This is a genomic window from Microbispora sp. H10949 (assembly GCF_014161435.1).
Taxonomy (GTDB): domain Bacteria; phylum Actinomycetota; class Actinomycetes; order Streptosporangiales; family Streptosporangiaceae; genus Microbispora; species Microbispora triticiradicis.
The window spans coordinates 56,222-113,892 of record NZ_JABBWZ010000001.1; the positions used below are offsets into that span (position 1 = coordinate 56,222).

A 57,671-nucleotide genomic window follows, 5' to 3' on the forward strand; every position below is an offset into this window, starting at 1 on the left:
CCGACCGGCGGCTACCAGACGATGACCCGGCAGCAGCTCGCGGCGATCTACGACCCCTCCGCCGTGCTCACCGGCGTGCCCGGCCTGCTGTCGGCGGCCCAGGACGTGCGGACGCAGGCGGAGGAGAAGGTGGGTGACACCGCCGCCTACCGGGTGGCGGCCACCCTGCCGCAGGACGCGCTGGCCGCGCTGGTCCCCGGCGTCCAGCAGAAGGTCGCGGGCACGCTCTGGATCGACAAGGCCACCAACCGCCTGCTCAAGATCGACCTGCCGCTCGGCGGCGGCTCGGCCGCCGTCACCCTCGGGGACTACGACGCCCCCGTGACCATCACCCCGCCCAAGCCGTGACCGACCCCGCCGACACCACCGTGCGGCGCCGGCGCCTGGCGCTGGCCGTCGGCGGCGCCGCCGTTCTGCTCGCCGCGCTCGACGCGTACGTCGTCGTGACCATCCTGGTGGACATCGCCTCCGACGTCGGCGTGCCGCTCAACCACCTGGAGAGGGCGACCCCGGTCGTGACCGGGTTCCTGCTCGGGTACGTCGCGGCGATGCCGCTGCTGGGCCGGCTGTCCGACCGGTACGGCAGGCGTGCGCTGATCCACGCGTGCCTGGCCGGGTTCGCCGCGGGCTCCCTCCTCACGGCCCTGGCGGCGAGCGTCCCGGCGCTGGTCGCGGGCCGTACGCTCCAGGGCGTCGCGGGCGGCGCGCTGCTGCCGATCACGATGGCCCTCATCGGCGACCTGTGGGACGAACGGGCCCGGCCCGTGGCGCTCGGCGCGGTGGGCGCGGCACAGGAACTCGGCAGCGTGCTCGGCCCGCTGTACGGCGCGGGCCTGGCCGCGCTCGCCGGATGGCGCGGCATCTTCTGGGTCAACCTCCCGCTCACGCTGATCGCCGCCGTCGCCGTGCAGGCGGCGGTGCCCGGCGGCCGGGAGCCGTACGGCGCGGATCACCCGCCACCAGGCCCGGCGCGCCCGCGTCGTTCGCCGGACCTCGCGGGGGCGGGCGCCCCCGCGGGCACGGCGATCACCGGCGGGACGGACGCCGCCGCACGGCCGGACGCCTCGCCACCGGACGGCTCACCGGTGATCGCCGCACGGCCGAGCGCCGCACCGGCGGATGCGTCGCGGGCGGACGCCTCGCGGCCGGATCTGGGCGGCGGAGCACTGCTGGCGCTGGCCCTCGGCCTGCTGGTCGCGGGACTGTACAACCCCTCCCCCGGCACGACGGTGCTGCCGCCGTGGGGGCTGCCGTGCGTGGTCGCCGGGGTGGTGGCGGCCGTGCTGTTCGTGGTGTGGGAGATCCGCTCTCCGGTCCGGCTGCTCGACCTGACGGGCGTCCCCCGCAGGCCGCTGCTCGCCACGCTCGCGGTGAGCCTGCTCGCCGGAGCGGCGCTGCTGGTCACGCTGGTCGACGTGCAGCTCGTCGCGCAGACGCTGCTCGGCCTCGACGCGGTGGGGGGCGCGCTGGTGCTCACCCGGTTCCTCGCCGCGCTGGCGGTGGCGGCGTTCCTCAGCGGGTTCCTGGTGCGGCGGTTCGGTGAGCGGCCGGTGGCCGTGGCGGGCATGGCCCTGGCCGCGGCGGGCTACTGGATGATCTCCCGTTGGCCGCTCGACCTGGCCTCGGCCGGAGTGCGCACGGACATCGACCTCGTGGTGGCCGGCCTCGGCCTCGGCGTGGTGATCGCCCCCGTCTCCTCCGCGGCGTTGCGCGTGGTCCCGGCGGCGCGGCACGGCGTCGTGTCGGCGGCGGTCGTGGTGGCCCGGATGATGGGCATGCTGCTGGGCGTCGCCGCGCTGTCGGCGTGGGGCTTCCACCGGTTCCAGTCGCTCACCGCGCATCTCGACACGCCGCTGCCGTTCGGTGTGGACGCGGCCGAGTACGCCCGCAGGCTCGCCGAATACACCGCTAAGGTCCGGGCGGCGCTGCACACCGAGTACGCCGAGATCTTCCTGATCACCTGCGGGCTGTGCCTGCTGGGCGCGGTCGCCGCCCTCGCCCTCCCCCGGCGTTCCGCGGACTGAGCCCGACGCCACGCGCCGACGCCACGCGCCGACGTCGCACGGCAGCGGGTCAGGAGGCGCCGAACCAGCCGGGCACGTCGAGCCGGAAGACGTCCGGTGGCGTTACCCTGCGCAGGTCGGCTTCCAGCTCCCTGAGCCGCTCCGGCCCGATGACCGCGGCCCAGCGGGCCCGCAGGTCGTCGAAGATGCGGGCCGAGCGGGTCAGCAGGTCGACGCCCGCCGGTGTGAGCCGCACGATCTTGCGGCGCGTGTCGCGGGCGTCCCGGGCACGCTCCACGTAGCCCAGGCGCTCCAGTGTGTCGATGGTCTTGCCCGCCGCCTGTTTGCTGACGCCCAGCGTGCGGCCGAGTTCCACGGCGGTCGTGCCCTCCGCGCCGATCGCCTGCAGGACGAATCCGTGCATGGGCCGGGCGTGCGGGTGCCCCTGACGGGCCAGTTCCGCGTGCAGGTCGTCGATGAGCACGCGAAATCCCAGGAAGAGCCGCAGCGGCAGCTCGAATCCGGGCGGGTCGATTGACACGATAGACAACCTGGTTCACTATAAGGACAACGACATTGTCTATTCTAGGAGGCACCACCGATGCCTGTCATCCATTCCGCCGACAGCCGCCGGAGCACCACGCCGAACGGCGTCATGACCACCCTGGCCTCCCCGACGCAGGGCGGGGCGGCGCACGCCGTGTGGCGTGTGGACATGCCCGCGGGCAACAGCGGACCCCTGCACTCCTGCGACCGCGAGCAGGTGTGGACCTTCCTGTCCGGCGGCGCGACCGTCGACCTCGACGGCGAGACCTACGGCGTCGGGGCGGGAGACACCATCGTCCTGCCGGCCGACCTCAGCCGCAGGGTGCACAGCGACGCGGAGTCGGGCTTCAGCGCGATCGCCGTCGCCCCCGCGGGCGCCGAGGTCTACATCCCCGGCGGGGTCACCGCCGAGGACGCCTGCGACCTCGCACCCAAGGGCACCGACCGGATCGTCCCGCCCTGGATGCGCTGACCGCCCCACCCCGCCCGATCTCGCCCCGCCCGATCTCGCCCCGCGCGACTTCCCGGCGAGGCGGGACGGGTGTCCCGGGCGCCCGGGACACCCGCGGGTCCACCATGGCCGCGTACCTTTCCGGCGCTCGCCGCCCCGCAGAACCCCCGGGGCTCCGCCCGTACCTCACAGGAGGCCCCACAATGCGCAAGGTGTTCTTCGGTCTCGCCGTCGTGCAGCTCGTCGCCGTGCTCGCCCAGTTCTACCTCGCCACGTTCGGCGCGTTCGAGACGCCGCATCCGGCGCCGGGCGACCCGGACGCCGCCATCGGCTACCACGCCATGAACGGCACGATGGTCATCCCGCTCGTCTCGCTGGTGACCGCGATCGCGGCCCTCGCCGCCCGCGCGGGCGGCCGGACGGCAGGCCTGGCGATCCTTCCGTTCGTGCTGGTGGCCGTGCAGCTGTTCGTCATCTTCCCGCTGGCCGAGATCGCCGGGGCGACGGAGACCGCCACGACGACGGCCTCCCTGTTCGTCATGGGCTTCCACGCCCTCGACGGCGTGGCGATCCTCGCCGCGGCCGTCGTCCTCGTCCGGCGGGCCCACGCCCTGACGAAGAGCGACGCCGCGATCCCGGCGCACGCCGCGGCGTGACCACCGCTCGGCTGATCGCTCTCGATCAGATCCTTTTCGTCCTGGTCGCGGCCGCCTGGGCCGCGACCGCCGGGATCGCCCTGACCGGGCTGCGGCAACCCGCCGCGGCCGGTCGGCGGACCCGGCTGATCGCCGCGGCGTCGTGCGCCGCGGCGATCGTCGTGACCGCGCTCAGGGTCGCCGTCACCACCGGCCTGGCCGGAGCGGGCTGGTGGTTCGTGGCGGAGAAGGTCACCCTCGCACTGCCCCTGGTCGTCGTGCCCGCGCTCGTCTCGGCCGCCGTCAGCCTGCCCCGCCTGCTGCGCGGCCAGGCGATCGGCTCCTCGACCGGCTCGACCCGGATCGTCGCGTTCCCCCTGCTGGTCACCGCGTACGGCGCGGTGGCCGGAATCGCCTGCGCGGTCGTGGTCTCCTATCCGGTCACGACCGGAGGGGCGGCGGCGGTGCTCGCGCTCTTCGCCGCGGCGTCCGCAGTGACGTGGCGGCTGCTCGGCCCGGCCCGCTCGCCACGGCACGGCTGGCAGGCCGCCGGAACCTGCGTGCTCGCCCTCGCTCTCGCCCTGACCATCGGCGGGGGGTGGCCGAGCGGCCATCTCCACCCGGGGCACGACGCGGGCGGGCGCGGCGTCTCCGTCGACCTGCTGCGCGGCCCCGCTCCCGCCTCGGCCGGCGGCCCGGCCGGGGCCAGGGAGCGGGTCCGCCGCTTCACGCTCACCGCCCAGCCCGCGACCGTACGGCTGCCGTCCGGCGGCGGCGCCGAGGCGTGGTCGTTCAACGGGCAGGTGCCGGGGCCAGTGCTGCGGGTGCGGCAGGGCGACCTGGTCGAGGTCGTCCTGCGCAACCGGCTGCCGGTGCAAAAAGGCACGGTGCAGGGAGGCACCGGGCAGGCGGGCAGCGGGCAGGGCGTCACGATCCACTGGCACGGGTACGACGTGCCGGCCGCCGAGGACGGCGTGCCCGGCGTGACCCAGGACGCGGTCTGGCCCGGCCAGACCCACGTCTACCGCTTCCGCGCCGAGGACGCCGGCACGTACTGGTACCACAGCCACCAGAACTCCAGCGTCGCCGTGCCACGCGGGCTCTTCGGCCTGCTGGTCGTCGACCCGGCGGCCCCCGCGCCGGAGAGCGAGGACCACGTGCTCGCGCTGCACACCTTCGGCTCGCGCCCGACGCTGTCGGTGGACGGCGCCGCGCCGTCCGACCTGCTCACCCGCCTCACGCTCGCGCCCGGCGCCCGTACGCGGCTGCGGGTGGTGAACACCGACACCCGGCCCGTGGTCCTCGGCCTGAGCGGCGTGCCGTACCGGATCGCGGCGGTGGACGGCGGGGACGTGCCGGGGGCGACGGACCTCGACGGCGCCCGACTGCACCTCGCGGCGGGCGGGCGATACGACCTGACCTTCACCGTGCCCTCCGGGCCGGTGCTGCTGACGACGGGAGACCGGCCCGCGTTGCTGGTCAACGGACCGGCGACGCCTCCACCGGCGGCCGGGCCGATCGTCGACATCACCCGGTACGGCTCTCCCGCGGCCCTGCCCTCCCGGTTCGACCGGGAGACGACCTGGGTGCTGGACAAGACACTCGCCGTCTCCGGAGGCCTGCCGCGGCTCGCCCAGACCGTGAACGGCAAGGCGTGGCCGAACATCCCCACGCCGGTCGTCCGGCAGGGACAGACCGTCAGGATCCGGGTGGTGAACCGGGGCACGGACACCCACCCGATGCACCCGCACGGCCATCACGTGCGGATCCTGTCCCGGAACGGCGTACCGGCGACCGGACTGGCGATGGACACCTTCGACGTCGCCCCCGGCGAGGTCTGGGAGGTCGCCCTCGTGGCCGACAACCCCGGCGTGTGGATGTCCCACTGCCACGATCTCGCGCACGCCGCGCAGGGCATGGAGTTCCATCTCGCGTACGAGGGGGTCACCACGCCGTACGACATGACGGGCGGCAACCACCCGGCCTGACCGCGCCGTCCTGCCCCGCGCCATCCTGCGGCGGGCCTGCGGCGGCGCGACGTCAGGACCGCAGGTAGGCCAGCACCGCCAGGACGCGGCGGTGCTGGTCGCCGTCCTCCGCGTGCAGGCCGAGCTTGGCGAAGATGCCGCGGATGTGCTTTTCCACCGCGCCCTCGGTGACGACGAAACGGCGGGCGATCGCGGGGTTCGACCTGCCCTCGGCCATCAGCGCCAGGACCTCCCGCTCGCGCGGCGTCAGCGAGGCCAGCGGGTCGTCCCGGCGCCGGCGCACCATCAGCTGGGCGACGACCTGCGGGTCGAAGACCGTCCCCCCGGCGGCCACCCGGCGCAGGCCGTCCATGAACTCCTCGACGTCCACCACCCGGTCCTTCAGCAGGTAGCCGACCGCTCCCCGCGCGTCGGCCAGCAGGTCGTCGGCGTACGACACCTCGACGTACTGCGACAGGATCAGCACGGGCGCGCCCGGCACCTTCTCCCGCGCCTCGACCGCGGCCCGCAGGCCCTCGTCGGTGAACGACGGCGGCATCCGGACGTCCACCACCGAGACGTCCGGCCGGTGGGCGACGACGGCCTCGACCAGTCCCTCCCCCGTTCCGGTCGTCTCGACGACCTCGCAGTCGAACTCCTCCAGCAGGCGGACGAGTCCCTCCCTGATGAGGACGGCGTCGTCGGCCACCACTACGCGCACGGAACCTCCGCCGTGATCGAGGTCGGCCCTCCGGCGGGCGAGCGCACCGTCAGCTCGCCGTCGACCGCCCGCAGCCGGTCGGCCAGGCCGGACAGGCCGTGTCCCTTGGCGACGTGAGCGCCGCCGACCCCATCATCCCCGATCGTGAGCAGCAGGACGTCCCCGATCCGGGTCAGCGCGATCACGCAGGACGTCGCCCTGCTGTGCTTGGCCACGTTGGTCAGGGCCTCGGCGGTGACGAAGTAGATCGTGTTCTCGATCAGCGCGGGGTACCGCTCGGTCGTCTGGACGTCCAGCTCCACCGGGACCGTGCAGCGGCCGGCGAGGGCGGCGAGCGCGGGGGCGAGGCCGCGGTCGGCGAGGATCGGCGGGGCGATGCCGCGTGACAGCGCCCGCAGCTCGTCGAGCGTCTCGCGGGTGGCGCTGATGGCGTTGCCGATCGTCTCGTGCGCGGCGGTCGCGTCCCGCTTCAGCTCCCGCTGCGCCCGCGACAGCTCCATCGCCAGGTGGACCAGGCGCTGCTGGGGGCCGTCGTGGATGTCCCGCTCCAGGCGGCGCAGCGCGTCCGCCTCCGCGTGGGCGGCGGCGTTGCGGCCCTCGGTCAGGTCCTCGATGCGCTCCTGCAGCGCGGCGACGCCGGTCAGCAGCGCCCGGCCGAGCGACGCCTGGATCAGCGCGCAGGACCGGACGACCGGGTAGAGCGTGAGCGCGGACAGGGCGCCCAGAGCCAGGTAGAAGACGCTGTTCACGAAGTAGCCCCGGCCGAGCCCGAGCAGTTCGGGCAGCTCGTGGTTGTCCGGGATGTTCGACAGGATCCACCCGTACAGCGGGTAGGTCAGCCCGAAGAGCGAGACGGCCCACCAGGTGACGGTCACGCAGAACGCGGCGACCGCGACGGGGAAGGCCAGCAGGCCGTGCAGCGCGTCGAGCCAGGGCTGGCCCCCGGCGAGCGGCGTGACCGTGCGGCGCAGGATGCCCGCGCCCTCCGGCGCGCGCGGGTAACGCGGCCGGGGCAGTTCCCGGCCCAGTACCGGCCGCATGCGCAGCCGTTCGACGTCACCCATCCCCCTGGCCATGAGCAGGGTGAGCGCGAGGATCGGCACGCCCAGCCAGACGACCAGCAGTCCCGCACCGGCGGACAGGCCGCCCACGGTGAGGACGAACGTGATCGCGGCGAGCGGAAACCCTATGAGGACGTAGACCGTGTCACCGGCCAGACGGGAGAGAAGTCGGCGCATGCCCCCAACGCTATTGACTCGCCCGCCGATGATCGATCCTGCGGACGTCAGACCCGGGGGTAGGGCCAGCCCTACCATCCCCCGGCGGCCGGCGGGGTTCCGGGCCCGCCGGGCCCGGCGGCGTCGAGCAGGATCCCGAGCAGCTCCCGCGGCACGTCCCGCATGAGGTTGTGCCCGCTGTCCAGCGCGTGCACGGTCCACGACGGGTCCTCGCGCAGCCGCTCGTACGTACTCGTGAAGGCGGACCGCACGTCCCGGTCGGCGTACACGTAGACCCGCCGCCGGACGCTCGCGAGACCTCCGGTGAGCCGGAGCGGCTGCAGCAGCGAGGCGACGGGGTGCGGGGTCGCCCGGGGGTCGAAGAACGGCAGCGGCCGCGTGGCGTATCCGGTCTCCTCCACGTCCGCGTACCACTGCCGCTCCTGCTCGGAGGCGAGGGTCCAGCAGGAGTCGCCGTCCTCCGGCACGAAGGCGTCGAGGTACGCCAGGGCGGCGACCCGGCCCGGCAGGCGGTCGGCCACCCCGGTCATCACCATGCCGCCGTAGCTGTGCCCGGCCAGCACCGCGTCCCGGACGTCCCCGGCCTCCAGCACGCCGGTCACGTCCTGGATGTGGGTGTCCAGGTTCACCCCGCCGCGCAGCAGGTGGGCGCGTTCGCTCACTCCGCTGAGCGTCAGCGGAAGGGCCCGGTGGCCGTGGCCGCGCAGGTCCTCGACGAGGTCCTGGAAACACCAGCCACCGTGACACATGCCGGGGATCAGGACGAAGGTCGCCATGGTCGTGCTCCTCACTGTCTCATGGACGCTTCCCCTCCGGGCGTCTTCTCGGCGCTGCCCGGCGGGGTGTGACGTGTGGGATCGGCGAAGGCGGCGACCAGGGCCGCCGCCGCGCACAGGATCGCGGTCCACGCCAGGGCGGCGCCGGCCGAGGTGTGGTCGGCGACGAGCCCGGCGAGCCACGGGCCGGCGGTCTGCCCGGCCGCGAAGAGTGTGGTGAACGCCGCCAGCGTGGCCGTCCAGTCCGCGGGCGCGGTGTTCCCCTTGATGATCGCGGTGACGGCGGCGGGCACACCCATGAACGTCGCCCCGTAGACGACCACGGACGCGAGGACGACCGGCGGTGCGGGCGCCGCCATCGCCGGCGCCGCTCCGGCGGCGGCCAGGAGGCCGAGCAGCACGGTCAGTGCCCGGGTGCCGGGCCAGCCGGTGGTCGGACGGCTCCACAGGGCGGGCGCCGCCACCACCGCCAGGCCGAGCGCCGTCCAGGCGAGCACCACCTGCCCGAGCGGTGCCTCGGCGAGGTAGGCGGACAGGAAGGTGATGTACGTGATGTAACCGGCGGCGAACAGCAGGTAGGCCAGGGCGATCCCCCGCAGTGGGCGCAGCTGAGCCCGCCCGGCGGTGACGGCCGGCGCCTCCTCCCCGGCCTGGGCGGCGGTCCAGCTCACCAGTGCCGCCAGCCCGGCGGCCACGCCCAGGCCGACCCAGGCCGGCCGCCAATGGCCGCCCAGCGGCGGAATGCCGGCGCCGGCGACGGCGATGCCCAGCCCGGTGCCCGCGAAGTAGACGGTGATAGGCGTCCCGGAGGCGGCGCGGGCGGCGAGGCGTGAGGCGATGACGCCGCCGCTGACGAACACCGCGGCCCCCGCCGTCCCGGCCGCGGCTCGGGCCGCCAGCAGCACCGGATAGGCGTCGCTCGTCGCGGTGGCCGCGAGCACCGGCGCGGTGAGGACCGTCCCCCATCGGAAGACGGTCGCCGCGCCCCGGCGGCGAACGGCGGCCGCGGTCATCAGCGCACCGAGCAGGTAGCCCAGTCCGTTGGCGGCGCTCACCGCTCCGGCTTCGGCCAGGGTCCACCGCAACTCGTCCCGCATCGCCGGCAGGAGCAGCCCGTACGCGAAACGGGCCAGCCCGAGGGCCGACGCGGTGCCGAGAGCCAGCCGCATCGCCTGCCGTGTCTCGGGCCCGGCCCGCATGCCTACGGCGAAGAGGTGGGGCATGACACTCCAGAGATCGAACCGATCGGTACGATCTCAGATCGTAGCAATACATCGAACCGATCGGTACCATCTAGGTATGCCGGTTCCCAAGGGCTCGACGATCGACCCGGAGCGCACCCGTGCCGCCATCCTGGAGGCGGCCACCCCCGTGCTGTACGAACGTGGGCTCGACGGCGTCGGCGTGGCCGAGCTGTGCGCTTCGATCGGGGTGTCGAAGGAGACGCTCTACCGGCACTTCGGCACCAAGGACGGGCTGGTGGAGGCCATGCTCACGGCCCGCAGCGAACGGGTGACCCGCTGGCTGGCCGAGGCCGCCGCGGAGGCCGGGGACGACCCCCGTGACCAGCTCGCCGCGGTGTTCGACGCGCTGCGGGAGTGGTACGAGGACCCGGTCTTCCGCGGCTGCGCGATGCTGAACGCGGCGGCCCAGCATCACGTGGAGGCCGTGCGCGCCATCACCGCACGCCACCTCGATCGCTACCTCGACCTGCTGACGGGGATCGCCGAGCGTGCCGGAGCCACCGATCCGCCCCTCCTGGGGCGCCAGTTGCTCATGCTGGTCGAGGGCGCCACCGCCGTCGCGGCGCACCACGGCACGGCCGGCACGGGCGAGCAGGCCCGCCAGGCGGCGCTCACCCTGCTGTCTGCCGCCGCCCGGCCGTCCGCTAGTTCCCGGCGCGGCTCCGGAGTCTGACCCCGGCCACCGCCACGACCCCGGCCACGACCACGGCTTCCGCGGCGCGCGGCCGGTGGGGTCACTTCTTCTTGCGCTTCTCCCGGATCTTCATCGTGACGTCGATCGGGGAGCCGGCGAAGCCGAACTCCTCGCGGATGCGGCGCTCGATGAAGCGGCGGTAGGTCTCCTCCAGGAACGCCGAGGTGAACAGCACGAACTTCGGCGGCTCGGTCGAGGCCTGGGTGGCGAACAGGATCTTCGGCTGCCTGCCTCCGCGCACCGGCGGCGGCGTGGCCTGCACCAGCTCGGTGAGAAACTGGTTGAGCCGGGCCGTCGGCACCCGCGTGCCCCACGACTCCAGCGCCCGTTCGATGGCCGGGGCGAGCTTCTCGACGTGACGGCCGGTCTTCGCGGAGATGTTCACCCGCAGCGCCCAGGGCGTGCGGACGAGCTGCCGGTCGATCTCCTTCTCCAGGTAGTAACGCCGGTCCTCGTCGACCAGGTCCCACTTGTTGAACGCGACCACCATCGCCCGGCCCGACTCGATGACCAGGCCGATGATCCGAAGGTCCTGCTCGGTCAGCACGTCGGAGGCGTCGATCAGCACGACCGCGACCTCCGCCCGCTCCAGCGCGGCCCGGGTGCGCATCGCCGCGTAGAAGTCCGCGCCCTTGAGCTCACGGTCGCGCCGCCGGATGCCGGCGGTGTCGATGAAGCGGTACGTCGTGCCGCCCAGCTCGACCAGCTCGTCCACCGGGTCGCGGGTGGTGCCGGCCATCGGGTCGACCAGCACCCGCTCCTCTCCGGCGACCTTGTTGAGCAGCGACGACTTGCCCACGTTGGGCTTGCCGAGCAGCGCGATCCGGCGCGGGCCGCGCCGCTCGCCGAACGTCTGCGGCGGCGTCTCCGGCAGCGCGTCGAGCACCACGTCGAGCAGGTCGCCACTGGCGCGGCCGTGCAGGGCCGAGACCGGGCGCGGCTCGCCCAGGCCGAGCGACCACAGCCCGGACGCCTCCAGCTCCATCTGCTGGTTGTCGACCTTGTTGGCGGCCAGCACGACGGGCTTGCCCGCGCGGCGCAGGACCGCCCCGACGGCCTCGTCGGAGTCGGTGACCCCGACGCTCGCGTCCACCACGAAAAGGATCACGTCGGCCAGCTCGGCCGCGATCTGCGCCTGCTCGGCGATGCGCAGGGCCATGCCGGTCGCGTCCGGGTCCCAGCCGCCGGTGTCCACCAGCGTGAACCGCCGCCCCCGCCAGGTGGCCTCGTAGGTCACCCGGTCGCGGGTCACCCCGGGCACGTCCTCCACGACCGCCTCACGACGGCCGATGATGCGGTTGACCAGCGTCGACTTGCCGACGTTGGGGCGCCCCACCACGGCGACGACCGGCAGCGGGCCCGAATCGGGCTCCCGCTCCGCCTCCTCGGCGGACAGCTCGGCGAGCTCGGCCTCGATCCAGCCGCCCTCGTCCTCGTCGTACTCCACCGTCACGTCCATACCCTGCCTCATCCGTCAGACCCGCTCCTTGACGATCCGGAGCACCTCGGCGATGACCTCGTCCAGGTCCAGCGGCGTGGTGTCGAGCTCCACCGCGTCCGCGGCCTTCGCCAGCGGGTCGGCCTTGCGCGTCGAGTCGAGGGTGTCGCGGCGGGCCATCGCGGCCCTCTGCGCCTCCACGCTCGTCCCCTCCAGCTCCGCCGTACGGCGCAGCGCGCGGGCGTCGGCGCTCGCGGTGAGGTAGATCTTGACCGGCGCGTCCGGCGCGACCACGGTGCCGATGTCGCGCCCCTCGACCACGATCCCCCCGCCCGGCAGGGAACTCGCGATGATCTCCCGCTGCAGGGCCACGAGCCGGCGGCGCACCTCGGGCACCGCGCTCACGGCCGACACCGCGCCGGTGACCTCGGCGCCGCGGATCGGCCCGTTGACGTCGACGCCGTCGACGGCGACACCCGGCGCGTCCGGATCGGTGGTCATCGTCAGCGCGGGCTCGGCCGACCTCGCGGCGATCGCCGCGGGGTCCTCCAGGTCGACGCCCCGCTGGAGCATCCACCACGTGACCGCCCGGTACATGGCGCCCGTGTCGAGGTAACGCAGGCCGAGCGCCCGCGCGACGCCCCGCGACGCGCTCGACTTGCCCGACCCCGAGGGACCGTCCATCGCGACGACCAGACCCGACACCGGTCTCTCCTTCTCCTTCGGAATCGTCGTCCCCGAGGCTACCGGGATACCGCGGGAAAGCATGCATCGGCGGCCGGGCGGAGGCCCGCCGGTCCGGGGCCTCCCGGTCAGGGGCCGGGCGTTCGCCCGGTCTGCCCGGAGGTCACCGGCCGGGGCGGGCGGGCCGGTCTAGCCGGCGACCTGCCAGCCGCGCTCACGCAGGGCCTCCGACAGCGGGGCCGCCGCCTCCGGCTGGACGTACAGCTCGGCTGCGCCGAGCGGCAGGCCGGGGGCGTGCTCCAGCCGGATGTCCTCGATGTTGAGGCCCGTCTCGCCCGCCGCCTGAACCAGGCGGGCCAGCTCGCCCGGACGGTCGCCGATGAGCACCTGCACCACCGCGTACGTGCGCGCCGGGCCGCCGTGCTTGCCGGGGATCCTGCCGGTGCCGCGCACCCCGCGTGCCAGCAGGTCGGCGATCTGGTCCATGGCCGCGCCGTCGCCCGCCAGCGCGCGCAGCGATCGGGCGGCGGCGCCGAGGTCGTCCGCCACCGCCTCCAGCACCTCGGCCACCGGCAGCGCGTTGCCCGAGAGGATGCCCATCCACAGCGCCGGATCACTGGCGGCGATCCGGGTGACGTCGCGCACGCCCTGCCCCGACAGCCCGAGCGCCGTCTCCGGCGCCTCGGCCAGCCGGGCGGCCACGGCCGCGGCGGTCACGTGGGGAGCGTGCGAGACGACCGCCACGGCCCGGTCGTGCTCGCCGGCGTCCACCCGCACGGCGTTGCCGCCGCACAGGTCGATGAGCTCCCGCACCGCCGCCACCGCCTCGGGCGCGGCGTCCTCCGTCGGGCAGTACGCCCACGGGCGGCCGAGGAACAGGTCGGCCCGGGCCGCCGCGGGACCGGACCGCTCGCGGCCGGCCAGCGGATGCCCCGCGACGTACGTCGTCAGGTCGCAGCCGAGCTGGGCCGCCTGGGCCAGCGGAAGGACCTTCACGCTGGCCACGTCCGTGTAGAAGCGGGCGGCGCCCTGCTTCTGCAGGTCGAGCAGCTGCTGCGCGACGAACTGGGGCGGCACCGCGACGACCGCGAGATCCACCTGCCGCGCGCCCGTCCAGTCCTCCCCCGCGCCCAGCTCACGCGCCAGCCGTACGGCTCCGGCGTCCCGGTCGGCGAGGAAGACCCGCAGGTCCCGCTGCCGCAGCGCCAGTGCGATGGACGTGCCGATGAGGCCCGTCCCGACAACGACCACGCTGCCGATCCCGGCGCCCTCGATGGGAGTCATCGTGCTCTTCCTGCCGTCACCGTCCCGGGGACGCGGCCCGCGGGCGAATGCCTGTGGATGGGAGAATCCCGTTCTGCCGGACCTGTGGCCCGGACCGTCTCCCTACTGGGCGATGTCCACGCGAAGCGCCAGGGCGCCGCGCAGGTACACGTGCTGGATCTCCTGCCGCGGCCGGTCGGTCTGCACGTGGGCCATGAGCCGCACCACGCGCGGGAGCGCGCCCGGCACGTCGATCTCGGTCGCGCACAGCAGGGGGACGTCGTGGAACCCGAGCTTGCGCGCGGCGAGGGCGGGGAACTCCGCGGTGAGGTCGGGCGTGCACGTGAAGATCACGCTGATGACGTCGTCGGTGGTGAGGTTGTTGCGGCCCATCACCTCGCTCACCAGTTCCGTCGTCCCGGCGAGGATCGCGTCACGATCGTTGCCCTCGACCTGGACGGCTCCGCGAATCGCCCGCACCATGTCGTTCCCCTCTCGCTGAGACGGGCCGGCCCGCCGTGACGACGAGCGCGGCCCATCTACCGCCTGTTCGGCTTAATTCTGCCCGGATTGCGGGTGTATGCCCGCAGTTTTGCCAGGCTACAGGCCGACCGCCGCGTACAGCTCGCCGATCTCCTGAACGGTGAGCGTGCGCACCGTGCCCGGCTTCAGCCGGCCGAGCTTGACCGGGCCGAACTCGATGCGGGCCAGGTCGATCACGCGGTGCCCGACCGCCTCCAGCAGCCGCCGGACGATGTGCTTGCGTCCCTCGTGCAGCACGATCTCGACCAGCGCCTGCTGGCCGTGCTCCTGCACGATCCGGAACTCGTCGACCTTGGCCAGGCCGTCCTCCAGCTCCACGCCCTTGCGCAGCACCTTGTGCAGGTCGCGCGAGACGGGGCCGGGCACCTTGGCCCAGTACTTCTTCTGTACGCCGAAGCTCGGGTGGGTCAGCCGGTGGGCCAGCTCACCGTCGTTGGTGAACAGCAGCAGGCCCTCGGTCTCGGTGTCGAGACGCCCGACGTGGAACAGCCGGGGCGCGAGGTCCTGCACGTAGTCGTGCAGGCACGGCCGGCCCTCGGGGTCGTCCATCGTGCTCACCACGCCGATCGGCTTGTTGAGCGCGTAGTAGACGGTCTCGGCGGAGGTCGGGATCCGCTTGCCGTCCACGTGGATGACCTGCTTGTTGGGATCGACGCGGGCGCCGAAGCGGCGCACGGTCTGGCCGTCCACCGTCACCCGGCCGTCGCCGATCAGCTCCTCGCAGGCCCGCCTGCTGGCCACCCCGGCCTGGGCGAGCACCTTCTGGAGCCGGTCGCCGCCCGGCACCTCGGTGGTGTCGCGCTCGTCGGTGTAGTTCTCGTCATAGAAGTCGGGGTCGCGCAGCGGCTGCCGGGACGTCTTGAACGGGTTGCCCTGCGTTCCCCGGACCCCTGCACTCCGGGCCCCTGCGCCCGTACCGCCCGTGCTCCGGCCGCCCGTGCCCCGGCCCCCTGCCGACCCGGCGCCGGAGGGACGGCCCGCGCCGGCGCCGCGCACCGGGCGCCGTGCGCCCCCCTCGGTGCCGCCGAAGCGGCCCCGCGTCGCGCCACCGGTGCGGCCGATCGTCTGCACCTCGTCACGCCGGGTCCCGGCCCCGCCGCGGGCCGCACGGAAACCGGCCCGCTCGTTCCGGTCGCCCCGCTCGGCGCGGCCGTCCCGGTCGGTGCCGCGGCCGGTGCGGGAGTCCCGGTCGCCGCGGACTTCCCGATCACCGCGCCAGGAGTCCCGGTCGCCACCGGCGCTCCGGCCGGCGTATCCGTCGGCGCGGTCCTCGCCGCCGCGGAAGGGGCGGTCGGAGCCGCGGTCCGTCCCCCTGTCCGTCCCACGGTCCCGCAGACCGTCCCGGCCGCCTTCCGGCCTGCCGTACCGCCCGCGCGTCCCGGCCCCCTCCGTACGGAAGGTGGAGCGGCCCGCGGACGGAAACTCACGTCCGCCACGCTCCCTGCCGGAGTCGCGGTCGAAACCACGGCCGCCGTCCCGGTCCCGGCCAGAGTCCCGGCCAGAGTCACGGGTGGAGTCGCGGTCGAAGCCACGGCCACCGTCGCGGTCACGGCCGAAACCGCGCGCACGGTCGGAGCCACCTGAGCGGTCGAAGCCGCGCCCGCCGTCGCGGTCACGCCCGAAACCACCACGGTCACGGTCGGAACCACGGTCGCGGTCGGAACCACGCTCAGGGCCGAAATCACGGTCACGGCCGAAGCCGCGCCCACCGTCGCGGTCGCGGTCGCCGGAGCGGCCGGCCTCGGGCCTGCCGTACCCGCCACGCGAGCCGCCCCGCTCGGCGCGGAACGACGTGCGGTTGTCATCGCCGAAACGCCGGCCGCCGGGGCGGGCGTCGCGGCGGTCGCCACCACGGGCGTCCCCTGCACGCGCGTCCCTGGCAGGACGGTCGCCGTACCGGTCGCCGCGCGGGGCGCCCTCGTCGCGGGACCGCCTGAAGTCGGATCGAGAGTCGGATCGAGAGTCGGACCTGAAGTCCTGCCTGGAGTCGGAACCGTACCCGGACCGGGAACCAGGGACGCGGGAACCGCCGCGCCGGTCGTCCTGGGGACGGAAGCCGCCGGACCCGCCACGGGATCCACGCGCGCTCGCGCCCTGCTGACCGGTGCTCCGGCTCCGACCGCGTCCCTCACCGGACGGGGTGCCACGCCTGTTGTCCACTACTTCTGCTCCTCAAGAATTTCCACGTCGTCCGGGAGGAACGGGGCGAGCTCGGGAAGCTCGTCGAGGCTCCGCAGCCCCAGTCTCTCCAGGAAGTAACTCGTCGTCCGGTAGAGCACCGCCTGGCTCTCCGGGTCGGTTCCGGCCTCTTCCACGAGGCCTCGTGCGACCAGCGTCCGCATGACGCCGTCGCTGCTCACGCCGCGCACCGCCGCCACCCGGGCCCGGCTGACCGGCTGCCGGTAGGCGACCACGGCGAGGGTCTCCAGTGCGGCCTGTGTGAGCCGCGCCTGCTGGCCGTCCCTGACGAACCTCTCCACCAACGCGGCACACTCCGCCCTGGTGTAGAAGCGCCAGCCTCCGGCCACCTCCCGAAGGTCGAAACCCCGCCCGGACGCCGTGTATTCCGCCGACAGCGTGCGGAGCGCGGCGGCGACCTCCGCCGTCGGGCGTTCGAGCACCTGCGCGAGGGTGATCTCCGCGACCGGTTCGTCCACCACCATCAGGATCGCCTCGAGCGCCTGGGCGAGCGACGGCCCCTCCGAAGGCGTCTCCTCGCCGCCGGATCCGGCGTCGTCCGCCAGGGACGGCGCGACCTCGGCGGCGAGTGTGGGGTCGCCGGCGGGCCCGGGCGCCACGTGAGTGGCGCGGGTGTCCGGAGCGCCGTCTGTGCCGTCGGTGGAACCGGGGATGCCGCTCGCTTTCATCGCTCCTCGCTCGTCGTCCGTGGTTCCGCCTCCGGCGCGCCGTCTCCGCCGCGTCACCGCGCCCGGCGCGGGCGGGTCACTCCTCCGGTGCGCCGGACGGCTCCGCCGGTCGCTCCTCGCTCCGGCCCTCGTCGTAGTCGTCGCCGACCGTGACGTCGCCGTCGGCGGTTCCCGTCCAGGTGACGTACAGGTCACCGAGCGGTTCGACCTGCTCGAAGGAGACCGCGGCCTCCCTGAACAGCTCAAGGACGGCCAGGAACCGGGCGACGACCTCGAACGTCCCCGAGCAGTCGGCGGTCAGTGCCCGGAAGGTCGCCGTCTGCACCCGCCTCAGCCGCTCCACAAGGATAGCGGCTTGTTCCCGGACGCTGGCGAGCGGTTGGTAGATGTGCGCGACCGACACCGACGGCGGCGCCTTGGGCGTGAAGGCCCTGGCGGCGATCCTGGCGAGCTGCGCGGGCCCGATGCCGAGCACGAGTTCGGGCAGCAGGTCGGCGAAGCGCTTCTCCATCGGCACCGCGCGCGGGAAGCGCAACGCCTCCTCGGCCATCCGCCCCGAGAAGATCTTCGCGACCTCCTTGTACGCGCGGTACTGCAGCAGCCGGGCGAACAGCAGGTCACGGGCTTCCAGCAGGGCGAGGTCCTCCTCGTCCTCCACCTCGCCGGTGGGCAGCAGCCGGGCCGCCTTGAGGTCGAGCAGGGTGGCCGCGACCAGCAGGAAGTGGCTCGTCTGGTCGAGGTCCCACTCGGGTCCCCGCGACCGGATGTACGCGATGAACTCGTCGGTGACCTTGTGCAGGGAGACCTCGGTGATGTCCAGCTTGTGCTTGGAGATCAGCCCGAGCAGCAGGTCGAAGGGGCCTTCGAAGACGTCCAGATGGACCTGGAAGCCGCCCGGCGCGCTCTCCCCGCTCCCCTGGTCCGTCTCCTGGCCGGTCGTCACGCCTGCCATTGTCCTCCACCGGCGCGAGCGCCGGCACCTACATCGTCATGGTCAGACGCGGGCGGGCCACCTGGCCAGCAGCTCACGGGCCAGCTCGCGGTAGGCGGTGGCGCCCATCGAGCCGGGGTCGAACTGGGTGATGGGCTCTCCCGCGAGGGTGGCGTCCGGGAACCGCACCGTACGGTTGATGACGGTGTGGAACACCTTGTCGCCGAAGCCCTGCATGATCGTCGAAAGGACCTCGCGGGCGTGCAGCGTCCGGGGGTCGTACATGGTGGCGAGCAGGCCGTCGATCTCCAGGCTCTTGTTGAGCCGCTCCTGGACCTTGCCGATCGACTCCATCAGCAGCGCCACGCCGCGCAGCGCGAAGAACTCGCACTCCAGCGGGATCATCACGCTGTGCGCGCAGGTCAGCGCGTTGACCGTCAGCAGGCCGAGCGACGGCTGGCAGTCGATCAGGCAGATGTCGTAGTGCGGCAGCAGGGGCTCCAGCGCCCGCTGCAGGGCGTACTCACGCGCGACCTCGTTTACGAGCCTGATCTCCGCGCCGGACAGGAAGATGTTGCTCGGCAGGAGTTGCATGCCGTCGACGGTGGTGTCGAGCAGTACGTCCTCGACGGTGACGTCGGGCTCCTCCATGATGAGGTCGTAGACCGTCGCCTCGAGCGGCCGGGGGTCGATGCCGAGCCCCACCGACAGCGCGCCCTGGGGGTCGAAGTCCACCAGCAGCACCCGCTGCCCCACCTCGGCGAGCGCGGCGCCCAGGTTGATGGTGGTCGTCGTCTTGCCGACGCCGCCCTTCTGGTTCACCATCGCGACGATCCGCGCGGGTCCGTGGGACTCCGGCGGTGTCGGATCGGGGAACACGGGGGTGGGACGGCCGGTAGGCCCGATCGCACCGCCTGGAGACCTCGCGGTCCACGTCGGCTCTGTGGTCGCAGTCACCTGTTGGTCCTCCCCTGACGGCCTCGAACCTGATCGAATCTAAAGGGTCGGCACGTATGCGGCAAGGCGGCGCGCCACGCGTCCGCGGATGCGTGCCTCAATGCAGGGCGCGGGGATGCGCCGCCGCGTAGACCTCGCGGAGCTTGTCGACCGTCACCAAGGTGTACACCTGCGTGGTGGTCACCGAGGCGTGGCCGAGCAACTCCTGGACAACCCTAACGTCGGCTCCGCCGTCGAGGAGGTGGGTTGCGAACGAATGTCGCAACATGTGCGGTGATACGCCGGACAGCCCGGCCCGTTCCGCCGCCAGCTGCAGCACCTCCCACGCGCCCTGCCGGGTCAGCCGCCCGCCCCGCGCGTTGAGGAACAGCGCGGAGGTGCCCCGGCCGTGCGCGGCGAGCCCGGGCCGCGCCCTGACCAGGTACGCGTCGAGCGCCTGGCGGGCGAATCGGCCGAGGGGCACGATCCTGCTCCGCCCGCCCTTGCCGCGCAGCCGCACCTGGTCGTGGTCCTGGCGGCTGTCGAGGCCGAGGTGACGGCCCCCGGCGTGGCCCGCGGGCACGTCGTCCACCGCCAGCCCCACCGCCTCGGAGATCCGGGCGCCGGTGGCGTACAGGACCTCCAGCAGCGCCCGGTTGCGCAGGGCGAGCGGGGCGTCCTCCGGCCCGCACGCGGCGATGAGCCGCTCCACCTCCGCCACGGTGATCGCCTTGGGGAGCCTGCGGAGCTGGCGCGGCGGGCGCACCTCGTGGGCCGGGTCGTGCCCGGCCACGCCCTCCCGCAGCGCGAAGCGGTGCAGGCCGCGTACGGCCGACACGGCGCGGGCGGCCGAACTGGCGACCAGCGCGGGGTGGTCGTCGTCGCCCTCCCGCAGCGCGGCGAGGAAGGCGACCACGTCCGCCTCGGCGACCTGCCCGAACGTCTCCAGCCCGCGCGCCCGGAGGTACTCGACGTATCGGCGCAGGTCCCGCCGGTAGGACGCGAGCGTGTTGGCAGACAGCCCCCGTTCCACCGCCAGATGGGCGAGGTAACTGGACAGCACCGCCTCGGGCTCGCTCAGGACGTCTCCTACGGACTCATGCCTCCGGCGCGCCGGCGGGACGAAGGCCCTTGAATCCGTCGGCGGAAGCAGCGTACGCCGCGAGGATACCGGCGACGGCGGGAGAATTGTGGATCATTCCGCTCAGCGCCTTCTCGACCGCCGTGACCAGGGGAATCCAGACCGCCGGCATGTCGGTCTCCTCGTGCTCGCGCACGTAGGTGTTCTCCTCGTCGGGGATCGGCTCCACGTTGCGGGCGAGGAAGATCCGGATCCGCTCGTCCGACATGCCGGGCGAGGTGGCGAGGTCGACCAGCGTGTGCCACGTGCGCGCCCGGTAGGCGGCCTCCTCGGCGAGCTCACGTGCCGCGCACTCCACCAGCGGCTCCCCCGGCACGTCCCGGATGCCGGCCGGGAGTTCCCACATCAGGCGCCGCATCGGGTGGCGGTACTGGCGGATCAGCAGCACCCGGTCCTCGTCGTCCAGCGCGACCACCGCGACCGAGCCGGGGTGGACGACGTAGTCGCGGTCGGCGACGACGCCGCCGGGCATCTCCACGGTGTCGGTGCGCACCGAGATGACCCGCCCGGCGAAGTGCCGGGTGGTGGCGACGACGTTCCAGGACTCCTCGACGTCCTCCACGTTCAGCGCGTCCACGGTCCCTGCGTTCTCCATGATCTCCGCGTCCTCGGCGTTCACTTGGCCCGTCCCGCCTTCGCCGCGTTCTCGCGCTCGCCCGCGTACTCGAGGGCGGCCTGGACCAGACCCGTGAACAGGGGATGCGATCGGGTCGGCCGGGAGCGGAACTCCGGGTGCGCCTGCGTGCCGATGAAGAACGGGTGCAGGTCGGTCGACAGCTCGGCGTACTCCACGAGGCGGCCGTCCGGCGACAGCCCGGAGAACACCATGCCGGCCTTCTCCAGCTGGTCGCGGTAGGAGTTGTTGACCTCGTAGCGGTGCCGGTGCCGCTCCTCCACCTTCGCCTTGCCGTACAGGCGCCGGGCGAGCGAGCCGTCCGTGAGCTTGGCCGGGTAGAGGCCGAGCCGCATCGTGCCGCCCATGTCGCGCTCGCCGGCGACCACGTCCTTCTGGTCGGCCATGGTCGAGATGACCGGGTCGGCGGTCTCGGCGTCGAACTCGGTGCTGTCGGCGTCCTCGATCCCGGCCAGGTGGCGGGCCGCGTCGATGACCATGCACTGCATGCCGAGGCAGATGCCGAGCAGCGGGACGCGCCGTTCGCGGGCGTGCCGGATGGCGCCGACCTTGCCCTCGATGCCGCGCACCCCGAAACCGCCGGGGACCAGCACGCCGTCGACGCCGTCCAGCTCGCGGGCCGCGCCTTCGGGCGTCTCGCAGTCGTCGCTCTTGACCCAGCGGATGTTGACCCGCGCGTCGTTGGCGAAGCCGCCCGCGCGCAGCGCCTCGGTCACCGACAGGTACGCGTCGGGCAGGTCGATGTACTTGCCGACCAGCGCGATCGTGACCTCCTTGGCGGGCCGGTGGACCCGGCGCAGGAGCTGGTCCCACTCGGTCCAGTTCACGTCGCGGAACGGCAGGCCGAGCCGGCGCACCACGTACGCGTCGAGCCCCTCGGTGTGCAGCACCTTCGGGATGTCGTAGATCGACGCGGCGTCGACGGCCGAGACCACCGCGTCCTCGTCCACGTCGCACATCAGGCTGATCTTGCGCTTGAGCGAGGAGGTGATCGGGCGGTCGGACCGGCAGACGATCGCGTCGGGCTGGATGCCGATGCTGCGCAGCGCGGCGACCGAGTGCTGCGTGGGCTTGGTCTTCAGCTCCCCGCTCGGGCCGATGTACGGCAGCAGGGAGACGTGCAGGAAGAAGACGTTGTCGCGGCCGACCTCGTGGCGGACCTGCCGGACGGCCTCCAGGAACGGCAGCGACTCGATGTCGCCGACCGTGCCGCCCACCTCGGTGATGACCACGTCCACGTCCGGGCCCGCCATGCCCCGGATGCGGTCCTTGATCTCGTTGGTGATGTGCGGGATCACCTGCACGGTGTCGCCCAGGTACTCCCCGCGCCGCTCCTTGGCGATGACGTTGGAGTACACCTGGCCGGTGGTGACGTTGGCGGAGCCGTGCAGCTCCGTGTCGAGGAACCGCTCGTAGTGGCCGACGTCGAGGTCGGTCTCGGCGCCGTCGTCCGTCACGAACACCTCGCCGTGCTGGAAGGGGTTCATCGTGCCGGGGTCGACGTTCAGGTAGGGGTCGAGCTTCTGCATCGTGACGCGGAGACCGCGTAGCTTGAGGAGGCGCCCGAGGCTGGAGGCCGTGAGCCCCTTGCCGAGACTGGAGGCGACGCCGCCGGTGACGAACAGATGCTTGGTTTGTGCGGCGCTGCGCAAGGAACACTCCCGTGGTCGTTTGTAGAACCGGCGCTCCGGATGGACGCCGCCTGCCCACGGGCTCTCAGAATATCAAACGCTGGGCAACATTGGGCTTGTCACGTGCACTAATCCGCAATAGCGGGACAAGACGACCAAGCGGTAACTTGTCGCGTTATGTCGTTCGTGAAGCGCGCCGTCGGCCGCATGGTCCACCACTGGTGGCCCTACGTGCGGGAGGCGGCGGCGGTGACCCCCGCCGCCACCGGCGCATACCGGTTCCGCAGCCTCGGCGAGGGAGTGTGCATCTCGTTCCCCCAGGGCGCGATCTTCGGTGAGCAGTGGATCGAGATCGGACCGCACACGCTGGTCGGGGAGCGGGTCTCGATCTCCGCCGGGATGGGGCCCGGCGTGGACCTGGGCCCCGACTCGATCGTCCGGATCGGCGGAGGCTGCTCGATCGGCCGGGGCAGCCACATCGTGGGCCACCAGTCGATCGACATCGGCGACGACGTGTTCACGGGCCCCTACGTCTACATCACCGACCAGAACCACGTGTACGACGACCCCGAGACGCCCATCGGCCGCCAGTGGCCGCGTAACAGGCCGGTCTCGATCGGCTCGGGGTCCTGGATCGGCACGGGGGCGATCATCCTGCCCGGGACCCGGATCGGCCGACAGTCGGTGGTCGCGGGCGGCGCGGTCGTACGCGGCGAGTTCCCGGACCACTCGGTGATCGCCGGCGTGCCCGCCAAGGTCGTCCGCCGCCACTCCCCCGGCCTCGGCTGGCACAGCCCCTCCGCCATCGCCCGCACCCCGCTCTCCCCGCCGCATCCAGCAGGCAGACCCGCCCCACTGTCCTGACCCACCCCTCCACGGCCGCGATCCGCACGGCCCACCACCCCCCGCGGCGAGTACGAGCGCCCAGCGGCCGACGTACGCGCACCCTCGCCCATGACCGGATCGGACGACGGCGGTCCCCGTCCACGGAACCACTCGCCTGCGGTTACGGCTCGTGGCAGGATGATGATGTCGAGTGATCACCCCAGGGAGAGGAGGCCTTGGATGACCGCGGCTTTCCCCGAGTGGTTCTATCCCGGTCCGCCCGGCGGGTGGACCGCTGACATGCTCGACCGTCTGCCCCCTGACGCGCCTCCCCACATCGAGCTGATCGATGGGTCCCTCATCATGATGTCCCCCCAGACGGCCTTCCACATGTTCACGCTCAGGCTGCTTGAGCGGGAGCTCACCCCACCGCAGGACTTGTGCGTCGTCCGCGAGATGAGCGTCACCCTGGGCCTGCGCCAGCGACCCGAACCCGACCTCATGGTCGTGAAGCGCAGCGCGCTCCCCGATCTCAGGACAACGTCCTTCAAGCCCGAGGACGTTCATCTCGTCGTCGAGGTGGTGTCGCCCGAGTCGGCGGAGAGGGACCGGCTGACGAAGCCGATCAAGTACTCGAACGCCGGCATCAGATACCTCTGGCGGGTGGAGCAGGAGGACCAGCACGCCGTCGCGTACACGTTCGAGCTGGAGCCGAGCGTCAAGGCGTACGTGCCGACGGGGATCCACCGCAAGCGCCTCGTCACGTACGCCGGGTTCGACGTGGACATCGACCTGGACCTGAGCCAGTTCATGGGCTGACACCTGCCCTCCGGCCGGTTCGCGTCCGGCCCGGGCCGGCGCCTGTCGGAGCGGGGCCCGGACAGAATCCGGGCGCAGCACGGGTCAGACAGGCGGCACGGGTCAGACAGGCGGGGACGCCGCCCGGGCGCGGCGCGCCTCCTTGAACCTTCGTACGCGGCGCAGCACCCGCCAGGCGACGAACGCCAGCACGGCCAGCGCCACCACGACGAGCACCGGCAAGAAGATCGCGATCAGGCTCATCCCGAGCGAGCCGACGTCCTCGACCGTGCTCACCACCGGCGCGCCGACGCCGGCCGTGGTGGCGTTGACCACCGGCCGGGCCCCGGCCTTCAGCAGATGTACGGCGAGGGCCACCGCGATGCCCAGGATCCAGCCCACCGCCGGGTGATCGGCCATCCAGGCCGAGTCGTCGAGCTTCGCCGCCGCGGCCGTGGCGCTGAAGACCACCCCGCCGGACGCCGGCCGCACCGCCGTCTGGATCATGTCGTTGACGTGGTCGACCACCGGCACCTTGTCGAGGACGAACTCGGCGACCAGCAGCACCGCGATGATCGCGAGGACCCAGGTGTCGGACAGCCAGGCGTACTCGTGCGGCAGCCGCACCGCGTCGGTCACGCGCGCCAGCACGCCGACGAGCAGCAACGGGATGTACGCGTTGAGCCCGGCCGCGGTCGACAGCCCGAGCCCGGTGAGCGCCGCGAACATGAGCCACCTCCTCGATGCGACGGGAAACTCCCGCCTTCCCCTCAACGGACGACCCCGGCTCCATGTCCCCGGCGGTTCGCTCCTGCCTACGCCTTCGCGACCCCATCCGCCTCACTTGCCGACGGTTGGCCAGAAAAACATCACTATTTCGGTGATTTCCGGATGGTCCTGATCGATGGAACGTGACAACACGCCCGCACCGACGCCCTTCCCTCACAGAGCGGGCCTCCGCCGAGGGCCGGCCCCGGCTTCCTCGTATCGGCCGTGACCCGTGTCCCCACTCCTGAGTCCCTCGTCTCGACCACCCCGGAGGTTCCCCGTGATCACTTCGCTGAGGCGCGCCGTGGCGCCGATCCTGACGGCGGCGGCGGTGCTGGTCTCCGCGCCGCTCCCCGCCGGCACCCTGACCGACACCCGTGCCGCGGCACGGGCGGGCGTCCAGGACCGCATCGACGCCGCGCTGCACCAGTGGATGACCGCCAACGGCGTCAGCAACGCCGGGCTCGCCGTGATGCGCGACAACGCCCTCGTCGGCTCCTACGGCTACAACGAGATATCGGCGGAGAAACCCGTCAACGTGGCCTCGCTGTCGAAGCCGATCACCGCCGTGTGCCTCATGTCGCTCATCGACAACGGGCGGCTCCGGTTCGACACGCGGCTCGCGGCCATGCCGCGGAGTTTCCGGCTGCGTCTGGGGTACCGGGCGAGCCGGACGGCGCGCAACATCACCATCGAGCAGCTTCTCCGGCACACCAGCGGGATCACCTACGACCCCACACAGAGCGGGCTGGTCGGCGTCAGGAACGCCTCGTACTCCGACGTGACCCTCGTGCGCCGCGCCCTGTCTCGGCCGATCAGCGCCAAGCACGACGAGGTCTACAACAACATCAACTACGCGATCCTCGGTCTCGTCATCCAGAGTGTCACCGGGCAGCCGTACGAGAGCTACCGCCGCCGGATGGCGCTGGCGCCGCGTGGCGCGACCGGCAGGATCGGTCCCGGCACCCGCGCCATGAAGGCGTTCGGCGGCTGGGAGATCTCGGCGGTCGACTACGCGATGTTCGCCCGCGCCTTCGACCCGCGCGCCCGGCTGCTCAGCCCCGCGGCGCACCGCTTCATCGACGCCTCCGCCGTCAGCGGCAGGCCGGCCGCGTCGCTGGGTGTGTTCGTGGTGCCCACGGCGCACGGCCGCAACGTGTTCCACCACGGGAACTGGCAGTCCAGGGCGACCCGGCCGACCGCCTTCAGCGCCTTCTTCGCGATGTGGGACAACGGCATATCGGTGGTGGTGACCTACGACCGCAACCTGACGGACGCCGCCCGCGTCGCGCTGGACAACGCGCTGCGCCAGGCCGCCTACAGCTGAGGCTCACCCCACGGCCGCGTGCAGGCCCGGACCCGGCCGCGGACCGGCGTCACGTGACGCCGGTCCGCACCGGAAGGGCCGGGGCCGTGGGGTGAACGCCGGGGGGGGGCGTTACTTCACGCCGGCCTCGCGCATGTCGCGGACCTCCCGCTTGAGCTCCTTGATCTCGTCGCGCAGCCGGGCGGCCACCTCGAACTGCAGGTCGGCGGCGGCGGTGTGCATCTGCTCGGTGAGCGACTCGATCAGCGACTCCAGCTGGGCGCGGGGCATCTCGCCCGCGATCGCCTTCGCGTGCTGGCCCGCGCCGCGGGACGCGACCCCCGGCACCGGCGCCTTGCCGCGTGACTGCTGACGCCCGGCGCCGCCGAGAAGCTGGGCGGTGTCGGCGTCCTCGCGGACCAGGCTGTCGAGGATGTCGGCGATCTTCTTGCGCAGCGGCTGCGGGTCGATGCCGTTGGCCTCGTTGTAGGCGACCTGCTTGGCCCGGCGCCGGTTGGTCTCCTCGATCGCCCGCTCCATGCTGGGGGTGACCTTGTCGGCGTACATGTGGACCTGGCCGGACACGTTTCGCGCCGCGCGGCCGATGGTCTGGATCAGCGAGGTCTCCGAGCGCAGGAAACCCTCCTTGTCGGCGTCGAGGATCGACACCAGCGACACCTCGGGCAGGTCGAGGCCCTCACGCAGCAGGTTGATGCCGACGAGCACGTCGAACTCGCCCATCCGCAGCTCGCGCAGCAGCTCGATACGGCGCAGCGTGTCGACCTCGCTGTGCAGGTAGCGGACCCGGATGCCGTTCTCGAGCAGGTAGTCGGTCAGGTCCTCGGCCATCTTCTTGGTGAGGGTGGTGACCAGGACCCGCTCGTCCCGCTCCGCCCGGGCCCGGATCTCCTCCATGAGATCGTCGATCTGGCCCTTGGTCGGCTTGATGACCACTTCGGGGTCCACCAGGCCGGTCGGGCGGATGACCTGCTCGACCACGTCGCCCTTGCTGCGGCCCAGCTCGTACGGCCCCGGGGTGGCGGACAGGTAGACGGTCTGGCCGATGCGCTCCAGGAACTCCTCCCACTTCAGCGGGCGGTTGTCCATGGCCGACGGCAGGCGGAACCCGTGGTCGACGAGGGTCCGCTTGCGCGAGGCGTCTCCCTCGTACATGGCGCCGATCTGCGGGACGGTCTGGTGTGACTCGTCCAGCACGAGCAGGAAGTCGTCGGGGAAGAAGTCGAGCAGCGTGTGCGGCGCCGTCCCGGGCCCACGCCCGTCGATGTGCCGGGAGTAGTTCTCGATGCCGGCGCAGGTGCCGACCTGGCGCATCATCTCGATGTCGTAGGTGGTGCGCATGCGCAGCCGCTGGGCCTCCAGCAGCTTGCCCTGCCGTTCCAGCTCGGCCAGCCGCTCGGAGAGCTCGGCCTCGATGCCGCCGATGGCCCGCTCCATCCGCTCGGGGCCGGCCACGTAGTGCGACGCGGGGAAGATGTGCAGCTCTTCGTCCTCGGCGACGACCTCGCCCGTCAGCGGGTGGAGCGTCGCGAGCTTCTCGATCTCGTCGCCGAACATCTCGATGCGGACGGCCAGCTCCTGGTAGACCGGGATGACCTCGACCGTGTCGCCGCGCACCCGGAACGTCCCACGGGTGAAGGCGAGGTCGTTGCGGGCGTACTGCATGTCGACGAGCTTGCGCAGCAGCTGGTCGCGGTCCATCTGCTGGCCGACCTTGAGCTTGACCATCCGGTCGACGTACTCCTGCGGGGTGCCCAGGCCGTAGATGCAGGAGACCGAGGCGACCACCACGACGTCGCGCCGGGACACCAGCGACCAGGTGGCCGAGTGACGCAGCCGCTCGACCTCCTCGTTGATCGAGGAGTCCTTCTCGATGTAGGTGTCGCTCTGCGGGACGTACGCCTCGGGCTGGTAGTAGTCGTAGTACGACACGAAGTATTCGACCGCGTTGTTCGGCAGCATCTCGCGCAGCTCGTTGGCGAACTGGGCGGCGAGCGTCTTGTTCGGCTGCATGACCAGCGTCGGCCGCTGGACCCGCTCGATGAGCCACGCGACCGTGGCCGTCTTGCCGGTGCCGGTCGCGCCGAGCAGGACCGTGTCCTTCTCTCCGGCGTCGACCCGGCGCTCCAGCTCCGCGATCGCCGTGGGCTGGTCGCCGGACGGCGTCATGTCGGTGACGACCTGGAAGGGCGCGACCCTGCGCTTCAGGTCCATCATGGATGTCATCGCCGCTCAGCTCCTCGCTCGCCCCGCCCGCCGGGCGGGAACCGGGGACGCGCCCGGCCCGCCGCCGTTCACACTCCATAACCTACGCGCGGCCACCGACATTTCCGGTCCCCTCCGCACGCCGGGGTCCCGCCCACGGCCTGGCGCGAGGGGCAGCCGCACGTCACCCCGCCGCACCTTTGCCGGGGCATGACGCTCTCGTTACGATGCCAGCCGGGGATCACGGGATGCCGGCAAGCACGGGATGGCGGGGCGGACCTATGGCGGGGTTGCGAGATGCCGTGGGCCAGGCCGCCGCGTGGGCCGGCAAGAACGTCGACGGCGCCATCGCCCTGGTGCTGGCCGTGGTGGTGGGCGTGCTCGGCGTGCTGCCCGACGACGTCCTGTCCGACAAGGTCAAGTCGCAGCTCGTCAGCGGCACCACGCTGGTCGTCCTGGCCCTGGTGGCGACCGCGCTGCTGCGTGACCGCGCCCGGCAGGAGCCGGTCGAGGAGGCCATGCACGCCACCTCCGGCGTCCTGGCGCGGCTGCCCGAGCGTCTCGGCCGCCTCGACCAGCTGGAGGAGCTGGTCGCGGGCACCCGCAGGGCGCTGGAGGACATGGCGGTCATCCGCATCCTCGGCAGCCGGCACGAGATCGCCCAGGCGCACGCCGACGCGCGGCGGGGCACCGACCACTGGACGTTCAAGGGCGGCACCGGCACCTACATGCGTGCCGTCACGCTCCCCGAGTGCGTGGCCGCCGCGCGGCGCGACCGACGGCACCTCACGATCCGGATGGAGATCATCGACCCCACCGACGAGGCGGTGTGCGAGAGCTACGCGCACTACCGAAGGTCGCTGTCGGATCGCCCGGACGGCACGGGCGAGATGTGGACGACCGAACGCGCCAGGAAGGAGTCGTACGCGAGCGTCCTGGCCGCGTTCTGGTACCGCCAGCGGTACGGCCTGCTCGACATCGCGGTCGGGCTGTCCCCGGTCATGACGACCTTCCGCTGGGACATGTCGGACCACGCCCTCATCATGACCTCCGAGGACCCCAACCGGGCGATCATCGCCTACAGCGGTTCGTTCTTCTACGGAAGCTGCGGCGCCGAGCTGCGCACCAGCTTCGAGCAGGCCCGCCGCCTGCCGATCGACCGCTACCGGTCGGTGCAGCTGAGCGACGAGCCGACGGTCGAGGAGGTACGCCGGCTGTTCGACGGCGTCGAGCTGTCCCTGCCCAAGTCGTTCACCGACCGGGACGTGGTCGACGTCACCCGCAAGGCCCTGCGCGCCAAGGACCCGTACGCGCCGTGAGCCGCCGGCCATGAGATATCGGGAGGTGCTCGGCGTGCTGACGGGCGGGAACGCCCGCGAGTGGGCGCTCGGCGTGCTCACCGAGATCGCGGCGGGCGGCACCCCGGTCCTCGGCGTGCGGCATCCGCTCGGGTTCCTCTGCCTGCCCGTGGAACGCGACGGCGGCATCGGGGTGTGCGTGCACATCTGGACCTCCGCCGCGCGGCCCGCGCGCAGCACCACCTCGCAGATCCACTGCCACAGCTGGGACCTGATCAGCCACGTCCTGTACGGCCAGGTGCGCAACGTCCACGCCGCGCTGACCGACACGGCCGAGTCCCCCACCCACCGTGTGTTCGAGGTGGTCAGCACCCCTGAGGGCGACGTCCTGCGGCCCACCGGCAGGACGGTCAGGTACGCCCCCGGGCGCGCCGATCTCTTCGGCGCGGGAGACACCTATACTCTCGTCGCGGGCGCCTTCCACAGCAGCGTCATCCCCGAGGACGGCGAGGCCGCCACGGTGGCCCTCGGCCGCGTCAGGCCGGAACGGGGAGACCTGTCGCTCGGCCCGCTCGCCACGCCCCTCCACCACGTCAGGCGGGAACGCCTCGACGCCGCCGAGACCGCACGTGCCGCCGAGCTGGCCAGGAGAAGCCTGTGGACCTCGAACACGCAAGGCGGATAGCCGTGGAGGCCGCCCTGGCCGCCGGGTCGATGCTCAGGGAGAGCGTGCCGGGCGCGGCCGTCGCCCGGCCGAAGGGCGCGTCGGGCGACGTCGTGACCGACCTCGACCTGGCCGCCGAGAAGCTGATCATCGAACGCGTCCGGGCGGCGTTCCCGGCCCACCGCATCGTGGCCGAGGAGTCGGGGGTTCACGCCGGATCCGATCCCGGCCCGCCCGCGGGCCGCCCCGGGGACGACCCGGCGGGCGGGGGGTGGACCTGGCTGGTCGATCCCCTCGACGGCACCAACAACGTGGCGATCGGCCTCCCGGCGTACGTCGTGGGCCTGGCGCTGTGCGCGGGCTCCCGCCCGGTGGTGGGCGTCGTCCACGAACCGGTGTCCGGCCACACCTGGTCGGCCGTACGCGATGCGGGGGCGTCCGGGCCCGCAGGGCGGCTGACCGGGCCGCCACAGCGGGCCCTCCCGCACGGCCCGGTGCTGGGCTGGACGCAGGGCCACGGGGTCTCCCGGCGCGACCGGGCGGCGCGGTCGCTGAGGATGACGATGGAGGTCCGCGCCCGGCGGGTGCTCCAGCTGTGGGCGCCGCTGCTGTGCTGGGCGATGCTCGCCCGCGGCGACATCGACGGCATGATCGGCTATCACGCCGAGGGTCTCGACCTGCCCGCCGGTGCGCTGATCGCGCGGGAGGCCGGGGTGGAGATCCGGGGGTTCGACGGAAGGCCCTTCGAGGCGTCCGCCGAGGGACCGCCCGAGGACCGCAGCTTCGTCGCCGCGCCGCCCGCCCTGGTCGGCGACCTCCTCGACCTGGTCGCCGAGGCCCGCCGCCTCGCTCCCGCCCTCCCCCCGGTCTAGTCGTCCAGGCCGCGGGCGGCGAGCGCCTCGCCCAGGGCGTCGGCGTGCCGCAGGGCGCCCACCACGAGCGGGACGGCGAAGGCGCGCGGGCTCCGTTCGACGCCTCTGGCGCGCTGGGCCTCCCTGACCCGGGTGGCCAGTTCCGCGACGACCGGCACGCTGCGCAGCGTGAGAGACAGCAGCAGCGACAGGCGGAACGGGTCGAGCCCGGCGAACCTCGCGGGGGCGAGGCACCGCTCCAGGAAGGCCATGAGATCGCTGGTGCGCGTCGTGAGGGTGACCAGCCCGGCGAGGGCGATCGCGAGTACGACGCGGAGCGTGGACGACACCGCGCCGGACAGGTCCGCGACCACCAGTTGCATCCCGAACAGGACCAGGGCGAACCAGCGGACCGGCCGCACCTGCGCCCAGGCCGCCGCCGCGCCCACGCCCGACACTGCGTACAGGGCCGCCACGACGACGACGGCGGCCGCCAGCGCGGCGGTCGGGCGCAGCAGCAGGAGCACCGTGCAGCACACGGCGAGCCCGGCGAGCTTGACGCCCGCGGGCAGCCGGTGCAGGGGCGAGCCGCCCGGCACGTAGGCGCCGGTGAGGCCCTTCACGCCATCATCTTCCGGTAGTGGCCGATCGCGGTCGCGGGATCGGCGTCGGCGACGACGCGGCCCTGGTCCACCACGAGCACGCGGTCGAAGTCCTCCAGCAGCGCGAGGTCGTGGGTGACCACCACCACCTGCTGGGGCAGGGTCCGCAGCACGCCCGCGACCTGCCGGGAGTGCCGCAGGTCGAGCAGGGTGGTGGGCTCGTCCATGACGAGGATCTCCGGTTCGAGCACCAGGACCGAGCAGAGGGCGAGCAACTGCTTCTGCCCGCCGGACAGGTGGTGGGCGGGGTGGTCGGCGTGGTCCGCGAGGCCGTACCTCTCCAGCGTCTCCCGCACCCGGCGCTCGGTCTCCTCGCGCGGCAGGCCCTTGCGCCGCAGCGAGAAGGCGACGTCCTCGGCCACCGTCGGCATCACGATCTGCGCGTCGGGGTCGGTGAACAGGAACCCGACGCCGCGCCTGATCCGGGCCGCGTGGCGGCGCGTGTCGAGCCCGGACACCGTGACGGTGCCCGACGACGGCAGCACCAGGCCGTTGAGCAGGCGGGCGAGCGTGCTCTTGCCCGAGCCGTTGGCCCCGATCACCCCCACCCGGCGCTCGGTCAGCGTGGCCGTGACGCCGCGCAGCACCTCCCGCTGCCCGAGCCGCACATGGACGTCCGTCAGCCGGATCACTCAGACCACCTCGAACAGGGCGGCGATCCCCAGACCGCCGCCGACCGCGACCGCCGCCAGGCCCAGCGTGCCCGGCGGCGCTCCCTCCCCGAGGAGCCGGCCGAACAGCCGGGTCACCACGACGGCGCCGGTCGCGCCCCAGGGATGGCCGAGGGCGAGCGCGCCGCCGTCGGCGCAGACCCGGTCCGCGTCCGCGCCGAGCGGGTCGAGACCGAGCGCGTCGGTGACGGTGAGCACCTGCGCCGCGAACGCTTCCACGATCTCCACCGCCGCCACCCGCGCCAGGTCCGTCCCGGTCCGCTCCAGCACCCGCCGTACGGCGGGCACCGGCCCCCATCCGGGCAGCGCGGGGTCGCAGCCGGTCACGGTCCCGGCCAGCAGGCGCAGGCCGGGCAGGCCGGCCGCCGCGCGCAGCCGCTCCGGCACGACGGCCACGGCCGCGGCGCCGTCGCTCACCGGGGAGGAGTTGCCGGCCGTCACCGTGCCGCCCGGCACGAACGCGGCGGGCAGCCGGGCCAGCGACGCGGGCCGCAGGACGCGCGGCCGCTGGTCGTCGGTCCGGCCGCCGATCGGGACGACCTCCCGCGCGAACCGGCCCGCCGCGCGGGCGGCCAGCGCCCGCTCGTGGCTCCGGCGGGCGTAGGCGTCCTGGCGCTCCCTGGTCACGCCGTACGCGGCCGCGAGCGCCTCCGCCGCCGGGCCCATGTCGGGGTCCGGGTGGCCCTCCGGGGCGAACGGCGCCCGTTCGTACGGCACGCCCGGCTCGCCCTCCCGCCTGCGGACCCGCAGCGGCGCGGTCGAGGCGCTCTCGGCCCCGCCGGCGACGACGAGGGCGGCCTCCCCGCACCGCACGGCCTGGGCCGCCAGCAGGATCGCGGCGAGCCCGCTGCCGCACTGCCGGTCGACGGTGACGCCCGGCACCTCCGGCCCCAGCCCGGCGGCCAGCGCGCAGACCCGCGCCAGGTTGCCGCCGGGGCCCGTGCAGTTGCCCAGCACCACGTCGTCCACCGGAACGCCGAGAGGCGCGGCGTCGCGGACCACCGCCTCCAGGACGGGGGCGGCGAGCCGGTGGACCGGCACGGTCGCGAAGGCATGACCGGCGGTGCCGATGGGGGTACGGCGGGCCGCCACGATCACCGGCTGGTCGTCCATCTCAGCCGAGCCGCCAGATCTCCGCGTCGCCGATCACCGCGCCGCTTCCCAGACCATCGCTCTCGGGGCCACCGCTCTCGGGGCCTCGGCTCGCGGAGCCGCTCTCCAGGTCGCCGGTGAAACGGGCGGCGAGGTGGGCGGCGAGCAGGCCGCGGGCCGGCTTCCCGGCGGGCGTGCGGGGCAGGGACCCGGTGGCGTACCAGCGCCGGGGGCGCTGCGCCGGGTCGAGTTCGGCGCGCGCCACCTCCTCCAGAGCCGCCCGGGAAAGTCCGCCGGTCCGCACGACGGCCCCGACGGCGCCCTCTACGGCGCCTTCGACGACGGCGGTGACGACCGCGCCGAGGTACGGGTGCGGCGTGCCGACCACGACCACGTCGTTCACTCCCGGCACCTTCCTGAGCACCTCCTCGACGTCCTCGGGCACCACCGTGGCGCCGCCGGTCTGGATCGCGCCGTCGCCGCGGCCGCGCAGCCGCAGGACGCCGCCCGGCCGGTACGGCTCGGCGAGGTCGCCGACCGTCGTCCAGCCGTCGCCGTCCCGGCGGAGGGGGCCCGCGGCGCCTGCCAGGTAGCCCTCGCACAGCCAGGGGGAACGCACCCACACCTCGCCCAGGGAGTGCCCGGGCTCCGGCCTGACGTCGATCTCGACGCCGGGGAACGGCCGCAGCCCGCTGCCGTCGGCGTCCACGGCGACGAACGACAGCTCGGTCGCGCCGTAATAGGACACCACACGCACTCCGGCCTCCGCCGCCCGGGTCCGGGCGGCGGGGTCCAGGGCGGCCCCGCCGACCACGGCCGTGCGCAGCGGGCCGCCGGCCGCCTCCAGCGCGTCCAGCACGGCCGGCAGCCGGTGGGGCACCACGTGGACGGCGGTCGCCCGGCGCAACTGCCCGGCCAGAGCCGCGGGAGACCACCGGCCGGGCACCACGGCGGTGGCGCCCGACGCCAGGGTGTGCGCCGCCGCGAAGCCGTACAGGGAGGAGACCAGTGGGCCGGGGATCAGCACGACGTCGTCCGGGCCGATCCCGGTCAGCTCGTCCAGGTGGGGGAACGACCCGGTCCAGGAGGCGCGGGTGCGCACCAGAGCGCGCGGCCTTCCGGTGCTGCCGGAGCTGAAACAGGCCCAGGTCAGGTCGTCCGAGGCCGGATCGTGCCGTACGGGCGGGCCGTCCGCACCGGGCAGCGGGGCGTCGAATCGGGCGGTGACGGGCACCGCCGCCGTGACCTGCTCGCGCCGCTCCTCGCTCCACGTGTGGTCGCAGAGCAGCGGCGTGACCCCCGCGAGGTCGCAGGCGAGCACGGCGACGAGCAGGGCCACCGGGTCGGCCTGACCGGCCGCGACCAGCGCGCCGCGCCCGGCCCCCCGGTCGCGCAGGTGACGCGCGGCCCGTCCGGCGCGGCCGGCGAGCTCGGCGTAGGTCAGGTCGCCCCCGGGGCCGGACACCGCGACGTGGTGCGGACGGCCGGCGGCGTGGCGCAGGACCTGGTCGGCTACCGGCACGGGTGGATCACCGTCCCCCGGCCCGCAGCCGCTCGCGGTGCACCGCCGGGACGGCGTCCGGGTAGGCCCGCTGGGTGCCCCGCGCCACGACCGCCGCCAGCACCGCCTTGATCAGGTCGCCGGGCAGGAACGCGGTGCTGAGCAGGGCGGTCTTGCCCAGGGAGAGACCGGTGACCAGCGCCTGCACGGGGATGCCGCACAGGTAGACCACGCCGACGCCGCCCGCCAGGCAGGCGGCGAGTATCCGCATCGTGCCCGGGGCGCGGCCGCCGCGCTCGACGATCCAGCCGGTCAGGGCCGCCCCGGGAAGCCAGCCGACCAGGAAGCCGGCCGAGGGGCCGGCGAAGACGCCGAGGCCGCCGCGTCCGCCGGCGAGCAGCGGGAGCCCCGCGGCGACCAGCACGAGCAGGACCGCGACGGCGAGGGCGGACCGCCAGGTGCCGAGGATCGCCCCGGCGAGCATGACGCCGAGCGTCTGCAACGTGATCGGCACCACGTCGCCGAAGACGTTCAGCGTGCCCGGCAGGCCGAGCACGGCGATCAGCGCGGCGAAGACGCTGACCCTGGCGATGTCTCCGGCGGGGAGACGCCGCCGCGAAGGGCGCTGTTCATCTGTCACGGGACGATCCCATACCAGGACCACCCGTATGACCCATGAGGATTTCCACAACTTTTTCCCGTGTCGTTCTCAGCGATGTCCATAGCCGCGGCGTTCCACGCGTACGCCGCCTGGCCGGGACCGCGTGGCGGGGCGCTCAGCCGGTGAGGACCAGGACGGTCACCGTCGCGGCGAGGCCGGTCACGGCGAGGCCCGCGCCGGTGACGACGAACTTGGCCAGCGGCACCCGCACGTTTCCCCGGCGGCACCACTCGAACCACAGCAGGGTCGCGAGCGACCCCCACGGCGTGATCACCGGGCCGAGGTTGGTGCCCGCGAGAAGCGACAGCAACTGCGTGTGGTTGGCCGCGGGGATGACCTGCTCGCCCGCGACGTACGCCGGGAGGTTGTTGACGACGTTGGACAGCGCGGCCCCGGCGGCGGCCGCGCGGTAGGCGCCGTCTCCGTCGCCGCCCACGCCGACGAGCGCGCGCATCACGTCCGCCAGGCCGAGACGGCTGAGCGTCGGGACCACGAGGAACAGGCCGGTGACGAAGACCAGCAGCCGCCAGGGGATCAGGCTCCACACGAGCTTCGCCCGGTCGCGCCAGGCGAAGGCGGCGACCACCGCGACCGCCGCGACGAGGGCCGCGACGCCGATCTCGACGCCCGCCAGGATCGCGGCGATGAACAGCAGGCAGGCCACCCCCGAGACGCCGAACAGCACCCGGTCGGGCACCGGGACCGGCGGCGGCGGCTCGTACCGGTCCTCGCCCCGCTCGCCGCGCCGCCAGAAGAACACCCAGAGGAAGGCCATCGTGACCGCGATCGAGACGAGCTGGGGCGCCCACATGCGCGCGGCGAACTCCTGCGTGGTCAGCGCGACGCGGTTCATGGCGAGCAGGTTGGTGAGGTTGGAGACCGGCAGCAGCAGGCTCGCGGTGTTGGCCAGCCACACCGTGGTCATCACCATCGGCAGCGGGGCGATCTTCGCGCGGGGCGCCAGGGCCAGCATGACCGGCGTCAGCAGGACGGCCGTCGTGTCCAGGTTCAGAAATATCGTGACCAGAGAGGCGAACGCCGCGCACAGCAGGAAGAGGCTCGCGTAGCTGCCCCGGCCGACGATCGCGATACGGGTCGCGATCACGTCGAAGACCCGCGCCTCCTTGGTCAGCTCGGCGAGCACGATGACCGCGCCGAGGAACAGCAGCAGGGGCGCGATGCGCCCGACGCTCTCCCTGGCCGTCTCGGCCGGCAGCAGGCCGGTGGCCACGAACACCAGGCCCGCCGCGAGCAGCCCGAACCTGATCCAGTCGAGAACGCTCAGCCGCCGCAGCCCACTCGCCACGCGGACACCCTATCCCCCGGGGGCGAGATGATCGAACCCCTCCAAACCGTCGGTGACAGCGGGAATACTGGGCCCCATGACGCGCGTCGATGGGGGCTGCCGATGGGCGATTGCGGCGATCAGGGCATGAGCCGGCGAATCACCAGGCAACGGGCGGTACGCAGGCCCGGGCCGCCGGTTGAGGGGGCGGCATGAGCGGGCCCGGGGACGCCAGAACGGAGATCTTCGTCAGCTACTCCCCCGCCGACGAGCGGTGGGCGACGTGGATCGCCTGGCAGCTCGAAGCCGCCGGCTACCGCACGATGCTCCAGGCGTGGGACTTCGTGCCCGGCACCAACTTCATCGACTTCATGGACCGCGGCGTCAGCGAGGCCGACCTGGTCGTCGCCGTGCTCACCCGCAACTATCTGGGGTCTCGGTACGGCAGGCTGGAGTGGCAGGCGGCGCTGCGCGCCGATCCGGACAACCCGTCCAACAAGCTCGTGACGGTCCGGCTGGAGGACTGCCCGCTCGACGGGCTGCTCTCCACGATCACCTGGGTCGACCTCCTCGGCGTGACCGACCCCGGCGAGGCGCGGCGGCTGTTGCTCACCCGGATCAGGCAGGCCCTGGCCGGACGGGCGAAACCGGACGAGGCGCCCCGGTTCCCGGCCGGGTCCGCCGACGGCTCACCGGGTCCGCACGGCTCGCACGGCCCGCGTGCCCTCCGGCCGCCCGCCGACCCCCCGCCGGCCGTTCGGATCCCCCGGGCGCGGCGGTCCCCGGCCGCCGAGCCGGCCTTCCCGACGGCCGAGCGCGCGGGCGGCGCGTCGTCGGTCACCGTGCTGCACGTCGCCGGGCCGCGCTTCGGGCGCGGGCTGGCGGAGGCGGACGAGCCGCTCGACGCGGGCGAGTTGCAGGCGAGCGTGTGGGCCGACCTGACCCGCCTCGCCGACGCCGGGGTGCCCCGGCCCGATCTGCTCGTGGTGACCGGCGACCTCACCGAGTCGGGCAGCATCCGCGAGTGCGAGCAGGCCCTGGCGTTCCTCACCGGGCTGCGCGTGCTGCTCGGGCTCGAACCCGGACGACTGGCCGTCGTCCCCGGGCCGCGCGACGTCACGAAGGCCGCCTGCCGGGCCTACTTCGCCACCTGCGAGGCCGACGACGTGCGCCCGCAGCCGCCCTACTGGCCGAAGTGGCGGCACTTCTCCACCCTCTTCGGCGAGCTCTACCAGGGGCTCGACGGCCCCGCCTTCGACAGCGCCCAGCCGTGGACGCTGTTCGAGCTGCCCGAGCTTCGCACGGTCGTCGCCGGGATCAACTCGACCATCGCGATGAGCCACCGCGAGGAGGACGCCCACGGCTTCGTCGGCGAGGCCCAGGCGGCGTGGTTCGCCGAGCGGCTGCGGCCGTACGAGGGATGGCTGCGGATCGGCGTCGTCGCCCATCCCCCGCGCCCCGGCCTGCGTGACGCCGACACCCTGGAGCGCCTGCTGGGGTCCCGGCTCGACCTGCTCGTCCACGGGCGGGACGCCCGGCGCGGCGATCCGGCCGAGGCCGGGGAGCTGAACGGCCTGCCGTGCGTGCCGGCGCTCGCTCCGGGACGGCACCAGATCCTCCAGTTCACGCCCGAAGGGCTGCGCCGGTGGACCCGCGACCGGCCGGAGCTGCGCGAGCCGGAGGTCCTGCCCTACCACTGGCGCGGATGGCGCCCGCAGAGCCCTCCGCCGCCGGTCGCGGAGCCGCCGGAGGAGGCCCCCGAGGAGCCCGCCGGCCCGGCCGACCTGCTGCTCGACCTCATCGCCGAGGTCTGCGAGACCCGGTTCGAACGCGCCAAGATCAAACGGGTGGCCGGGGACCCGCCGCGCCTGCTCGTCACGCACCCCGAGGACGGCTTCGTCCGGCAGGTCCTCGTCGGCGCGCACGCCGGGGAGCCGGGCGAGGAGCACGTCGAGGCCTTCCTCGGGCACGTCCACGCGGCGGGGCTGGAGCACGCGGCGGAGCTGGTCTACCAGGGCCCGCCGCCGCCCCGGGCGTTACGCGACGACGCCCTGCGGCGCGGGCTGCGCCTGCGCAGCTTCACCGAGTTCCAGGGCCTGCTCGACCTGTCGGCGTACGTCGCCGGGCAGACCGCGCGGCTGCGCGGCGACCGGCGCTACCCGCCGGAGCTGTACGTGCCTCAGCGGTTCCGCGAGCTCGACCGCAACGGCGGCGAGGTGCGCGACGACCTCGGCGGCGAGCTGATGCGGCTGCTCGCGGCCGACCACGGGCGGTTCGTGCTCGTGCTCGGCGACTTCGGCCGGGGCAAGACGTTCTCGCTGCGCGAGGTGGCCCGGCGCATCCCCGCCGAGCTGCCGCACCTCATCCCGATCCTGATCGAGCTGCGCGCCCTCGACAAGGCGCACTCGGTCGCCGGGCTGGTCGCGGCGCACCTCGCCAACCACGGCGAGGAGCTGATCGACCTCAAGGCGTTCCACTACATGCTGCGCCAGGGCCGCATCGTGCTGCTGTTCGACGGGTTCGACGAGCTGGTCACCCGGGTGACGTACGAGCGGGCGGCCGACCACCTGGACACCCTGCTGCGCGCGGCGGAGGACAAGGCCAAGATCGTGGTGGCCGGGCGGACCCAGCACTTCAAGTCGCGCAGCCAGGTGATGACCGCGCTCGGCGAGAAGGTCGGCCTGCTGCCCAACCGCCGGGTGCTCGGCATCGAGGAGTTCACCGAGGAGCAGATCCGCGCCTACCTGGTCAACCGGTACGGCTCGCGGGAGGCGGCCGACGACCGGATGGCCCTGCTCACCGGCATCGCCGACCTGCTCGGCCTGGCCCACAACCCCCGCATGCTGAGCTTCATCGCCGACCTGCCGGAGGAGCGGCTGCGCGCCGTCGCCCGGGCCGGGGAGACGATCAGCGCCGCCGGCCTCTACCAGGAGATCCTCGACACCTGGCTGGCCTTCGAGGAGGAGCGGGTCGGAGGCGTGGCCGGGGCCCCCGGCGGGCTCACCCGCGAGGAGCTGTGGCGGGCCACGACCACCCTCGCGCTGCGGCTGTGGGAGACCGGCGAGACCTACCTGCGGCCGGCCGAGCTGGCCGAGGCCGCCGACACGCTCACCGGCCTGGCCGCCGATCCGCAGGTCCCCGTGCCGTACGGATCGGGCGGGGCGGCGGGGGCCGCGCGGCTGACGCCCGAGCAGGCCGTGCACGCGGTCGGAGCCGGCAGCCTGCTCGTCCGCACCGACGAGGGGCTGTTCGGCTTCATCCACGCCTCGGTCGCGGAGTGGCTGGTCGCCCGTCATCTGGCGGAGTCGCTCGGCGGTCCTCCGGGCGGGCCCCCCGGCGGGCCTTCCGCCTGGCTGGGCCTGCGGCCGCTGTCCACGCTGACCGTCGACTTCCTGTGCGACCTCGCCGACGCGTCGCGGCTGCAGGCGTGGGCGGCCAGGACGCTCGCCTCCCCCGCCTCCGGCGACGTCGCCCGGGCCAACGCCATCAAGGTGACGACCCGGCTGCGCACCTCGGCGCGCACCGACCTGCGCGGGGCGCGGCTCAGCGGCGAGGACCTGTCGTACCGCGAACTGCAGGGCGTCGACCTCACCGGCGCCGACCTGACCGACACCCGGCTCGTCGGGGCCGACCTCTCCCACGCCGTGCTGAGGGACGCCCGGCTGGCCGGCGCCCGCCTGGACGAGGCCGTGCTGGTGGGCGCGGACCTGCGCGGCGCGGACCTCACCCGGGCCCGGCTCGCCCGCGCCGACCTGCGGGACGTCGCCGTCGAGGGCAGCCGCTGGGACCGGGCCGCGCTCATCGGCTCCACCGGCGTCCCCTTCGCCGCGCCGGAACTGCGCGGCGCGGCCGTCGCACCCGCCGTACCGGCCGGGCCCGGCGGCCCCGGACGGGCGGGCGACACGGTCGGCGCCGAGCCCGCCCCCGCCGTCGTGGGCGTCCCGTACGGCTACCACTTCGAGAGCAGCCGCCTGCCCGAGCCGGTCGCCTACCACCCCGACGGCGGCGTGCTCGCGCTCGGCGGGGAGGACGGCGGCGTGCTGGTCTGCGACGCCGTCACCGGGTCGGCGCTGCGCACGCTGCACGGCCACCGCGGCCGCGTCTACAAGGTCGCCTACGGCGAGGCCGGGCTGGTGACCGGCGCAAGCGACGGGACCGTGCGGGTGTGGGACCCCCACACCGGAGCGCCGTCCCACGTCCTGCACGGCCACCCCGAGGGGGTGTGGCCCGTGGTGACCTCCGGCGACCTGATCGCGGCCGGCGGCGCCGACGGGGTCGTGCGGATCTGGGCGTCTGGAGAGCTCGTGCGGGAACTGCCGGGCCACACCGCCCCGATCTACACCGCCGTCTTCCTGCCCGGGCTGCTGGTGACCGGCGACCGCGCGGGGGTGATCCGCGTGTGGGACCTCGCCACCGGGCAGGTGCGCCATCATCTGCGTGGCCACAGCGGAGCCGTCTACCGGCTGGTGCTCAGCCCCGACGGCACCCGCCTGGCCGCCGGCGACGGGCAGGGCGTGCTGCGCCTCTGGGACCCCCGCTCCGGCGCCGCGCTGCACGAGCTGACCGGCCACCCCGGGCGGATCTACTCCCTCGCCTTCCACCCGGAGGGCCGGCTGCTCGCCTCCGGTGACACCGAGGGGGCCGTACGGCTGTGGGACCCGGTCACGGGCGAGGCGGCCGGCAGCCTGCCGGGGCACCGCGGCGCGGTCTACCAGGTGCTGTTCGACCCCACCGGGGAACTGCTCGCCACCGGTGACAGCGACGGCGTCGTACGGATCTGGGACCCCGTCACCGCCCAGGCGCGGGCCGAGCTGACCGGGCACCGGGGATCGGTGTGGCCGTTCGCCTTCCGCCCGGACGGCCGGCAACTCGCGACCAGCAGCAACGACGGCACCGCCCGCCTGTGGGATCCGCGCACCGGCCAGTGCGCGCAGACGCTGCGCGGGCACGGCCGCCGCATCACCTCGGTCCGCTTCTCCGCCGACGGCGGCATGCTCGCCGCCTGCGGCAACGACGGTTACGTACGCCTGTGGGACCCGGCGACGGGACGCCGCCTGCGCTCCCTCACCGGGACGGCCGACCGGCTGGTGTCGGCCGTCTTCAGCCCGGCCGGCCCGCTGCTGGCGACCGCGAGCAACGACGGCGGGGTCTACCTGTGGAACCCGGTGGCGGGGGTGTACGAGCGCGAGCTCAACGTGGAGACCGACCATGTCTGGGCCGAGGCGTTCAGCCCCGACGGGGAACTGCTGGCCACCGCCAACGACGACGACAGCGTGCGGCTGTGGTACCGCCCCACCGGGCGGCAGGTCGCGAACCTCTCCGGGCACCGGGGACGGGTCAGGTCGATCGCCTTCGACCCCGGCGGCCGGTTCGTCGCCACCGGCTGCGACGACCGCAGGGCGCGGCTGTGGGACCTCCGGACGGGCACGTGCACGGCGACGCTGGACGGCCACGGCGACCGGGTCTACGCGGTGGCCTTCTCCCCGTCGGGCGACCTGCTGGTCAGCGCGAGCAACGACGGCACCGCCCGCCTGTGGGACGTCGCCTCCGGCGAGTGCGCGCACGTGCTCGACGGCGGCGGCCGGCTGTGGACGGCGGCCTTCAGCCCGTCGGGCGACCTGCTCGCCACGGCCGGCGACGACCTCGCCGTCCACCTGTGGGACCCGTCGACCGGCGCGCGCGTCGGCACGCTCGCCGGCCACGGCCGCCGCGTCTGGTCCGTCGCGTTCCATCCCTCGGGCGACCTGCTCGCCAGCGGCGGGGACGACGGCGTGGTGATCCTGTGGGACGTCCCGGGGCGCAGGCGCCGCACGACCCTGCTCGGCCTGCCGGAGGGCTGGGCCGCCTTCTCCCCTGACGGGCTGTACAAGCTGGAGGGCGACGTGACGGGCCAGTTCTGGTTCGTGATCGGCATGTGCCGGTTCGAGCCGGGCGAGCTCGACGAATACCTGCCGGAGGTCCGGCGGCTGGCCCTGGACGAGCCCTTCTGACCCGCCGGGGGGTCAGCGCTCGGACGGCTCGGTGCTCGTGATGCTCGTTTCGCGGGCGGTGCGGAGCCCGGAGACGACCATGTGGGCCAGCAGGGCGTAGCTCTCGTCCAGGTCCTCGGCGAGACGGAACGCGCCTTCCGCCTCCAGGACGGCGAACCCGTGCGTCACGGCGCGCAGGCAGCGGACCGCGTGGATCGCCGCCGAGCCCTCCAGGCCGTACGCCCGCAGCGCCGCGAGGAGGACGCCGACGAGCCGCTCCCCCGCCTCGGCCGTCTCCGGGAGCGGCGCCTGGACCAGCACCGAGTAACGGTGCGGGTGCCGGGCGGCGTACGCTCGCCAGCCGTCCATCAGCGCGCACAGCGCGTCGTCGCCCGACCGGCCGAGCGCCGCCTCCGCCGCGATCTCGGTCAGCTCCGCCAGCACCCGCCCGGAGACCAGGCCACGCAACTCGGCGAGCCCGCGTACGTGCTTGTAGAGCGAAGGGGTGGCGACTCCCGCCCGCCCGGCGACCGCGGACAGGGTGAGCGCGTCCGGGCCCTCCTCGTCCACCAGCCGCAGCGCGAGGGCGACGACGGCGTCCGGGGACAGCGCGGCCCTAGGCACGGGCCTCCTCCTTGAGGAACGCGAGCACGGCGGCGGCGACCTCGCCGGGGTACTGCGCGTGCGGGTAGTGCCCGGCGCCGTCGATCATCGCCACTCTGCCCAGCCCGGCAGGCATGCCGGCGACAATGCCGTCCGCCTCGGCGCGGGGGTCGGCCCAGTCGGGGTCCCGAGACCCCATGACGACCAGGGCGGCGCAGCGGATGCCGCCGAGGTGCGCGCCGGCGTCCTTCGGGGCGGCCGTGCCCATCGCGCTGAGCACGGCCATGCGGCCCGGCCCGGCCAGGTCGTCGCCCAGAGCGGTCAGGTAGTCCGCCCAGTCGGCCGGCCTGACGCCGGGGTAGGCGTGAGCGAGGTAGCTCTTCCACATCCCGGTGCTGCGGAAGATCGCCACGCCCATCAGCAGCGTCATGCCCCTGCGGTAGGCGCTGTCGCGCAGCAACCCACCCAGGTCGGGCTGCTGCGGCCGGGTGAACGGGCCGATCTCCACGAGCGCGCCGACGAGCTCGGGCCGCCGCGCCGCCGCGATGGTGGCCGCCCCTCCGGCGAACGAATGCCCCACGACGACGGCGGGCCCGCCCAGGTGCTCGATCAGGGCGACGATGTCGTTCGCGGTGTCGGTGCGGGTGTTGGAGTCCCAGCCGAGGCTCGACTCGCCGTGCCCGCGCAGGTCCACGGCCGCCACGCGGTACCCGGCGGCGGCCAGCACGGGCGCGAGGAACCGGTAGGCGCGCCTGCTGTCCCCCATCCCGGGGACCAGCACGACCAGCGGGCCCTCCCCGATCACGTCGTACGCGATCTCGCCCTCGCCGATCTTCAGGAACCGTGTCACGCCGCTCTCGGTCACGCCGTCCTCCAGGCTTATTCTCATAGCCTTGAGGCTAAAGCCATTAGCCAGACGAGGTCAAGGTCCGGCAAGGCGATGGCCTTCGGCCATGCGGACCGTAGGAAAGCCGTGCGGACGCCTTTACGATGTAGATTCGCATGGAAGGCGGCCCACGTGGCGGGCGATGAACCGCTCATCCGCTCCCCGACCGGAGCCGCCCGGCTCCGCCGGTCGTCGGCGCTGCTAGAAGGCGCGGGCGGTCAGGTCCTGCCAGACCTTGTCGACCTGGGCGTCCAGTTCGTCCAGGGAACCACTGTTGCCGATCACGATGTCGGCGATCCTCAGCCGGTCCTCCCGGGAGGCCTGGGCCGCGATCCGGGCGCGGGCGTCCGCCTCCGGCATGCCGCGCGACCGCAGCAGCCGCTCCAGCCGCACGTCGTCCGGCGTGTCCACGACGATCACCACGTCGTACAGCGGAGCCAGCTTGTTCTCGGCCAGCAGCGGCACGTCGTAGACGACGACCGCGTCGTCCGGCGCCTCCCGCTGCAGTTGCTCACTGCGCTCGCCCACCCTGGGGTGGACGATTCCGTTGAGGACCCGCAACTTCTCGGTGTCGGCGAACACGATCGAGCCGAGCCGTTCCCGGTCGAGGGTGCCGTCGGGGCGGAGGACTTCCTCGCCGAAAGCCGCGACGATCTGCGCGAGCCCGGGGGTGCCGGGTTCCACGACCTCTCTGGCGATCTTGTCGGCGTCGACCACGACGGCGCCGCGCGCGGCCAGCCGGCGCGACACCTCGCTCTTGCCCGAACCTATGCCGCCCGTGAGCCCAACCTTCAGCACGCCCCGCAGCCTATCGGGCGGGCTGGGGCTCCCGCCGCAGGTGGACCAGCATCAGGTGGTCCTGCACCCGCTCCCGCTGGGTCTCCCGATAGCCGAGACGCCGGTAGAGGCGCAGGTTCCCCTCCGACAGATGCCCGGTGAACAGGTCGAACGCCGCCGCCTCGGGCACCGCCTCGTGGATCGCGGCCAGCAGCGCGCTGCCGATCCCCTGCCCCTGCCGGTCGGGCGCGACCACGAGCCGGCCCACCAGGCAGGTCGAGCCGGACAACCGGCCCCGGACCGCGCCGACCACCCGCCCGCCGTCCGTCGCCTTCAGCACGATCGCCGTCTCGATCACCGTACGCACCTGATCCAGCGACTCCACGAGCGGCGCGATGAACGGGTCGCCGTAAAGCTGCGCCTCGGTCACGTACGCGGCCCGTTGCAGGGTCAGGATCTCCCCGGCGTCCCCGGGCACGGCCCGCGCGATCTCCACCACGCCGCCACCCTATCGGCGATCAACTCGGTGCGACCGGCGGGCCGGGTGCGGACAGCGGAAAGGCCCCGCCGAAGCGGGGCCTTTCCTTTGGTGTTCCGATGTCCGTCGGGGCCGTGTGTCAGCCCGTCGGGACCGCGCGTCAGCTCTGGCCGCCGGCCAGCTTCTCACGCAGGGCCGCGAGGGCCTCGTCGGAGGCGAGAGCGCCGCCGCCGGTGGAGGAGGACTGCGAGGTGGACTCGCCGCCGCCGCTGTAGGACGACGGAGCGGCCTCGCTGGCCGCCGCCTCCTCCTGGCGGGCCTTCTCGATCTGCGAGCGGTGCGCCTCGAAGCGGGCCTGGGCCTCGGCGTACTGCCGCTCCCACTCCTCGCGCTGCTTGTCGAAGCCCTCGAGCCACTCGCCGGTCTCGGCGTCGAAGCCCTCGGGGTAGATGTAGTTGCCCTGGTCGTCGTAGGTCGCCGCCATGCCGTACAGCGTGGGGTCGAACTCGACCTCGGCGCCGACACCCTCGTTGGCCTGCTTGAGGGACAGCGAGATGCGGCGGCGGTCCAGGTCGATGTCGATGATCTTCACGAAGATCTCGTCGCCGACCTGCACGACCTGCTCCGGGATCTCCACGTGGCGCTCGGCCAGCTCGGAGATGTGGACCAGGCCCTCGATGCCCTCCTCGACCCGGACGAACGCACCGAACGGCACCAGCTTGGTGACCCGGCCGGGCACGACCTGGCCGATCTGGTGCGTGCGGGCGAACTGCTGCCAGGGGTCCTCCTGCGTCGCCTTGAGCGACAGGGAGACCCGCTCGCGCTCCATGTCGACGTCGAGAACCTCGACGGTGACCTCCTGGCCCACCTCGACGACCTCGGACGGGTGGTCGATGTGCTTCCAGGACAGCTCCGACACGTGCACCAGACCGTCGACGCCGCCGAGGTCGACGAACGCACCGAAGTTGACGATCGAGGACACGACGCCCTTGCGGACCTGGCCCTTCTGGAGGGTGTTGAGGAACGTCTGGCGCACCTCGGACTGGGTCTGCTCAAGCCAGGCGCGGCGCGACAGGACCACGTTGTTGCGGTTCTTGTCGAGCTCTATGATCTTCGCCTCGAGCTCGCGCCCGACGTACGGCTGAAGGTCGCGGACCCGGCGCATCTCCACGAGGGAGGCCGGGAGGAAGCCACGCAGGCCGATGTCGAGGATCAGGCCGCCCTTGACGACCTCGATGACCGTGCCGGTGACGATGCCGTCCTCGTCCTTGATCTTCTCGATCGTGCCCCAGGCGCGCTCGTACTGGGCGCGCTTCTTGGACAGGATGAGGCGGCCTTCCTTGTCCTCCTTCTGGAGGACCAGGGCCTCGACGTGCTCTCCGACCTCGACGACGTCAGCCGGGTCGACGTCGTGCTTGATCGAAAGCTCGCGGGACGGGATGACGCCCTCGGTCTTGTAGCCAATGTCGAGCAAGACCTCGTCTCGATCGACCTTGACGACGGTGCCCTCAACGATGTCGCCGTCGTTGAAGTACTTGATGGTCTCGTCGATCGCGGCGAGGAAGGCCTCCTCGGAACCGATGTCGTTGACCGCTACCTGCGGGGTGCTCGAGGTGGCCTCAGTGCTGCTCGTCATGTGTGGAATTGCTCCGAACCGGACAGATGTCGTTGTGACAGAAGCGCGGCGGGCCTGTTTTCGTTCACCGGGGTGCCGTTTGTTCCTGGTAGCGACCAGATGACCGAGCGCGAGCCCGCTCCGTCCGTGACGCGCGCGAGCCCACAGCGCAGCGATCAGCATATGAGACATGGCGAGCCGGGTCAATCCGAGGCAACCGGGCGTTCCCCCTAGTACGTGATCACGGACTTGGCACGGTCCGGCGAGAGCGTTGCCCGGAGTTTGCGCGGCACGGACACCCGGTCCGGATCCCCGTCCGAGGTGTAACGCTTTTTTGGGTGTTCCCCGAGCCAGTCGAGCCAGTAGGTCGTGCACCAGCGCCGGCAGTCCCCGCGTTTTCCGTTGGACTGGATCCTCGGGATCGCGTAGCGCGGGAAGCTTTTCGCGTAGGGCGAAACCGCGGGCTCCGCTCCGGCCAGGAAGACGGCGTCGAAGTGGTACCGGGTGCCGTCCCACTTCCCGTCGTGCGCCCGGCTCAGCTTCCTCGGGCGGGAGCCGTACGGCAGCGCGAAGGTGGTCGAGGGCGGCGCGCCGATCTTCTTGAGCAGCCGCTCCTCCCGGACTATCTGCTCGCTGACCCGCTTGTTCGACAGCCGGCGGAGATCGGCGTGGGTGTAGGTGTGGTTGGCCACCTCGAAGCCGTGGTCCAGCAGCCACTTCACGGCCTTCTTCTGCTGCTCCCGGTCCCGCAGGCCGAACGGGTCGCGGTTGACCCAGAAGGTCGCCGCGGGCCGGAAGTTCGGATACTTCGCGGCGACCTCGTAGATGATCCCGACGGCCGTGTCGTTCTTCGGCATGCCGTTCCGGTCCACCGCGAAGTGGCTGGGATGGCCGTCGTCGAAGGTCAGGACGACGGGATGGGTCCCGGCGGGGATGTCGATCTTCCTGGCGACCAGTTCGGCCGCGGTGATCGGCACGTAGTCGCTCCTGGCCAGGCGCTCCAGTTCCTTGCGCAGCTGGGCCGGGGTCCGGTCGATCGAGGCAACCCGCTTGGGCAGGATGCGGTGATACATGATCACGGGAACCAGCCCCGCCTCGTTCGCCTTGACCTTCTTCGCCGACTCGGCGGTCGCGCGCACGGGTGGCGCGCTGGGCTGCGGCGAGGCCGCGAGCGGCTGTGGCCGGACCTTCGACCGGCCGTCCCCCTGTGACCCGCCTCCCTGCGCCCGGGTCAGCAGCACGAGCGCGACGACACCGACCACGACGATGACGACGGTTGCGACGACGATGGAGGCGACGGTGGTCATCCGGGCAAGGTTGCGCACAGTTATTTGACCTTACTGCCCGCCGTGTCCCTATTCATCTGTGTTGGAATTTTTATGTGGACTGGAGCCTGCGTGCCTGCGGACGGCACGGACACGTCACCTACGCGCCGGACGAGGACGCGCTGCGGGCCCGGCTGCGCACCGAGACCCCGCTCGGCGAGGCGTGGCGCTGCCTGCGCTGCGGCGACTTCACGCTGGGCCCGCCGCGCGGCGCGGGACCGGCCGGGGACGCCCCGGTCGTGCTGCGCGGCCGGGCGCTGCGGGATGCCGCGGTCCTGCGGGCGATCGCCGTCTTCCGCTGGGCCAAGGCGGTGCTCGTGCTGGGCGGCGCGTACGGCGTCTGGCGGTTCCGCGCGCACCACGACGCCGTGCGGCGGGCCTTCGACGAGGACCTCCCGCTGGTCGAACCGCTGGCCCACCGGCTCGGGTGGAACCTCGACCAGTCAGGCGTGGTGCACACGCTGCGGACCGTGCTGGCGGCGCGGACGAGCACGCTCGCCTGGATCGTCCTCGCCCTTGCCGCCCTCGCGGCGCTGATGCTCGTCGAGGGCGTGGGCCTGTGGCTGCTGAGGCGCTGGGGCGAGTACTTCTCGGTGATCGTGACCTCGGCGTTCATCCCCGTGGAGATCTACGAGATCGCCGAGAAGGTGAGCCCGTTCCGCATCGTGCTCCTGCTGGTCAACATCGCGGCCGTCCTCTACATCGCACTGAGCAAACGGCTGTTCGGCCTGCGCGGCGGGCGGACGGCCCACGAGGCGGAACGGCACGAGGCGAGCCTGCTGGAGGTCGAGCAGGCCGGCCTGGCCCTCGCCGGCCGGGGCCAGCGCAGCGACCGCGGCGGGCGGGGTGACCGGGGCGACCGCGCCCGTCCCCCCTCCAACCGCCGCTGACAGCAACGCACCGCGCACACGGCGCACGGCGCCGCACGTAGACCGCGGCCACCACCGGCACACCGCACCCACCACCACGCGCACCGCCGGGCCGCCGGGCCGCCGCGAGAGGGCCGCCGGAGGCGCGGGGCGGGAGGTCAGTCAGTGCCCGGCGTCCTCCCAGGTGGCGCCGACGCCGACGCTGACCTCCAGCGGCACGCTCAGGTCGTAGGCCCGGCACATCTGCTGCCGCACGATCTCGGTGAGCTCCTCCAGCTCGCCCGGCGCGACCTCGAACACCAGCTCGTCGTGCACCTGGAGCAGCATGCGGGAGCGCATGCCCTCGATCGCGCGCTGCACGTTCAGCATGGCGACCTTGATGATGTCGGCGGCCGAGCCCTGGATGGGTGCGTTCAGCGCCATCCGCTCGGCCATCTCCCGGCGCTGCCGGTTGTCGCTGGTGAGATCGGGCAGGTAGCGACGGCGGCCGAGGATGGTCCCGGTGTAGCCGTCCTTGCGGGCCTGCGCGACGATCGCGTCCAGGTAGTCGCGGACGCCGCCGAACTCCTCGAAGTACTCCTCCTTGAGCGCCCGCGCCTCCGCCACCGGGATGTTGAGCTGCCCCGAGAGCCCGAAGTCGGACAGCCCGTAGGCGAGGCCGTAGTTCATCGCCTTGATCCGGGCTCGCAGCTCGGCGTCCACCTGCTCCGGCGGCAGGTCGAAGACCCGCGACGCGGTCGCCTTGTGGAAGTCGTGCCCGGACTCGAACGCCGCGATCAGCGACTCGTCCCGCGACATGTGAGCCATGATCCGCAACTCGATCTGGCTGTAGTCGGCGGTCAGCAGCGTCTCGTAGCCCTCCCCCACCACGAAGCCCTTGCGGATGCGGCGGCCCTCGACGGTGCGGATCGGGATGTTCTGCAGGTTCGGCTTCTCGCTCGACAGCCGCCCGGTGGCCGCCACGATCTGGTTGAACGTGGTGTGGATCCGCCCGTCGTCGGAGATCTCCTTGATCAGGCCCTCGACCGTGGTGCGCAGCTTGGTCTGGTCGCGGTGGCGCAGCAGGATCACCGGAAGCTCGTTGTCGGTCTGCTGGGCCAGCCACGCGAGCGCGTCGGCGTCGGTCGTGTAGCCGGTCTTGATCTTCTTCGTCTTCGGCAGGCCGAGCTTGCCGAACAGGATCTCCTGCAGCTGCTTGGGCGAACCGAGGTTGAACTGCTCCCCCACGGCCTGGTGGGCGGCCTCGGTCGCCTGCTTGACCGCCGCGCCGAACTCGGCCTCCAGCCCCGCGAAGTACTCCCGGTCGGCGGCGATGCCGGCCCGCTCCATCTCCGCCAGCACACGCACCAGTGGCAGCTCGACGTCGGTCACCAGACGCGTGCCGCCGCGCTTGGACAGGTGGCCCTCCAGCGCGTCGGCGAGATCGCGCACGGCCTGGGCACGCAGGGCCAGATCTCTGGCCACGCCCTCGTCGGCGTCCTCGAACAGCGAGGTCTGCCCGCCCGGGGCGGACTCCGCCCGCAGCTCCCGGTGGAGATAACGCAGCACCAGGTCGTCGAGCGGGAACGACCGCTGCCCCGGCATGGCCAGGTAGGCGGCGAGCGCGGTGTCGCAGGTCAGCCCGCGCAGGTCGTGGCCCTGCGCCCACAGCGCCAGCAGCGCGCCCTTGGCGTCGTGCACGGCCTTCGGCCGGCTCTCGTCCGCCAGCCAGGCGCCCAGCGCCGCCTCGTCCTCCTCGGTCAGCCGGGTGGGGTCGAGGTAGGCGGCGCCGCCGGGGCCGGCGATCGCGATGCCGTCGAGCCGCCCGGTGCCGCTGCCGTACGCGGCCTGGAAGGCCAGCCCGGCGCGGTTTTCCGGAAGGGTGGCGAGCCAGGCCGCCACCTCGCCCGGCTCCGGCACCGTGACCTCCAGCTCGAAGCCCTCGCCGGCGGCCTCGGGCTCGGTGGTGCCGAGGGTCTTGAACAGCCGCTCGCGCAGCTCGCCCCGGATCTGCAGCGAGTCGAGGAGCTTGTTGACCTCCTCGCGGTCCCACAGGCCTATGGTCAGCGCGGACACCTCGGCGTCGACCGGGGCGTCGCGCTTCAGCTCGGTCAGCATCCGGTTGTGGATCACCTGGCCGAGGTGCTCGCGGAGCTTGTCACCGGCCTTGCCCTTCACCTCGTCGGCCCGGCGGACCAGCTCGTCGAGCGAGCCGAACTCCGCGATCCACTTGGTGGCGGTCTTCTCCCCCACGCTCGGGATGTTCGGCAGGTTGTCGCTCGGGTCGCCGCGCAGGGCCGCGAAGTCCGGGTACTGCGCGGGGGTCAGGCCGTATTTGTCCATCACGGCCTCGGGGGTGAAGCGGGTCATGTCGCTGATGCCGCGCCGGGTCATCAGCACCGTGACCCTGTCGTTCACGAGCTGGAGCGCGTCGCGGTCGCCGGTGACGACGAGCACGTTCATGTCCTCGGCGGAGGCCCGGGTCGCCAGCGTCGCGATCACGTCGTCCGCCTCGAAGCCCGCCAGCGACAGGCGGGGGATCCGCAGCGCGTCGAGCAGTTCGAAGATGAGCTGCATCTGGCCGCGGAAGTCCTCCGGGGTCTCCGCCCGGTTCGCCTTGTACGCCTCGAACGCCTCGTGCCTGAAGGTGGGCTCGCTGCGGTCGAAGCAGACCGCGAGGTGGCTCGGCTGCTCGTCGCGCAGGATGTTGGCCAGCATCGAGGTGAAGCCGTAGACCGCCTCGGTGTGCTGACCGTCCGTGGTCATGAGATTGGCGTCCTTCAACGCGTAGAACGCGCGATAGGCGAGGGAATGCCCGTCCAGGAGCAGCAGACACGGACGGGTGGGGGTCGCTTCACTCTTCGGCACACCCGCAGCCTAGTCTCCCTCTACGACAGAAAACCCGTGGTCTACCCACCGGAGGCGTCCCCTTGACCTTGACGAATCCCGGCCAGTTCGTGGCGGAGATGAACGCCGCTCCGGGCCTGCACCGGCTCATGGGCATCGAGATCCTCGAGGCGAGCGCGGAGCGGGTGGTCGGCCGCATGCCCGTCGAGGGCAACACCCAGCCGTACGGCCTGCTGCACGGCGGCGCCTCGTGCGTGCTGGCCGAGACGCTCGGCTCGACCGGCGCCGCCCTGCACGCCGGGCCGGGGCGCAGGGTCGTCGGCATCGAGATCAACGCCACCCACCACCGCGCCGCCACCTCCGGGCACGTCACCGCCGTCGCCACCCGGGTGCACGGCGGGCGCACGCTCGCGACGTACGCCATCGAGATCACCGACGGCGAGGGCCGGATGGTCTGCACGTCGCGTCTCACCTGTCTCATCAGATCCGAATGAGCGCGCCCGCGCGCGCCCCGGGACATCGGCATGCGGACAAGAGGCGCAACCGACTTTCGGGACGCATCGAGGGTCAAACCGGAACGGTTCGCGACTCTCTTTGCACGCGGGTCGCTCCGGTCGCTAGCGTTGTGGCTCCAGAGCCCGTGGGGAACCGAGTAGACAACGTGCGGAGCCGGGGAAGCTGTGTACGGTCCCAAAGGTCGCCCCACGGGCTCAACGTCTCTCCGCGCCGCCCGTTCTCCAGCACCGTCGCCTCGAATGACTCATGACAGCCCGCTGACCTGCGAAACCTTTTCTCACGTCAGTGACACACCATGGTCACCGATTGGTGACGAGGAGCCCTGAACCGGGCGTCCCAGGCTTATGCTCCGGCCACAACAAGACAGAACCTGTCCGATGTTGCGCGTCCGCAGTTGGGGCACGACCCCGCCACGACTCGAATCAGAGGGAGCACCATTGCGCAGAGCCGTGATCGCGTTCACGGCCTTCATGGGTGGACTCGTCTTTCTGCTCGCCGCCCCCGCGTGGGCGGACGGAGAGGCACTGAAGGGCACACTCCAAAACCAAGGCCAGCCGGTGAACGGCGTGAAGATCAGTGTGGTGGCGGAGGACGGCAAACCCGTCGACGACGCCACCTCGGGTGCCGACGGCAAGTGGGAGGTGCCCGTACCCAAGGCGGGCAAGTACAAGGTCAGCCTGGACACGTCCACGCTCCCCGCGGGCGTCGCCCTGAAGTTCAAGGACAGGTCCACGCTCGACGTGCAGGTCTACGAGGGCAGCGTACGGAACGTCCTGTTCGCCCTCGCGCCGGCCGGAGCGAAGGGCGGTGCCGCGCCCGCCGCCGACGACGGGGGGACCTCGTTCTGGGACCGGGTCGCGCAGCTCACCTTCGAGGGCTTCAACCTCGGGCTCATCATCGCCCTCGCCGCCATGGGCCTGTCGCTGGTGTTCGGCACCACCGGCCTCACCAACTTCGCCCACGGCGAGCTGCTCACGTTCGGCGCGATGTGCGCCTACTTCTTCAACGTCGTCGTGGGGGTCCACCTCGTCTGGGCCGCGCTGCTCTCCGTCGTGATCGGCGGGATCTTCGGGTACGGGCAGGACCGGTTCTTCTGGGGACGGCTGCGCAGGAGAGGCAGCAGCCTCGTGGCCATGATGATCATCTCGATCGGCCTGGCCCTGTTCCTGCGGTACGTCTTCCTGTTCTTCTTCGGCGGTGAGGGCGCGCCCTACGCCGACTACAACGCCCAGCCGGGCGTCCAGGTGGGCCCGATCTCCGCCGCGCCGAAGAACTTCGTCGCCATGGGCATCGAGCTGCTCGTGCTCGTGATCGTCGGCGTCGCGCTGCTCAAGACCCGCATCGGCAAGGCCGCCCGCGCGGTCTCCGACAACCCCGCGCTGGCCGCCTCCTCCGGCATCAACGTCGACCAGGTCATCCGGATCATCTGGACCGTCGGCGGGGCGGTCGCGTCACTCGCGGGCGTCATGCTCGGCCTGTCGCAGAACGTCAGCTACCAGATGGGCTTCCAGATCCTGCTGCTCGTCTTCGCGGGTGTCACCCTCGGCGGCCTCGGCACCGCGTTCGGCGCCCTCGTCGGCTCCATCGTCGTCGGCCTGTTCATCCAGCTGTCCACCGTCGTGGTGCCGACCGAGCTGAAGACCGTCGGCGCGCTGCTGGTGCTCATCCTCGTCATGCTCTTCCGGCCACAGGGCATTCTCGGCCGGCGCGAGCGCATCGGCTGATCGGAGACCACACGTGGACTGGAACGCAATCCTCATCACCACGGTCAAGGCCTCGATCGGCCTGGAGACCGTCGTCTACGCGCTCGCCGCGATCGGCGTCAACATCCAGTTCGGCTACGCCGGGCTGCTCAACTTCGGCCAGGCGGCCTTCCTCGGCGTCGCCGCGTACGGCATGGCCGTCACGGTGGCCACCTTCCACCTGCCGTTCTGGCTGGGCATCGCGATCGGCCTGGCCGCCACCATCGTGCTGGCCTTCCTGCTCGGCATCCCCACCCTGCGGCTGCGGGCCGACTACCTCGCGATCGTCACCATCGCGGCGGCCGAGATCGTCCGGCTCGTCTTCAGATCGGTCAAGTTCAGCAGCGTCTTCGGCGGCTCGGACGGCCGGCAGAACTTCTCCGGCGACTTCTTCGCGATGAACCCCTACGCCCCCGGCACGTACGGCATCGGCCCGATCAGCTTCAACGAGCGGGTGACCTGGATCCTGACCGTCGGCTGGGTGCTCATCGCGATCTGCTGCGGGCTGGTCTACCTGCTCATGAAGAGCCCGTGGGGCCGGGTGCTCAAGGCCATCCGCGAGGACGAGGACGCCGTGCGCAGCCTCGGCAAGAACGTCTTCTCCTACAAGATGCAGGCCCTGGTGCTCGGCGGCCTGGTCGGCTGCCTCGGCGGCTTCCTGTTCGCGCTCGGCCAGGCGTCGGTGCAGCCCGACCTGTTCAGCACCGAGTTCACCTTCTACGCGTACACGATCGTGATCCTCGGCGGCGCGGCCCGCGTCTTCAGTCCCGTCGTCGGCGCCGCGATCTTCTGGGTGCTGCTGGTCTTCGTCGGGAACACGCTCAGCGAGGCCGTCTCGGCCGGGCTGCTCCCCTCGCTGTTCACCGTGAACAACATCGGCGCCGTCCGGTTCATGCTGGTCGGCCTCGGCCTGATGCTCCTGCTCATCTTCCGGCCCCAGGGCATCTTCGGCGACAAGAGGGAGATCGCGCTCGATGCACGCTGACAGCACCACGACGAAGAAGGCGGCGGCGCTGGCCGCCTTCGCGGGCCTCGATCGCGAGCCGGGGGTCGCCAAGCCCGACCCCATCCTCGTCGTCGACAACGTCGTACGCCGCTTCGGCGGCCTCACCGCCGTCGACGTCGCCCACCTGGAGATCCAGCGCGGGTCGATCACCGCGCTCATCGGCCCGAACGGCGCCGGCAAGACGACGTTCTTCAACCAGCTCACGGGCTTCGACAGCGCCGACGAGGGGTCGTGGACCTTCAACGGCAGGCAGCTCAAGGGCGTGCCCGCGCACCGGGTGGCCCGCACGGGCATGGTGCGCACGTTCCAGCTCACCAAGGCGCTGTCGAAGCTCACGGTGATGGAGAACATGCGGCTCGGCGCGCAGAACCAGCGCGGGGAGAACTTCTTCCGCGCGCTCGTCCCGGGCAGCTGGCGCCGCCAGGAGGACGAGATCACCGAGCGGGCCGAGGAGCTTCTCGAACGCTTCAAGCTCGACGCCAAGCGCGACGACTTCGCGGGCTCGCTGTCCGGCGGCCAGCGCAAGCTGCTGGAGATGGCCCGGGCGCTGATGGTCGGCCCCGAGCTGGTCATGCTGGACGAGCCCATGGCGGGCGTGAACCCGGCCCTGACCCAGTCGCTCCTCTCGCACGTGAAGGACCTGCGCGAGGAGGGCATGACGGTGCTCTTCGTCGAGCACGACATGGACATGGTCCGCGACATCAGCGACTGGGTCGTGGTGATGGCGCAGGGCGCCGTGATCGCGGAGGGGCCGCCGGACACCATCATGTCCGACCAGCGGGTGGTCGACGCGTACCTGGGCGCCCACCACGACGCGCCGATGTCGGCGGAGGAGTTCGAGGAGCAGCTGCAGGAGGCCGAGGCCGAGCTGGAAGCCGAGATCGAGGAGAAGGCATGAGCGCAGCCGGGCCGGACCGCCCCGTCACGCCGGAGGACACCGTCACGCCGGAGCCCGCGGAGGCGACCACGTCGGCGGCCGCGTCGGCCGCTGAGGGGACGGACGACGGCGCCGGGAGCGTCTCGCGGGCGGCCGTCACCGACCGCTCCGAGCACGTCGCCGGGGCCGAGAGCGCGCTGCTGCGCGCCGACGAGCTGTACGCCGGTTACATCCCCGGCGTCAACATCCTCAACGGCGCCGACCTGTACGTGAAGAAGGGCGAGCTGATCGGCATCATCGGCCCCAACGGCGCCGGGAAGTCGACCCTGCTCAAGACCCTGTTCGGGCTCGTGCCCGTACGCAGCGGCTCGGTCACCCTGGACGGCGAGGACATCACCAACCTCAAGGCGCACGCGCTGGTGTCCCGGGGGGTGGGCTACGTCCCGCAGACGAACAACGTCTTCCCCAGCCTCACCATCGAGGAGAACCTGGAGATGGGCGCCTACCAGGTGCCCGGCAGGTTCAAGGAGCGGTTCGAGTTCGTCTGCGAGATCTTCCCCGCCCTGCGGGAACGCCGCAAGCAGCGCGCGGGCTCGCTGTCCGGCGGCGAGCGGCAGATGGTCGCCATGGGCCGCGCGCTGATGACCGAGCCGTCGGTCCTGCTGCTCGACGAGCCCTCCGCGGGACTGTCGCCCAAGCTGCAGGACCTGGTCTTCATCCAGGCCCAGCAGATCAACAAGGCGGGCGTTACCGTGATCATGGTGGAGCAGAACGCGCGCCGCTGCCTGCAGATCTGCCACCGCGGCTACGTGCTGGACCAGGGCCGCAACGCCTACATGGCCAGCGGCCGCGACCTGATCAACGACCCCAAGGTCATCCAGCTCTACCTGGGCACGCTCGCGCGGGCCTGAGCCCGGCCGAATGACCCCTTCTCAGGACCCCGGCGGGAACCTCCGCCGGGGTCCTCGTCGTGGAGCTGTGACCGTATCCGCATCCGACCGGCACCCTTCGCGCGCACAATGAGGCGTATGCCGCGAAGCTTCCTCCGGGCGGCGCTGGTCGTCACAACGGCCACCACGCTCGTCGCGAACCTGTCCGCCTGCCGGTCACCGGACCACGGGCCCGCGGCCGCACCCGCCTCGCGCCCCGCTACCGCCTCGCGCCCCGCTACCGCCTCACGTCCCGCGACCGCTTCGCCGGACGCCGCGGGAGCCGTGTACGTGACCGGGGCGGA

Annotated in this window: 51 protein-coding genes (2 of these 51 running past the window's edge); 20 read left to right on the forward strand and 31 right to left on the reverse strand. The window is 72.8% G+C overall.

Annotation, left to right across the window (positions count from 1 at the left end):
* Nucleotides 1–348: the 3' portion of an LppX_LprAFG lipoprotein gene (locus tag HHX40_RS00260; protein ID WP_182878992.1), read on the forward strand. It extends 300 nt beyond the left edge of the window; the window shows 348 of its 648 coding nt (coding positions 301–648); its start codon lies off the left edge, out of view; its stop codon occupies nt 346–348.
* Nucleotides 345–2,024 (forward strand): MFS transporter, encoded by a 1,680-nt coding sequence (locus HHX40_RS00265; RefSeq protein ID WP_310737878.1) that lies wholly within the window; start codon nt 345–347, stop codon nt 2,022–2,024. The genes HHX40_RS00260 and HHX40_RS00265 overlap by 4 nt, the downstream gene beginning before the upstream one ends.
* Nucleotides 2,025–2,073: 49 nt before the next feature.
* Here the strand turns inward: HHX40_RS00265 and HHX40_RS00270 are convergent, their stop codons facing one another.
* Nucleotides 2,074–2,544, reverse strand: coding sequence for a MarR family winged helix-turn-helix transcriptional regulator (locus HHX40_RS00270; protein WP_182877435.1), 471 nt, complete (start codon nt 2,542–2,544; stop codon nt 2,074–2,076).
* Between the two features lie 60 nt (nt 2,545–2,604).
* Here HHX40_RS00270 and HHX40_RS00275 point away from each other — a divergent pair, with 60 nt between their 5' ends.
* The 3 genes from HHX40_RS00275 to HHX40_RS37485 all read left to right on the forward strand — a co-directional run bounded on the left by HHX40_RS00275 (nt 2,605) and on the right by HHX40_RS37485 (nt 5,623).
* Nucleotides 2,605–3,021, forward strand: a complete 417-nt coding sequence (locus HHX40_RS00275) for a cupin domain-containing protein (protein ID WP_182878993.1) — start codon at nt 2,605–2,607, stop codon at nt 3,019–3,021.
* Nucleotides 3,022–3,203: 182 nt separating this feature from the next.
* Entirely contained in the window at nt 3,204–3,656 is a 453-nt protein-coding gene (locus HHX40_RS00280) for a DUF6220 domain-containing protein (RefSeq protein WP_117409027.1), read from the forward strand.
* Complete coding sequence (locus tag HHX40_RS37485) at nt 3,653–5,623, forward strand: multicopper oxidase family protein (protein ID WP_182878994.1); 1,971 nt, start codon at nt 3,653–3,655, stop codon at nt 5,621–5,623. Before HHX40_RS00280 ends, HHX40_RS37485 begins: the two co-directional genes overlap by 4 nt.
* 52 nt (nt 5,624–5,675) lie before the next feature.
* Here the strand turns inward: HHX40_RS37485 and HHX40_RS00290 are convergent, their stop codons facing one another.
* From HHX40_RS00290 to HHX40_RS00305, 4 genes are all read right to left on the reverse strand, one after another.
* Nucleotides 5,676–6,323 (reverse strand): response regulator, encoded by a 648-nt coding sequence (locus tag HHX40_RS00290; protein ID WP_117409025.1) that lies wholly within the window; start codon nt 6,321–6,323, stop codon nt 5,676–5,678.
* Entirely contained in the window at nt 6,314–7,561 is a 1,248-nt protein-coding gene (locus HHX40_RS00295; protein ID WP_182878995.1) for a sensor histidine kinase, read from the reverse strand. Before HHX40_RS00295 ends, HHX40_RS00290 begins: the two co-directional genes overlap by 10 nt.
* A 71-nt stretch (nt 7,562–7,632) precedes the next feature.
* Nucleotides 7,633–8,337 carry an alpha/beta fold hydrolase gene (locus HHX40_RS00300; protein ID WP_182878996.1) on the reverse strand — a complete coding sequence of 235 codons (705 nt, stop codon included), beginning with the start codon at nt 8,335–8,337 and terminating at the stop codon, nt 7,633–7,635.
* 11 nt (nt 8,338–8,348) lie between these two features.
* Nucleotides 8,349–9,560, reverse strand: coding sequence for a YbfB/YjiJ family MFS transporter (locus HHX40_RS00305; RefSeq protein WP_259403189.1), 1,212 nt, complete (start codon nt 9,558–9,560; stop codon nt 8,349–8,351).
* Nucleotides 9,561–9,636: 76 nt separating this feature from the next.
* Here HHX40_RS00305 and HHX40_RS00310 point away from each other — a divergent pair, with 76 nt between their 5' ends.
* Nucleotides 9,637–10,254, forward strand: a complete 618-nt coding sequence (locus tag HHX40_RS00310) for a TetR/AcrR family transcriptional regulator (RefSeq protein WP_138462373.1) — start codon at nt 9,637–9,639, stop codon at nt 10,252–10,254.
* 61 nt (nt 10,255–10,315) lie between these two features.
* Here the strand turns inward: HHX40_RS00310 and der are convergent, their stop codons facing one another.
* The 11 genes from der to HHX40_RS00365 form a co-directional block, all read right to left on the reverse strand.
* Nucleotides 10,316–11,734, reverse strand: a complete 1,419-nt coding sequence (gene der, locus HHX40_RS00315; RefSeq protein ID WP_259403190.1) for a ribosome biogenesis GTPase Der — start codon at nt 11,732–11,734, stop codon at nt 10,316–10,318.
* A 15-nt stretch (nt 11,735–11,749) separates the two neighbouring features.
* Nucleotides 11,750–12,418 carry a (d)CMP kinase gene (gene cmk, locus HHX40_RS00320; protein WP_396775188.1) on the reverse strand — a complete coding sequence of 223 codons (669 nt, stop codon included), beginning with the start codon at nt 12,416–12,418 and terminating at the stop codon, nt 11,750–11,752.
* Between the two features lie 168 nt (nt 12,419–12,586).
* On the reverse strand, nt 12,587–13,681 hold the full coding sequence (locus HHX40_RS00325; RefSeq protein ID WP_117409019.1) for a prephenate dehydrogenase: 1,095 nt from the start codon (nt 13,679–13,681) through the stop codon (nt 12,587–12,589).
* A gap of 102 nt (nt 13,682–13,783) precedes the next feature.
* Complete coding sequence (gene aroH, locus HHX40_RS00330) at nt 13,784–14,143, reverse strand: chorismate mutase (RefSeq protein ID WP_182878998.1); 360 nt, start codon at nt 14,141–14,143, stop codon at nt 13,784–13,786.
* A 117-nt stretch (nt 14,144–14,260) separates the two neighbouring features.
* Nucleotides 14,261–16,363: a pseudouridine synthase gene (locus tag HHX40_RS37490; protein WP_182878999.1), complete on the reverse strand. Its 2,103-nt coding sequence runs from the start codon at nt 16,361–16,363 to the stop codon at nt 14,261–14,263.
* Nucleotides 16,363–17,070 carry an SMC-Scp complex subunit ScpB gene (gene scpB, locus HHX40_RS00340; protein ID WP_182879000.1) on the reverse strand — a complete coding sequence of 236 codons (708 nt, stop codon included), beginning with the start codon at nt 17,068–17,070 and terminating at the stop codon, nt 16,363–16,365. Before scpB ends, HHX40_RS37490 begins: the two co-directional genes overlap by 1 nt.
* Nucleotides 17,071–17,146: 76 nt before the next feature.
* Nucleotides 17,147–18,022, reverse strand: a complete 876-nt coding sequence (locus tag HHX40_RS00345) for a segregation and condensation protein A (RefSeq protein ID WP_138462370.1) — start codon at nt 18,020–18,022, stop codon at nt 17,147–17,149.
* 42 nt (nt 18,023–18,064) lie between these two features.
* On the reverse strand, nt 18,065–18,958 hold the full coding sequence (locus tag HHX40_RS00350; RefSeq protein ID WP_182879001.1) for a ParA family protein: 894 nt from the start codon (nt 18,956–18,958) through the stop codon (nt 18,065–18,067).
* A 97-nt stretch (nt 18,959–19,055) separates the two neighbouring features.
* Entirely contained in the window at nt 19,056–20,000 is a 945-nt protein-coding gene (locus HHX40_RS00355; RefSeq protein ID WP_310737879.1) for a site-specific tyrosine recombinase XerD, read from the reverse strand.
* 34 nt (nt 20,001–20,034) lie between these two features.
* Complete coding sequence (locus tag HHX40_RS00360; protein ID WP_182879452.1) at nt 20,035–20,673, reverse strand: NUDIX domain-containing protein; 639 nt, start codon at nt 20,671–20,673, stop codon at nt 20,035–20,037.
* Between the two features lie 20 nt (nt 20,674–20,693).
* A complete protein-coding gene (locus HHX40_RS00365) occupies nt 20,694–22,364 on the reverse strand; it encodes a CTP synthase (RefSeq protein WP_117409012.1) in 1,671 nt (556 codons plus the stop codon).
* A gap of 156 nt (nt 22,365–22,520) precedes the next feature.
* Here HHX40_RS00365 and HHX40_RS00370 point away from each other — a divergent pair, with 156 nt between their 5' ends.
* Nucleotides 22,521–23,207, forward strand: a complete 687-nt coding sequence (locus tag HHX40_RS00370) for an acyltransferase (RefSeq protein ID WP_182879002.1) — start codon at nt 22,521–22,523, stop codon at nt 23,205–23,207.
* A 201-nt stretch (nt 23,208–23,408) separates the two neighbouring features.
* A complete protein-coding gene (locus HHX40_RS00375; RefSeq protein ID WP_182879003.1) occupies nt 23,409–23,987 on the forward strand; it encodes a Uma2 family endonuclease in 579 nt (192 codons plus the stop codon).
* A gap of 102 nt (nt 23,988–24,089) precedes the next feature.
* On the opposite strand, the gene HHX40_RS00380 is transcribed toward HHX40_RS00375, so the two are convergent.
* Complete coding sequence (locus HHX40_RS00380; protein ID WP_117409010.1) at nt 24,090–24,695, reverse strand: DUF4126 domain-containing protein; 606 nt, start codon at nt 24,693–24,695, stop codon at nt 24,090–24,092.
* A 319-nt stretch (nt 24,696–25,014) separates the two neighbouring features.
* Here HHX40_RS00380 and HHX40_RS00385 point away from each other — a divergent pair, with 319 nt between their 5' ends.
* Nucleotides 25,015–26,061 carry a serine hydrolase domain-containing protein gene (locus HHX40_RS00385; protein WP_182879004.1) on the forward strand — a complete coding sequence of 349 codons (1,047 nt, stop codon included), beginning with the start codon at nt 25,015–25,017 and terminating at the stop codon, nt 26,059–26,061.
* A 111-nt stretch (nt 26,062–26,172) separates the two neighbouring features.
* Here the strand turns inward: HHX40_RS00385 and uvrB are convergent, their stop codons facing one another.
* Nucleotides 26,173–28,284 carry an excinuclease ABC subunit UvrB gene (gene uvrB / locus HHX40_RS00390; protein WP_182879005.1) on the reverse strand — a complete coding sequence of 704 codons (2,112 nt, stop codon included), beginning with the start codon at nt 28,282–28,284 and terminating at the stop codon, nt 26,173–26,175.
* Between the two features lie 260 nt (nt 28,285–28,544).
* On the opposite strand from uvrB, the gene HHX40_RS00395 reads away from it, so the two are divergent.
* Genes HHX40_RS00395 through HHX40_RS00405 form a run of 3 tightly spaced genes read left to right on the forward strand, consistent with a single transcriptional unit; the run spans nt 28,545 to nt 31,097 of the window.
* Nucleotides 28,545–29,582, forward strand: coding sequence for a hypothetical protein (locus tag HHX40_RS00395; RefSeq protein WP_220498516.1), 1,038 nt, complete (start codon nt 28,545–28,547; stop codon nt 29,580–29,582).
* Nucleotides 29,583–29,592: 10 nt separating this feature from the next.
* Nucleotides 29,593–30,246, forward strand: a complete 654-nt coding sequence (locus HHX40_RS00400) for a hypothetical protein (protein ID WP_182877429.1) — start codon at nt 29,593–29,595, stop codon at nt 30,244–30,246.
* A complete protein-coding gene (locus tag HHX40_RS00405) occupies nt 30,219–31,097 on the forward strand; it encodes an inositol monophosphatase family protein (protein WP_182879006.1) in 879 nt (292 codons plus the stop codon). The genes HHX40_RS00400 and HHX40_RS00405 overlap by 28 nt, the downstream gene beginning before the upstream one ends.
* Here the strand turns inward: HHX40_RS00405 and HHX40_RS00410 are convergent.
* The 6 genes from HHX40_RS00410 to HHX40_RS00435 all read right to left on the reverse strand — a co-directional run bounded on the left by HHX40_RS00410 (nt 31,094) and on the right by HHX40_RS00435 (nt 36,969).
* On the reverse strand, nt 31,094–31,699 hold the full coding sequence (locus HHX40_RS00410) for an energy-coupling factor transporter transmembrane component T family protein (RefSeq protein ID WP_182879007.1): 606 nt from the start codon (nt 31,697–31,699) through the stop codon (nt 31,094–31,096). The two genes, HHX40_RS00405 and HHX40_RS00410, sit on opposite strands and share 4 nt — an antisense overlap.
* Complete coding sequence (locus HHX40_RS00415; protein WP_182879008.1) at nt 31,696–32,370, reverse strand: energy-coupling factor ABC transporter ATP-binding protein; 675 nt, start codon at nt 32,368–32,370, stop codon at nt 31,696–31,698. Before HHX40_RS00415 ends, HHX40_RS00410 begins: the two co-directional genes overlap by 4 nt.
* Nucleotides 32,371–33,522, reverse strand: coding sequence for a thiolase family protein (locus tag HHX40_RS00420; RefSeq protein WP_182879009.1), 1,152 nt, complete (start codon nt 33,520–33,522; stop codon nt 32,371–32,373).
* 1 nt (nt 33,523) lies between these two features.
* The gene (locus tag HHX40_RS00425; protein ID WP_182879010.1) at nt 33,524–35,023 is read right to left on the reverse strand and encodes a class I adenylate-forming enzyme family protein; all 1,500 of its coding nucleotides are present in this window, start codon (nt 35,021–35,023) and stop codon (nt 33,524–33,526) included.
* A 7-nt stretch (nt 35,024–35,030) separates the two neighbouring features.
* Nucleotides 35,031–35,642 carry a biotin transporter BioY gene (locus tag HHX40_RS00430; protein WP_182879011.1) on the reverse strand — a complete coding sequence of 204 codons (612 nt, stop codon included), beginning with the start codon at nt 35,640–35,642 and terminating at the stop codon, nt 35,031–35,033.
* A 136-nt stretch (nt 35,643–35,778) separates the two neighbouring features.
* Nucleotides 35,779–36,969, reverse strand: coding sequence for an SLC13 family permease (locus HHX40_RS00435; protein WP_182879012.1), 1,191 nt, complete (start codon nt 36,967–36,969; stop codon nt 35,779–35,781).
* 191 nt (nt 36,970–37,160) lie between these two features.
* On the opposite strand from HHX40_RS00435, the gene HHX40_RS00440 reads away from it, so the two are divergent.
* On the forward strand, nt 37,161–42,938 hold the full coding sequence (locus HHX40_RS00440; RefSeq protein ID WP_182879013.1) for a TIR domain-containing protein: 5,778 nt from the start codon (nt 37,161–37,163) through the stop codon (nt 42,936–42,938).
* Between the two features lie 12 nt (nt 42,939–42,950).
* On the opposite strand, the gene HHX40_RS37495 is transcribed toward HHX40_RS00440, so the two are convergent.
* From HHX40_RS37495 to HHX40_RS00470, 6 genes are all read right to left on the reverse strand, one after another.
* Nucleotides 42,951–43,541 carry a TetR/AcrR family transcriptional regulator gene (locus tag HHX40_RS37495; RefSeq protein ID WP_182879014.1) on the reverse strand — a complete coding sequence of 197 codons (591 nt, stop codon included), beginning with the start codon at nt 43,539–43,541 and terminating at the stop codon, nt 42,951–42,953.
* Entirely contained in the window at nt 43,534–44,409 is an 876-nt protein-coding gene (locus tag HHX40_RS00450) for an alpha/beta fold hydrolase (RefSeq protein WP_182879015.1), read from the reverse strand. The genes HHX40_RS37495 and HHX40_RS00450 overlap by 8 nt, the downstream gene beginning before the upstream one ends.
* 198 nt (nt 44,410–44,607) lie before the next feature.
* Nucleotides 44,608–45,204: a dephospho-CoA kinase gene (coaE, locus tag HHX40_RS00455; protein WP_182879016.1), complete on the reverse strand. Its 597-nt coding sequence runs from the start codon at nt 45,202–45,204 to the stop codon at nt 44,608–44,610.
* Between the two features lie 10 nt (nt 45,205–45,214).
* A complete protein-coding gene (locus tag HHX40_RS00460) occupies nt 45,215–45,682 on the reverse strand; it encodes a GNAT family N-acetyltransferase (RefSeq protein WP_182877152.1) in 468 nt (155 codons plus the stop codon).
* Between the two features lie 139 nt (nt 45,683–45,821).
* A complete protein-coding gene (gene rpsA / locus HHX40_RS00465) occupies nt 45,822–47,297 on the reverse strand; it encodes a 30S ribosomal protein S1 (RefSeq protein WP_117408740.1) in 1,476 nt (491 codons plus the stop codon).
* A 209-nt stretch (nt 47,298–47,506) separates the two neighbouring features.
* Nucleotides 47,507–48,583, reverse strand: a complete 1,077-nt coding sequence (locus HHX40_RS00470; RefSeq protein WP_182879017.1) for a polysaccharide deacetylase family protein — start codon at nt 48,581–48,583, stop codon at nt 47,507–47,509.
* Between the two features lie 74 nt (nt 48,584–48,657).
* Here HHX40_RS00470 and HHX40_RS00475 point away from each other — a divergent pair, with 74 nt between their 5' ends.
* Entirely contained in the window at nt 48,658–49,491 is an 834-nt protein-coding gene (locus HHX40_RS00475) for a DUF2127 domain-containing protein (protein ID WP_182879018.1), read from the forward strand.
* Nucleotides 49,492–49,632: 141 nt separating this feature from the next.
* Here the strand turns inward: HHX40_RS00475 and polA are convergent, their stop codons facing one another.
* Nucleotides 49,633–52,317, reverse strand: a complete 2,685-nt coding sequence (gene polA / locus HHX40_RS00480; protein ID WP_182879019.1) for a DNA polymerase I — start codon at nt 52,315–52,317, stop codon at nt 49,633–49,635.
* A 98-nt stretch (nt 52,318–52,415) separates the two neighbouring features.
* Here polA and HHX40_RS00485 point away from each other — a divergent pair, with 98 nt between their 5' ends.
* The 6 genes from HHX40_RS00485 to HHX40_RS00510 all read left to right on the forward strand — a co-directional run.
* Nucleotides 52,416–52,790, forward strand: coding sequence for a PaaI family thioesterase (locus HHX40_RS00485; RefSeq protein ID WP_117408745.1), 375 nt, complete (start codon nt 52,416–52,418; stop codon nt 52,788–52,790).
* A 459-nt stretch (nt 52,791–53,249) separates the two neighbouring features.
* Nucleotides 53,250–54,536: an ABC transporter permease subunit gene (locus HHX40_RS00490; RefSeq protein WP_259403192.1), complete on the forward strand. Its 1,287-nt coding sequence runs from the start codon at nt 53,250–53,252 to the stop codon at nt 54,534–54,536.
* Nucleotides 54,537–54,549: 13 nt separating this feature from the next.
* Nucleotides 54,550–55,539: a branched-chain amino acid ABC transporter permease gene (locus HHX40_RS00495; RefSeq protein WP_117408737.1), complete on the forward strand. Its 990-nt coding sequence runs from the start codon at nt 54,550–54,552 to the stop codon at nt 55,537–55,539.
* Entirely contained in the window at nt 55,529–56,458 is a 930-nt protein-coding gene (locus HHX40_RS00500; RefSeq protein ID WP_117408736.1) for an ABC transporter ATP-binding protein, read from the forward strand. Before HHX40_RS00495 ends, HHX40_RS00500 begins: the two co-directional genes overlap by 11 nt.
* Entirely contained in the window at nt 56,455–57,348 is an 894-nt protein-coding gene (locus HHX40_RS00505; RefSeq protein ID WP_182879020.1) for an ABC transporter ATP-binding protein, read from the forward strand. Before HHX40_RS00500 ends, HHX40_RS00505 begins: the two co-directional genes overlap by 4 nt.
* 117 nt (nt 57,349–57,465) lie before the next feature.
* On the forward strand, nt 57,466–57,671 hold the beginning of the coding sequence (locus HHX40_RS00510; protein ID WP_182879021.1) for a hypothetical protein. The gene runs 310 nt beyond the window's last position; only the first 206 of its 516 coding nucleotides appear in the window; the start codon lies at nt 57,466–57,468; the stop codon falls past the right edge of the window.

Coding starts and splice junctions, on each gene's coding strand:
- HHX40_RS00275 (WP_182878993.1), top strand. CDS start 2,605: ATGCCTGTCATCCATTCCGCCGACAGCCGCCGGAGCACCACGCCGAAC.
- HHX40_RS00280 (WP_117409027.1), top strand. CDS start 3,204: ATGCGCAAGGTGTTCTTCGGTCTCGCCGTCGTGCAGCTCGTCGCCGTG.
- HHX40_RS00295 (WP_182878995.1), bottom strand. CDS start 7,561: ATGCGCCGACTTCTCTCCCGTCTGGCCGGTGACACGGTCTACGTCCTC.
- HHX40_RS00300 (WP_182878996.1), bottom strand. CDS start 8,337: ATGGCGACCTTCGTCCTGATCCCCGGCATGTGTCACGGTGGCTGGTGT.
- HHX40_RS00305 (WP_259403189.1), bottom strand. CDS start 9,560: ATGCCCCACCTCTTCGCCGTAGGCATGCGGGCCGGGCCCGAGACACGG.
- HHX40_RS00310 (WP_138462373.1), top strand. CDS start 9,637: ATGCCGGTTCCCAAGGGCTCGACGATCGACCCGGAGCGCACCCGTGCC.
- der (WP_259403190.1), bottom strand. CDS start 11,734: ATGGACGTGACGGTGGAGTACGACGAGGACGAGGGCGGCTGGATCGAG.
- HHX40_RS00325 (WP_117409019.1), bottom strand. CDS start 13,681: ATGACTCCCATCGAGGGCGCCGGGATCGGCAGCGTGGTCGTTGTCGGG.
- aroH (WP_182878998.1), bottom strand. CDS start 14,143: ATGGTGCGGGCGATTCGCGGAGCCGTCCAGGTCGAGGGCAACGATCGT.
- scpB (WP_182879000.1), bottom strand. CDS start 17,070: ATGAAAGCGAGCGGCATCCCCGGTTCCACCGACGGCACAGACGGCGCT.
- HHX40_RS00345 (WP_138462370.1), bottom strand. CDS start 18,022: ATGGCAGGCGTGACGACCGGCCAGGAGACGGACCAGGGGAGCGGGGAG.
- HHX40_RS00360 (WP_182879452.1), bottom strand. CDS start 20,673: ATGGAGAACGCAGGGACCGTGGACGCGCTGAACGTGGAGGACGTCGAG.
- HHX40_RS00370 (WP_182879002.1), top strand. CDS start 22,521: ATGTCGTTCGTGAAGCGCGCCGTCGGCCGCATGGTCCACCACTGGTGG.
- HHX40_RS00375 (WP_182879003.1), top strand. CDS start 23,409: ATGACCGCGGCTTTCCCCGAGTGGTTCTATCCCGGTCCGCCCGGCGGG.
- HHX40_RS00380 (WP_117409010.1), bottom strand. CDS start 24,695: ATGTTCGCGGCGCTCACCGGGCTCGGGCTGTCGACCGCGGCCGGGCTC.
- uvrB (WP_182879005.1), bottom strand. CDS start 28,284: ATGACATCCATGATGGACCTGAAGCGCAGGGTCGCGCCCTTCCAGGTC.
- HHX40_RS00395 (WP_220498516.1), top strand. CDS start 28,545: ATGGCGGGGTTGCGAGATGCCGTGGGCCAGGCCGCCGCGTGGGCCGGC.
- HHX40_RS00400 (WP_182877429.1), top strand. CDS start 29,593: ATGAGATATCGGGAGGTGCTCGGCGTGCTGACGGGCGGGAACGCCCGC.
- HHX40_RS00420 (WP_182879009.1), bottom strand. CDS start 33,522: ATGGACGACCAGCCGGTGATCGTGGCGGCCCGCCGTACCCCCATCGGC.
- HHX40_RS00440 (WP_182879013.1), top strand. CDS start 37,161: ATGAGCGGGCCCGGGGACGCCAGAACGGAGATCTTCGTCAGCTACTCC.
- HHX40_RS00450 (WP_182879015.1), bottom strand. CDS start 44,409: ATGAGAATAAGCCTGGAGGACGGCGTGACCGAGAGCGGCGTGACACGG.
- rpsA (WP_117408740.1), bottom strand. CDS start 47,297: ATGACGAGCAGCACTGAGGCCACCTCGAGCACCCCGCAGGTAGCGGTC.
- HHX40_RS00470 (WP_182879017.1), bottom strand. CDS start 48,583: ATGACCACCGTCGCCTCCATCGTCGTCGCAACCGTCGTCATCGTCGTG.
- HHX40_RS00485 (WP_117408745.1), top strand. CDS start 52,416: ATGAACGCCGCTCCGGGCCTGCACCGGCTCATGGGCATCGAGATCCTC.
- HHX40_RS00500 (WP_117408736.1), top strand. CDS start 55,529: ATGCACGCTGACAGCACCACGACGAAGAAGGCGGCGGCGCTGGCCGCC.
- HHX40_RS00505 (WP_182879020.1), top strand. CDS start 56,455: ATGAGCGCAGCCGGGCCGGACCGCCCCGTCACGCCGGAGGACACCGTC.